Source organism: Acidovorax sp. 35-64-16, from assembly GCF_002281195.1.
In the GTDB taxonomy this organism is placed as follows: domain Bacteria; phylum Pseudomonadota; class Gammaproteobacteria; order Burkholderiales; family Burkholderiaceae_C; genus Acidovorax; species Acidovorax defluvii.
The window spans coordinates 1-44,540 of record NZ_NCFM01000031.1 but is presented as its reverse complement, the minus strand read 5'-3'; the positions used below and the strand labels follow the sequence as shown (position 1 = coordinate 44,540).

The window sequence follows — 44,540 nt, the reverse complement described above, 5'->3', positions numbered from 1 at the left end:
TGGCCGCGCCGCCCGACATCAAGCTGCTGCCCGACACGTCGAAGCTGCGCCCGTCGAAGCTGCCGGGCTACGCCATCGCGATGCAGAAATGCGCGATCTGCCATTCGGCGGACTACGTCAACTACCAGCCGCCCGGCATGACGCAGACGCAGTGGACCGCCGAGATGGCCAAGATGCAGCACACCTACGGTGCGCCGATCAGTGACGACGAAGTCAAGCAGGTGGGTGCCTACCTGTCGGCCGCCTACGGGTCCGCGAAGGCCACAGACGCCAGTGTGATCGCCGCCTCCACACCCGCGCCTGCGCCGCCCGCTCCGCCAACGTCACCGGGTGCTGCGGCCGCGCCACCAGCCGGTGGCGCGAGTGTCAACGTTCAAGCGCTTCTTGCGAGCAACGCGTGCCTGAGTTGCCATGGCCTGACCCAGAAGATCGTCGGTCCGGGCTATCACGACGTCGCCGAGAAGTACAAGGCCGATCCGCAGGCGCAGTCGAAGCTGGAGGCCAGCATCCGTGGCGGCAGCGTCGGCAAGTGGGGCAGCGTGCCGATGCCGCCTTTCGCAGCGCTGAAACCCGAAGAGGTGAAAGCGCTGGCTGCGTTCGTCTTAAAGCAATAAGCACGCCCCCGATCGCCGGAGCGAAGACTCCGGCAACGACCAAAACCCCCACGAGATTAAAAAAATGACTCCCACGAATCGCCGCTTTTTCATCTTGCAAGTTGCCGGCGCGGCAACTGCGTTGTCCGTCTCCGCCGCCCACGCACAGTCCGGCGGCCCGAAGCTGGCCGAGACCGATCCTCAGGCCGTGGCGCTTGGCTATAAGGAAGACACCACCAAGGTCGACGCCAAGAAATTCCCCAATCACGCGGCCAGCCAGAACTGCGCCAACTGTCAGCTGTTTCAAGGCAAGCCTAAGGAAGCGACGGGCGGCTGCCCGCTGTTCGCCGGCAAGCAGGTCGCTGCTGCGGGCTGGTGCAGCGCATGGAACAAGAAAGCGGCATGAGCAGCGGCTTCGTTCGTGCAGGCATCCTCGGGTTGCTGGTCGCAGGGAGCACGTTGACGCAGGCGGCCGATATGCACGCGCACGGTATGAAAGCCGAGGGCGTCGTGCCTCCCAGCTTCATGGCCAGCACGGCCAAGCCCTTCGATGCGCTGATGGGCGATGCCATGGCCGTAATGGACCACGACATGCACGCCGCACCCACGAATGGCCAGCCCGCGCACGACTTCATGACCATGATGATTCCCCATCACCAGGGCGCCATCGATATGGCCAAGTCGATCCTGCTCAACACGCAAGACCCGGAAGTGCGCAACCTCGCGCAGGGAATCATCACCGAGCAGGCCAACGAGATCCGGCTGATGCAGGGCTGGCTCGCACGCCACGCATCACCCACCAAGTAGTCGCTCCAGACACGTCGAAGAAGGACCTTTCATGAATTCACTCAACCCCCTTGTCCTTGCCATGGCGCTGGCCGTTGCATCTTTCGCTGCATCGGCAGCTTCCAATCCCGGCGACCGCGTCTACACCGCAGACCAGAACACCAACACGGTGTCGGTGATCGACCCCAACACCAACGCATTGCTCGGCCAGATCAAGCTGGGCAACCAGCGCCCCGACGTGCTGTCGCCGATCTACAAGGGCGAGATCAACATTCACGGCCTCGGTTTCTCGCCCGACCACCGCACGCTGGTCGTCATTGCCAACGGCTCGAACTCGGTGACCTTCATCGACACGGCGACCAACAAGGTCAGCTACTGGGCTGACCCGCGCTTTGTCGCCAAGCGACCTGGCGGCGACGGCCCCCCGGACAACTTCTATCGGGCGATGGCGAACGGCTCGATGAAGCAGGTGGTCAACACGTTGCACGACGACAGCGAGGCCGCGAGAGACATTGCGGGCCTCAACGCCCTGGTGTCGTGGCATTTCTGGTACTTCGGCGACCAGAGCCCACCGCTGCCGACCGATCTGGTGCACCTGACGCATTCGGGCCAGGGACACTCGCTGCACCGGCGGCGGCGGGCTGATGACGTCGCCGTGCTGCAGCACTGGCTGGACCACTGGCCAATGGGCCGCAACGGAGCGCCTGTCGATGCCTGGCGGCCCCGCGTGTTCGTCACGAGGCGGGCCTGAAGCCGCGGTGGCCGAGCGCTGCTCTTATTCAATTTTTCTGATGAGACTCTCAATGAATTTCCAGCCATTCGTTGCAGCGGCATTCGCCATCGCCATCGCAGCCGGTGCCCCGCCCGTTTTTGCACATGGCGACGACAGGCCGGCCGCAGTCGCCGGTGGTGCCGAACTGCTCATACAGGGTGGGCAACTCGGCAAGTCCGTGTTTCCTGACGGTAATACCGCCCGTGGCGGCCAAGGCCAGCCGGTAGATGGCATCGAAGGTTCAAGCCAGGAGATGCTCAAGACCCATTTCCATGCCCACCTGGCCATTTACTACAAGGGCGAACAGATCGCAGTGCCACGCGGCATCGGCATCATTGCGCCACTGCGCATCGATCGCGGTTTTGTCAGTGGTGGCAAGGGTTTCTACTGGCTGCACACGCATGATGCCAGCGGCATCCTGCATGTCGAATCGCCGAACGACCGGGTGTACACGCTGGGCAACTTCTTCGACGTGTGGGGACAGCCGTTGGCGGCCGACAACGTGGCAGGGCTCAGGGGCGCGCTGCGGGTGTATGTCAACGGCAAGGTGCAATTCACGCCGGTGCGCGACCTTCCGCTCAAGCCGCACGACCAGATCGCGCTGGTGATCGGGCAACCCTCGGCGTCTCCTGTGACGTACACGTTTCCCGATGGGCTGTGAAGTACTGGCCAAGCTTCAGTGCATCACGCAGTGGCAATAGACAAACTGCTGCTCCACGCCTGCGGGCGTCCGATGGGCTTCCGACGCATGTTCGACCAGTTCGAAGGTATCGCCGAACTGGGCGTGCAGCGCATCGGGCGCATACCGCATCACCGGGAGCCCGCTGCACTGCATCGGCCCGTCCGGCCCGAACACCGCGACAATGACGTGACCGCCGGGGCGCACAGCCTGGCGCACTTGTGCGATGTAGGCCTGGCGTTGCTCGGGTGTGCTCATGAAATGAAAGACGGCCCTGTTGTGCCAGATCTCGTAGGCTTGTGCGGGCAAGGCAAGCTGAGTGATGTCTCCCGCAAGCCATCGCACCCGCCGGGCGTCGAAAGCGAGCCGTTGACGGGCCACGTCGAGCGCACTCTCCGAAATGTCGAGCACAGTGACGTCGAAGCCATGCAGTCCGAGCAGATCGTCCACCAGTGTCGAAGTACCGCCTCCGACGTCGATGACCCGCGTCTGACCGCCAGCAGCAATTCGCTTGATGAGTCCGAGGGACCGGTCCGCATGCGGTTGAAACCAGCTCAGCGTACTGGACGACTTCGTGCTGTAGACACGCTCCCAATGCGACTTGTCCTGCATGGTTCCAATTCCTGAAAATTTGGGCATGGCAAAACATCTTGCCAGTCGAAGGACCAAATTATTTGCGTGCTTCAAGCTGGCTGTAAACCGCCTCGGCGACCCGCAGCATTTCCTGCTTGCTGTCGCCTGAAGAGATGGCGTAGCCAAAGTCCTTGTCGACCCAGTAGAAGACATTGACTGGGCCGTCCTGGCCGAACTTGAAGGCCGTCTCGCGTCCGGCGTCCTCGCGAGTGACGTACAGCGTCAGACGCTCGCCCTTCGCGCCTTCGAACATGAACTGCGCGACCGGTCCTTTGTCGCCCGGCAGTAGTCGCCCGCCGATGAGCCCGTAGCCCAGGGCGCGCAGATCGGGCGGCTTCACTTCGGTGCCCATGCGTTTGGTCAGCCAAGTGACCAGCGCCTGCTCCTGGTCAGCGCCGACCTCCACCGGACGACGCACGTCCGGGCTGTAGACCACGTGGGCCACGGCCGCGCGGTGGGCAAAACCATTGAGCGTGCCCGCCCGCGCCGCGGCCAGCGTGGCACTGCGCTGCAGTTGCCCGTCGTAGGCGCCACGGCCCCACCAGGCCGACCCGGTGCTGACGACCGCGATCGCCACGCCGGCTGCCAGGGAGCGCCACGGCCATTCCTGCCAGCCCGCCCCCGGCGCCGGCTTCAGCGGCAGGCGCAATGGCAAGGGCTCGGACAGGACCGGATCGAGCAACTGCCTGAGCGCCAGGTTCTGCGCGCGCCAATCGTCCACGCGCTCGCGTTCGGCCGGATGCGCATCCAGGAATGCATCAATTTCGACATGCCGGGTCGGGTCCAGAAGGTGGTCCGCGTAAGCATGCAGATCGGCTTCGGTCACCGGCTTACTGCCGTCGGTGGAAATGGGTTTGAGTGGGGGAGAGTCCATGTCACTTGATCCTGCGCAGGGGTGCGACCGCTTGGGCTGACGGCGCGCGGCCTTGCAGTTCCTGCCGCAGCTTGTCGCGGCCGCGCGCCAGCCGGGACATCACCGTGCCAATGGGCACGCCGAGCGCGGTGGCGGCTTCTGCGTAGCTCATTTCCTCGACCGCGATGAGCAGCAGCACCTCGCGTTGCTCCACGGGCAGCCGCTGCAGGACGCGGTCCAGGTCGCGGACCTCGATGCCGTCGGACTGGCTGGCGCGCTGCGGGATTTCGGGCAGGTCGTCGCCTGCGCTGTCCTCGGGTCGGCTGCCCCTGGCGCGTACGCCGTCGATGAAATGGTTGTGCATGATGCCGAACATCCAGGCCCGGACGTCTCCGCGTTTCTGCCAGAGCGAGAACCGGCTCCACGCCCGCTCCAACGTGTCCTGCACCAGGTCGTCGGCACGCGTGGCGTCCGACACCAGCCCGCGCGCGTAACGGCGCAGGCCGGGAATGCAGGCGACGATCGCGGCTTCGTCCTGTGCGCGCATGGGCTGGAAGTTCGTCCTCGTGCCGACCAGCCTGATCAGGGCTTGATGACGTGCCAGACGTTCTTGAAGTTGTCGCCGGTCATGTCGCCGGCCTTCATGTCGGACTTATAGAGGTAGACCGGCTTGCCCTTGTAGGCCCACTGCTTGGTGCCGTCGTCTCGCGTGACAAGGGTCATGTCGCCTTCGGGCTTCGCGTCCGCTTCCGCCATCACCGGCGGCCACAGTCCGGCGCACGGGCCGTTGCAGGCGCTCTTGCCGCTGCCGGCGGTGTCGTTGTCGAAGGTGTAGAGCGTCATGCCGCTGGTGTTGACCAGCATGCCGCCGGCCGTCTTCACTGGGGCGGCAGCCTGGGCGAAGCCAGCCGACGCGGCGGCGATGGCGAGAACGAGAGTCGAGACGAGGTGCTTGTTCATGGGAGTCCTTTGAAGGAAAAGTGGAAAAGACACTGCATAGACGCACGGCAGTGCCTGTCTATTCCAATGATTTCCAACAATTTGCGGCGCGGACCGGTTCGGTCTTTGCGTTGACGCCTTGGGCAACACTGTACCGATGGAGCAACTGCACGCGCCGGTCGACGATAGGGCGATGATCAAGGGGCCTTCAAGGGTGAGGGGCCACTGGTAGTGATGGATCCGAGCTTCTCAGCCAGCGTCGATGCCGAAAGCTCGCCCGTTCGCGTGTTGATCAACCGTCCCGTGGCGTCTAAAAACAGCGTGGTCGGGAGTCCTCGCTGTTCAAATGCCTTCAGCGCCTGACTCTCCCGGTCCAAAAGAACATTGCGCAGCGGCAGGTTGCGAGCAGCCAGCCAATGGCCCACCCGCTCTGCAGACTCACCCTAGGGCAAACGTTGCCTTTAGTGTATGCGCCCCAGGCTAGTGTCTTTCCGCCACGGTATGGGCCGGAGCGGCCATTGGCTCCAAGAAATCGAACGACCGTCGTCAGCCTGGAGATGTCTACCGGTGTATCGCATCGACGGACAGCTCCAGGTCGGGAGCGGATGGCAACAAACAGCTTGTCTCAGACTCTCTTGTCCGTGAAGAAGACGCCCCGCTCTCCCAAAGCTCGTTGGACTTGCCTGCCTATTTCGCGGGCGCGAAAATCAGTCATGTGCAACCGCTACACGCCCCCTGCCCTGCTGGACATAGAACGTGAGTGGGCGGTCGGCAGGCCCAATCCGATGCGCTGGTGGGATGAGGTTCTTTTCCCACGCGGAACAGGCCCGTTCATTCGCCGGGCGCGAGAGTCGGCGGACTACGAGCGCGAGCTGGTAGCCGGGCAATGGGGACTGATCCCCTGGTTCGCAAAGGAGCCCAAGCTCAAGTACCCGACGAACAATGCGCGCAGCGAAGAACTGGCAGACAAGGCCAGCTACAAGCACCCTTGGGCTCGGGGCCAGCGCTGCATCATCCCCGCCAGCGACTTCGATGAACCTAATTGGGAAACCGGGCGCAATGTCTGGTGGCGGTTCAAACGGGCTGATGGTGCGCCGTGGAGTCTTGCCGGGCTATGGAACGTCTGGACGGACAAGGCCACGGGCGAGACGCATGAGAGCTACACGATGATCTTAGGGGGGTCTCACGTTACTTAGCTGTCCCGCCTGCTAGATTCCCCGGTTTCCCCGAATTGCCTCTTTGAGGCGAGTAGCGGGAGGGGGTCCGGGGGAGGGACAATGCGTGTGGATAACAAGGTGCTCGACCGCTGGCAACAGCTGGATGCAAGCCAGGTACTTATTGCTGTCGCGGACTACGCAAAGGAGGACAGTTCGTTTGTGCCGGCGAAAAATGCGGCGACTACGCGGTGGCAGGCCCGAGTCGGACAGAGCGAGTTCGAGCTGCTGTTGACCGGGCCGAAATTCTGGGATGCCCGGGCCAACCGTGGTGGGGGCGGTGCCGTGGATCTGGTGATGCACCTCAATGGCTGCCACTTCAAGCCCGCCGCGGCGTTCCTGGTGGAACGCGGGCTGTGAGGTTGTTTCTCTCGGACGAAAGCCTAGTCGTGCAGGGTCGCGCCTTCGTGGGCTTCCCTCTGCTGGTCCATAGAGACGGCACGGCCGTGGAGCCCGCGCAAAGCTTCCTGTGGGACGTGCTCACAACCAATGGGAGGGCGCAGAGTCCACTGACCTGGGCCAAGTATGGCCGGGACATCTACGACTACTTCGCGTTTCTCGACGCCAACGAACTGGATTGGCAGACCGTCCCCTCGAGAGGCATGCCGAGCGTCGTGGACTGGTATCGCGACTGGTCCAAGGGGGAGATCGGTCTTGATTCGGTCACGATCAACGCCAGGCTGCGTCTGATTGCTCGGTTCTACCGATGGGCCCAGCAAATGGGTTTCATCAAGCAATTGCCCTTCCGCTATCAGGTCGTCCGCGTAGCGCGCACACCGGGGTTCCTGGCGCACGTGGACGCGTCAGCGAACCTGGTCGAGGTGCCCAGTGCGATGCTGTCTCAGAAGTCGGCGCCAATTAAATTCCTCACGATGGAACAGGTGCTGGTGTGCCTCGGTGTCCTGAGCAACATAACCCACCGCATGATGTTCGAGCTCATGGTCCGCTGCGGATTGCGCCAGATCGAATGCAGGACCTTCCCGGTCAAGTACCTGTTCGACCCGGCCAGACGGCGCGACTTGGTGCAGGGCCAAATGATCCGCTTACCTTTGAGCAACAAGGACATGAAGCTCAAGTATGACAAGCCGCGCGCTATCGACGTCCCTTATGACCTGATGGAAGACCTTTGGTGGTATGCCGCGCGACACCGCAAATCACGTCAGCGGGCGGCTGGTGCCGGCGCAACCAGCACGTCTTTGTTCCTCACTCAGAACGGGACCCCTTATGGAGACACAGCCCTCACCGACATCTTCGTGGCCCTGGAGAAGCGCGTGGGCTTCAGGGTGCGCCCCCATATGCTTCGGCACACCTATGGAACGTACACGCTGTGGAAGCTGCGGAAGGTCGGCTTCGACGGAGAGCCATTGCTCTACGTGCGGGATCGGATGGGTCACAGCAGCGTGAGCACCACTTCGATCTACCTGCATCTAATCAATCAATTGGGGGCGCAACTCGTTCTGCTGTGGGAAGACGAAATCGATGCGCTGTTCGGGATCGAGGGATAGCATGGGCCGACAAAGGAAAAACTTCAAGGCCGCAGATCCAGTAGCGATACCGGGGCGTCCAGAAGCGACGGAGCCAGCATCAGCGGAAGTCGCGCTCCCCAAAAACCCCACCAGTACTCACAAGATCGACCTGGGCGAGTGGCTGGGCAAGGGTATTGACGAATGGGTGGTCAGCTGCTCGCTGCAGCTGCGCGCCTTCATTCAAGCCAAAACCGTAGCGCCGTCCTCAGTCGTCTCCTACGGCAAGGCGCTGAGATACTTCTTCGACTATCTCGCGACCGAAGGCGCCTTGGCCGGTCCCGCTGGGTTGGACCGTAGGCAGCTGGACCAATACGTTGCCTGGCTGAAAGCTGGCAGAGGCCCCGGTAGCGAGGTCTCACAGAAGAATGCCTACAGCCACACTAAGTCAGTTCTACAAGGGTTGATCGACCGGCGCGTGATCGAACCGCAGGACGGCCTGTTCCCGGCCAACCCCTTCCCCTCGATCAACAGCAAGAAAAAGGGCCAGACTCCGCTGTCTCAGGCCGAACGAGTCAGGCTGGCAGATGCCTTGCGAGCTGACGTCATCGCGTTGCACAACGGGACGTTCAATGCCTCCAACGGACAAGCCCTGACGGTGTATGCCTTGGCGCTCGCGATGCGAACCGGCCTGAACACCACGCCACTGCTGGAACTCAAGCGGGACTGCCTGAAGCCGCATCCGTTCATGCCGCGCATGCGCCTGATCGAGGCGTTCAAAGGACGGGGGAATGCCACCCAGATCAAGGCCCTTCGATATACGCGCAGCGTCGAGGTGCCCACGTCGATCCCCATGGACGGCGTCGCGCTCTTCGAGCATCTGCTCAAACGCACCGAGCCACTGGTGGCCATCGCCCCAGCGGAGCTCAAGGACAGCGTTTGGCTTTACCAGGCGCAAGCCAAGGCCCACTGGGGTACGCTGACCAAACTGGATGGATCGGTACTCGGCTACAACGTCGCCGGCTTCGTGAGCCGGCACGGCCTTCTCGGTGACAACGGCCGGCGGCTCGCTCTGAATGCCTCCCGCCTGCGCAAGACGATGGAGAACAGGCTGTGGCGTTTGAGCAATGGCGACCTGTTCACGGTGGCGGCCATCATGGGCCACGACCCCAAGGTCGCTGACCAGAGCTACCTGTCGGTCACCGACGAGATGAGGTCGAACGCTGTCTTCGTGGGCGAGGCCTTGCCCGACACATACCGCACGGCAAAAGGGCCTACGCCACCGCCACTGGAGCGCACACCAACTGGGCGCTGCAAGGACAGCCTTCACGGCGACCGGGCACCCAAGGACGGCACGCACTGCATCGATTTCTTGAGCTGCTTCAGCTGTCGCAGCTACACCGTGGTCGGCACCAGTGAAGACCTGCACCGCCTCTTCAGCTTCTACTGGTTCCTGGAAGCCGAGAGCAGGAACACGAGGTCCCGCGAATGGGCTGAATACTTCACGCTCATACGCACTCAAATTGACCTGTTCACCATGGACAAATTCGATGAGGAACTGGTGACCCAGTCCAGAGAGGCCGCCCGCAGCAAGCCTCTGAAATTCTGGAGTCGGTACCGCATCTCGGGAGGCGCACTTGCCTAGCCACGCACAACCATCGATGGCCCCGGCAACCGCCCCTGACGGCGCGCCAGCTGACCTGGTCGTCAGCTCTGCGCCGGGCCCGGCCGGCGCCACCCAAGTCCTGAGCCGTTACCGCGACGACGTGTGGGAGCTGTGGCCCTACTTCGAGCAGTCGAACCTGACCCCCAGCAGCAAGCGCATCGACTGGGCAAACGTTCCTGAGCAATTCAGGGCCGAGTGCAAGGCGGTGGTCTACCGCTACTGGAAGGAAGGCTTGCCGGGAACGACTCCTCCGATTGCCCGTTCAATCGTGATGCTGACGTGGCATATGGTCGTGGTGTTCAAGTATCTCGCGCAACTCGGCGTGCGCGGCCTGGGCCAGGTGCATCCGATCCACATATCGGGGTTCATCCATCACCGGCGCACAGTGGACCGCGTCAAGTCAGGCACGCTCGTTCGCAACTTGCTTGGAATCGAACTGCTGTACCGATTCCGCTCAGAAGGTGTCGACTCCTTGGGCTTCCATCCTTGGCCGGGCTCATCGGCGGGTGACCAGGCGGGCCACACCGGCCCGGCCCGCTCCACTGGGGGTACGGCCTTGATCCCGCCGGCGGTGCTCCAGCAGCTCTACGTCACCGCCGAGGGCCTGCTGGCACGGGCGGACATCATGCTCAACGACCGGGACCTCGGCTTGCGCCTCACCGGATTCGATCCTGAGCTCAATTTACTCAGGGATGCGTGCTTCTTCCTGCTGGGCGTGCTCACTGGCATGCGATGCGAAGAGATCGCAGGCATTGAAGTTGGCGCAGGCCGCAAGGAGCGCAAGGAGGGCCTCGTCTACAACTGGGTCCAAAGCATCGAACACAAGACGAAAAAGGGGCGCGTTGAGTATCTGATGCCCGCCGTCGGCCACCGGGTGCTGAAGGTCATGGAGCGCTGGTCGGCGCCGCTGCGCCAGGAGCTCCAGAGTTGCGTGCTTCAACTGGAGGCCAACCACTCGCCCGTCGGCCTGCCAGAACGCATGCGTGTGCTTGCGGCCGCACGGGCGGACTGCAACCGCCTGTTCCTGGGCCGGGCAGGCCCGACACCGCAGATCCGGACCGTGTCCGGCCTGCATTGGGCCGGCCGGATGAAAGGCTTTGCCGCCTACGCCGGCGTTGATTGGCGCCTCTCGCCTCACCAACTGCGCCGGGCGTACGCCTGGACCTTCGTGCGGCATCGCCTGGGAAATGTCCTCTTCCTCAAGGAGCAGTTCAAACACTCGAGCATCGAGATGACGCAGCTGTATGCGGCGAACCCTATGCAAGATGACGCGCTGTTTGAAGACCTGTTCACGGAGATCAGTGCCCGAAAAGTCGAGCTGATCGAAGGCTGGCTCCACGCGGATACGCCCCTGGCGGGGCGCGCCGGCCAGCGAATCGTGAGCATGCGGGCCCACGACTTCCCTAGCCGCGAAACTCTCATCGAGGAGACGGCCGATTGGATCAATATCCGCAGCACCGGCCATTCGTACTGCTTGGCCCAGGATGATGGCTGTGGCGGGGCCGGTCTGTATGAGCCGTGGCGGTGCGGCGCCTGCAATGACTCTGTGATCGACAGTTCCCAGCGGATCGCGTGGCAGGCAATACACGCCCACCAACTGGAGCTCCAAGTGGAGGCCCGCGAGTTGGGACCGGCAGCGGTCCAGCGCGTGCAACGAGACCTCCACCGGGTCGAAGACGTCTTGAAGCAGCTGGGGCCGGGGATCGAACCGCTATGAAAGCCAGATGGGACCGACGCCAGGCGCCCGAAGAGGTTCGCGGGCGCAATCGAGACACAACGACCGCCGATCTGTGGGAGGCTCTGGCACGCCTGCAGCGTGCCGAGGCCGTTCCGACGATCACAGCCCTAGCGGTCGAGGTCGGCGTCACTCCAGCGTTGATTCACAACCGCTACCCGGATGTCGCGAAGGAGGTTCGCCGCCTGAGCGGCCGAGAGCCCGGCGCAAGCGAGGACAGCCTCAAGGCGGCGCTCAAACGCGAACAGGAGACTGCCCGTGATTTGCGCGCCGAGAACTTGGACCTGCGCAAGCAGCTTCAGGCCATGGCCTCGGTGAACGAAGCGCTGCGGCAGGAGGTCAGGATTCTGCATGCGACCGGCCACGCGAAGGTCGTGAGCTTCGTGCCCGGGGCACCGACACGCTAGTCGAATAGGGAAGCTGTTTGAGGAACGGCCTTAGCCGGCGCTCGCTCGACCGGCTCGCCGGTGGCTGCCAGGCGCTCAGGCGGACAAGCCTGCATGAAGTCCATCGAGCCTTCGGCGGGCGCGTCCAGCCAGGCGTCGTACTGGGATTCGTCCAGCAGGACGACCATACGCTTCTCTTCGCCTGGGCGGTGATAGTTGCACATGACGGGATGGGAGTCGGCGTTGACCGTCATGAGCGTGAAGGTATGAACGCGCTCTCCTGCAGGCGAATGCCAAGTGTTCCATAGCCCGGCGATCGCCAAGGGGCTGCCGTCGGCCGCGCTGATACGTGTGGGCACGTGCACGTTCGAGCGCCAGTCTGGCTCGTAGATGGCCTCAGCCGGGACAATGCAGTGCTGGGCCTTCTTCCAAGCGGCCTGGAACGGCCTCGCGGTGGCAACTGTTTCGGAGCGGGCGTTGTACGTCAGCTTCACCTTGCGCATATCGGTGGCCCAGAAAGGGATCAGGCCGAACCGCGCGACAACGGCCTCGCGCTCAGGAACCGCCTCGTCGCCCGATTCGAGCTCGGGCGGGCGCCTCACGATGGGCGCAAAGCGTCCTGGAAAGACATCTCGATCGAGAACATCCAAGCCGCTGTCGCGGATGGCTCGAAAGAATTCGCGCAGCCGCGCTGCGTCAAGAACCGAGTGGTAACGAGCGCACATTCTTTGAATTCTGCTTGGCCGCGCGCTCAAGTCCACCCAGGATGCCGCAGTTGACCGCGGCACGGCCAACCGAGCAGCTGCGGTGCAGTGAGCGCAATTCGGCTTCCAACGCCTTCAGCTCCCGGATGCGGACCACGACCTGCTCGATGTGACTTGCAATCAGCTCATCCACGACGCCGCAATTCTCGGAAGGAGCGTCTTTGAAGTGCAGCAGCGTGCGGATCTCAGCCAGCGTCATGTCCAGGCTGCGGCAGTGCCGAATGAAGGCGAGCCGCTGGGCGTGCTCAGCCGTGTAGCTGCGGTAGTTCCCCTCGGTCCGGGCGGGGGACGGCAGCAGTCCCTCGCGCTCGTAGAAGCGGACCGTTTCGGGAAGCGTATTGGTGGCCTTGGCCAGGTCGCCGATCTTCATGGATGAGCCGCCCTTGCAGCGGGCTTGACTTTGTAGTTGCTAGAGGGTTTCCAATTATGCAGTCCGAGGAATACCCATGAGCGCCACCACAAAATTCGAAAGTACCTTTGCCGTTCCGAAGATGGATTGCCCGTCCGAGGAGAACATGATCAAGATGGCCTTGCAAAGCGTCGAAGGCGTGCAGTCGCTCACCTTCGACCTGCCGGGCCGAAAGCTGGTGGCCGTGCATCGCGCGCCGGTCGCCGAGGTGTTGCAGCGTCTCGAACCGCTGGGCTTGGGCGCGAAGCTGGTGCATTCGGCCGCGGTAGACGATAGCGCCGCCGGCAGCTTCAAGAGCACCTTCCATGTCCCGAAGATGGATTGCCCATCGGAAGAGAACATGATCAAGTTGGCCCTGCAAGACGTTCCCGGGGTGAAATCCCTGTCCTTCGACTTGGCCAACCGCAAGCTGACCGCAGTGCATGGCGCTCCGGTGGCGCAGGTCCTGCAACGCCTGGAGCCGTTGGGTCTGGGCGCCAAGCTGCTGGAATCGGACGCGGTCATGGGTGACGACGATGAAATCGACCCGCCTGACAATGCGGCCGAGGCCAGGCTGCTATGGATACTGCTCTCGATCAATGCGGCCATGTTCGTGATCGAGATCGTGATGGGCTTCATCGCTCAATCGACCGGGCTCATCGCCGACTCGCTCGACATGTTCGCCGACGCTGCGGTGTATGGGCTGTCCCTGTTTGCCGTCGGCCGAGCAGCTGCCCTTAAGACGCGTGCGGCTCACACGGCGGGCTGGTTGCAACTGGCGCTTGCGCTCATGGCACTCAGCGAGGTCGTTCGACGCTTCATCGCCGGGAGCGAACCTGTCTCGGGCCTGATGATGGGGATGGGCCTGGTGGCCCTGATCGCCAACGTCATCTGCCTGGTCTTGATATCCAAGAAGCGGGATGCCGGTGCGCACATGAAGGCAAGCTACATCTTCTCGGCCAACGACGTGATCGCCAATGCGGGCGTGATCCTGGCTGGCTTCCTGGTGGCCATGACCGGATCCAACTACCCTGATCTGGTCATCGGCACCGTGGTGGGTCTGATCGTCTTGAACGGTGCCCGGCGCATCCTGAGTCTCAAATGACGAACCTGACAGCCATAGACGATCGGCAGCGCGGGGCAGCATTTGCTCACCTCGTGGAGCGGGCGAGATCCCGAGGACCTGACCGGTGGAAGGTCCTGGAGGCCGCGCACGTGCTTGGCCAAGAGCGCTTCTGGCTTCATCTGCGGAGTCATTGGTACATGCTGGCCCTGGCCGCGCGTGAGCGTGACGTGCGGGAAGCCGCGGGCCAGCTGTTTAGGATCCTGCTGGTGCCGCTTGGCCACCTCTCGGGCAGGCTGCCGCTTGGCAACCCTGGCCGGGCCACGGTCAGTGCCTTCGCGCCAATGCTGTGAGACCGGAACTCGCTGAAATTCTGTCCGCGTCAATAGCACTCACGGCCGAGCACGGTGCGGCAACGCGCTGAATCCAACCACGGCCCTGCGATCTGGTCTAACCAACAAGAACGATGAAGTATGTCAACCGACCAGCTCGCTGGTATTGCCTTGCGCTTGTAGTCTTTGCCGCAGACCAGACTGCCAAGACCTGGATTCATCTGACCACCCTGCTCGGCTGGTCGCGCGAGGTCGCACCGTTCTTCAGCCTGGTCCACGTACTGAACCCCGGCGCGGCCTTCAGCTTCCTGGCCGGCACCGGCGGATGGCAACGCTGGTTCTTCCTGGCCATCGCCCTGGGCGCGTCGGCCTGGCTCGCTTGGCTGCTCGCCAAGCCGGTGCGCAGCCTCGAGGGCTTGACTTATAGCCTCATCCTGGGCGGCGCCCTGGGCAATGCCTTCGACCGGGCTGTGCGCGGGTCCGTGATTGACTATCTGGACTTCCACCTGCACGGCTGGCACTGGCCGGCATTCAACATCGCCGACATGGCCATCGTTGGTGGCGCCGTTGGTCTCATTGCATCGTCAGTTCTGGGGCACCGCGAGGCAAACACATCCTCTCGAAGGCACACGTAACTGTTGCCGCTTAGCAGTCCCGACAACAAGGGAGCCCCCCAACCCGCGCGTGCAGGCGTGCTCTGCTGTGCGAAACTTCCTGATGACCAAAGGAATCATCGCGCTTGACGCTGACGGAGTCCTCCTGGACTACGGCTTGGCCTATGCCAGCGCTTGGCAGAAGGCGTTCGGCACGTACCCTGGCGAGCGCGATCCGCTCGCCTACTGGCCCATCGACAGATGGGAAGTGGAGCGAGTTGAAGGGGATAGGCTTGATCTGCTTCGGCGGGCCTTCGACAACGAGTTCTGGTCATCGATCCCGCCGGTTCCAGGAGCGATTGAGGCGTGCCACAAGCTCGCCGCGGCGGGCTACGAACTGGTATGCGTCACGGCCTTGCCTGCGGAATTCAGGGCAGCTCGCGAGCACAACCTGAGACTGCACGGATTCCCGATTCACCTGGTCCACGCCACCGACAACGTGGCAACGGCCGCGAGCCCTAAGGCCGACACGCTCAACTCCCTAAAGCCGATCGCCTTCGTCGACGACTACTTGCCGTACTTCGTGGGCGTCGATGCCGCGATCCATCGCGCATTGATTTTGCGTGGGATTACCGGGTCGCCCAACGCGGGCGACCTGTTGGTACACACGGATTCGCATCACGCCGACCTTCTTGCGTTTGCGAATTGGTGGTCGCAGCGCGCTGGTGATAAGTGCCGGTAACAGTTACTGCTGTTGAGAAACCATGCTGACCATCAACGCGGATATGCACCCGCTTATGAAGCGCATGCACAAGCCCGACCCGAAGGCGCCAGAAGACGCTCAGGACAAGCGCAGCGTGATTCCGATTGAAGCGGGGGATGTGGACACTTGGTTGGCGGGAACCGTGGAGGAAGCAAGTCGGTTGCTGCAGCTCGCCCCCGTCGAGTTGTTCGATGCCGGGCCAGCACAGCCCGGCTGAACTTGCCTCCGATTCGTTCATTGAGCCTGGTTTTTTGCAGCCAACGAACGCTCACGTTTGTCGCGTCGGTACTCCCATGGTGGCACAGGCTCAGGATCAACCCATAAGCCGCGCCTGCTGGCCTGGGCCTGCCTTTCCAATTCGTAGAGCCCACGGTCTTTCGCATACTGGCGATAGACCCAAGCCATGCCTTCGCGCACCATTTGAGCGTTCACGTCCACGTTCCCGAGATAGACAGTGCCGATGACTCGGCCATAACGATCACGCCCCGTCTCGGCCACACGGACCGACTGGCGAAACACCAGCTCGGCGAGCGCCTGCCTGGATCGCGTGCCGAAGGCTTGCCGCTTCTCGGGTGCATCACTTCGGAGAAATGGGTCATTTCGAAAGATCAGCTATTAGCGCCTTCATTTCTTTGATCTCTTCCTCTTGTGCTTTTATGATCCCGTCTGCCAATTTCCGCACTCGCTCGTCTTGAATATTTGCCCGAGTGCTGGTCAGGATGGCGATTGAGTGGTGCGGAATCATGGCGCGCATATATGCGACGTCGCCGATGGTGGCTTGGCTTCTCACCAATCCGAGCCCCGCAAGGAATAAGACCGCAGCAAGGAACAACACGCCCATGTTCGCACCCCGATTCGGATACATTTTCCACATGAACAGCATCATCACAGCCGTCATGATGCCCCCCATGATCATCGCCATGAAGAATCTCGTCCAACTAAAAAAGACGTGATCGATTTCGTAAGTGTTCAGGTACATAGCACCAAAACCGATAACGGTAGAGGCGGTGACCATGGCCCAGAAGCGCAAGTAGCTCGCTTTATGGCTTCCTTGATCATTCATGCTATCTCCAATTTTGATGCAGTGTTGCGCGCCAACCGACCGCTTTTGACGTTACTGCTACAAGCGTTGGGCGACTGTAGGACTTGGTCCAGTGTTGGCCGGCATGTTTCAGAGTGGAGGCCTATCTTCTACATTCGGTGTTCACGATACACAATTCCATTGGCGACCTGCAGCTCACGCACGTAGCGCACGATTTCGGCAATTTCACGGTCGCTAACTTGAGGTTGCGAGGGCATGTCGCCGAAGTTCCAATGGTGGCGGCGGACGCCTTGGCGAACCGCCGAAACAAAAGCTCCATCGGGGTGATGGCCAGGGTTGTAAATTTCGTGGAGCAGCGGTGGCCCTTTGTCCGTGCCAGTGCCGTTACTGCCGTGACAACGTGCGCAAGTCGCCTCAAACGCGACGAGCCCGGCCCGTCCCATCGTTGAATATTCAGGCACTTTAACGGCCTGGGTTGTGGTGGTTGACGCGGCTTGTGAATGCCGTTGGGTCTGCATCCAAAAAAGTGCTGCGCCGCCAGCGAGGGCGGCCACTAGAACGAAGAGCAGCCCCTTCCTGAATGACGAAGTGCTGAAGTTCATATCGTTCTTTCTTTTTAGATTATATTGGTCAGTCGAAATTTACTGCGCTTAAATCTAGATAGCTGAGGGGTTGAACCTTAACCAAATAAATACCTTCTTCCCCTCAAATCAGCTATCGCATTCAGTTCACGTAGGTTTTCGAGAAATACGCGTGTTCAGCAGCGGAGTGCTGATAATCCGGTTTCACCGTGTTGTGGGCAATTTTGTCGGTGTGACGTATTTTCCCACCGCCAACCGCGTAGGAATGTTGTGGCTCAACATAGCCACCGTCTCCGCCCAATTGCATTTCGCCAGAGCTATCAAATTTGCTCTGGCGAGACAACTGATAATCCTGCATGACTTGTTCACGCGTGACGGTGCTGGGCGTATTATGTTCAACAAAACCAATCTCTCCCCCTACCCAGTGGAGAGGTTGAGAGGCAAAGGCTGCAGTCACGGATGCACCTGCAAGTAGAGTAGCGATGGCAAGTTTACGAATAGTCATTTGAAATCCTTTATCGAGTTTTATTGACGCATACATTCAATTGAAAGTAGCGGGTGATGTCGAATCGAATCACTGAGACTAATGTAAATTCAAACCGCCAACATTCAGATGTCAAAAAAATTACACTTCAGTAATTTTGGCACTCCGAATTTATTGTTATTCAGGGAAGATCATTCCGGAAACATGAGATCCGGCATCGACGTGCAGCACTTCACCGGTGATGCCAGATGCGTAATCGCTCGCAAGGAGCAGCGCTGCACGACCTACTTCGCAGGCGTCAACTGTGCGTCGCAGCGGCGCCATCCGCATAGACTCGTTGAGCAAGTCGTCAAAGTGCTTGATTCCCGAGGCAGCTCGCGTCTGGACCGCACCTGCAGAAATGGCATTCACGCGGATATTGCTGCCTCCGAGCTCATGGGCCAGGTAGCGCACCGAGCTTTCCAGGGCGGCCTTGACCGGCCCCATCACGTTGTAGTGGTCGACGACCCTCTCAGCACCGAAGAAGCTCAGCGTAGTGAGGCTGCCGCCGCGGTCCATCAACGACTCGGCCAGCTTGGCCACGCGGATGAATGAGTGACATGACACAAGCATTGCCTCAGCAAAGCCCTCGGCAGAACAATCGGTCAGTCGCCCGTGTAGGTCCTCCTTGCGTGCCCAAGCGATGGCGTGAAAAACGAAGTCAAGACGGCCCCATTGGGTCCTAATGGACTCGAAAACAGCTTCGAGCTGTCCGGGAGACAAGACGTCACAGGGCAGGAATATCGGAGCAGCCAACTCATTGGCGAGCGGCTCGACAAAAGGTTTGGCTTTTTCGTTGAGGTAAGTAAGCGCGAGCTCGGCCCCTGCATTTCGGAAGTGTTGCGCGCTTGACCATGCCAAGCTGTGCTCGTTCGCAATGCCGACAACAAGGCCCTTGCGACCTCTCAGGTCGAGCGTCTCGGCGGAAGCTGGCGCAGATGTGGAAGTCACCATGTGGAGGCATCAATCTTCATTTGCCTACAGAGGGACGCGTTCCGCTTGCGGCGGCTCGCATCCTAAGCAAGAGTTCTGCGAGCATTTCGGGTTGTTCAAACATCAGCTTGAACGCGTGCTCAGAGGTGGCATCTCGGGTTTCGCGAGCCCTTTCCAGTGCCTGCGTGATTTTCCCGATGGCTTCACGCTCACGTTCGATGAGCGGGTTGTCATGCGCAAGCGGGTGCCGATTCGCTGCCAACGGCTCAGCGAGCGCCGCAACACCGCGCATCCATGGATTGAACGCTTCTGAGAGAAGGTACCGGCTGCTGCGCATTGGGTGCAGCCATTTCAGTATCTCTGCCGACCATGGTGTCGCCACAGCCTTCACCCAGGGACTCAAGAACGTCCGGTACATCGTCTCGTTTAACCGCGATACCTTTTCTACCCGGTCAAAGGCAGCACTGGGCATTTCATGCACGAGGTCTTCCACGCGGCGTGGTTCGAATCGAACGCCGAACGCGGGTTTATGGCAGTCAGGGTCGCCAGACGGGTTCTCGATCTTCATCTCGTAGAGACCTGGCGCAAGCGCCTCGATGTCCGCCAGGCTCTCCAGGATGGCCCGATGTTCAAGGCGTGCCACACTGGCAGAGACAAAAATTCCCAGATGGCCGACATGCGGGTTGGTCAGATAGACGATGCGCTGCCCTGCTCTCTTCAGGTCTGCAGTGTTGGCGTAGACCGCCGGGATCCAGCCAAGTGCTTGCTGCGGCGGCGTGATGTTGTCGCCATAGGAGGCGAAGATGACGAGGGGGCTGCTGATACGCCGCAAGTCTGCTGTGCATCCCTGACAGATCTGGAACAGGCCTTGCTCAATTTGGTTACCGATGAACAAATTCTCAACAATGGCGAGGATCTCCTCGCGGCTAAGAAAGTAGAAGCCCCCCCACCAACGCTCGAACTCCAGGAAGCGGTCTTGCTCGCTATCGACATTGGTGAAGAGGGAGGCGTATTTCTCCCAGATCGCTTTTTCGGGCTTGAGGTTTTCGAAATTCTGCGCGAGCCAGGCGCCGTCGAAGCGTCCGTTGCCAAGGTCAGCTGTCAAGTGCGCCAACCAAGCGCCGCCTAGCAGGCCTCCGGACAATCGCATGGGGTTGACGCCAGATTCACCAGCCCAGTACGACAAGGGCGAGCCGTTCAGCACCACCGGTCCGGTCAACCCCTCGCAGTCTGCAGCCAGCAGTGTCACTGCCCAGCCGGCCTGGCAGTTGCCATAGAGCACAGGGGGCTTTCCCGGGTGGCGCTGCGCCACGTCTTCGACGAAACGTCGCAGCGCATGCAGCACATCCGCCAGCGTCTGACCCGGTGCCGGTTCGGGAAAGAAAATAACGAAGTAGACCGGATGGCCTTCGTGCATAGCCATGCCGACTTCGGAGTCGTGTTTGAAGCCGCCGATGCCGGGGCCGTGGCCGGCGCGCGGATCGACCACGATCACGGGCGGCTTGTCGAGGTCGACGCAGTCGTCCCAGCAGTCTTCACCGACCTGCGTGATGCGCAGCAGTGCATAGTTGGCCGGGCGTTCAAATTCGCGTGCGTCGAGCAGCGTTTCATATTTGAAGTCGAGCAGCGGCGGCATGCCCGCGCGCTCGTGTTCGAGCATGTTGTTGGCGCGCTTGCGCAACGTGTCCCAGAACAGGATTGAGCGCTCGAAGAAGTCACGCTGGTACTCCATGAGTTCTTGTGCCGAGGGTGCATTCGCGTTATCCGATGCATTGACCTTCGGCTTATCGGGCGAAGCTATCGATTTCGCGTGTTTCACCGCGGCCCTCCCCTTGACCACGACATTTAGGCCTTGGGCAGGCTGGACATCCGCTTTGGGAACTCGCGTTTTCGCGTCAAGCGCGCGGGCGCTCGTTTGTTGTGCAGCATGCTTCATGATGTTCTCCGTTTCAATTTGGGAGGCAGACAAGGTGAGTGCAGATTCCGACCATCACGGCGATTTCCGACTTGATCGAACGGTCGAAGCACATGAACTGCTTTGGGTTGGGTATTTATGAAATGAGCTCCGCAGTTGCTTCTCAAAACTTATCCACCTTCGTGCTGCGCAAGCGCAGTGCGTTCGTGATGACCGAAAACGAGCTCAGGCTCATGGCCAGCGCGGCAATCAGCGGCGACAACAACCAGCCCGTCAATGGGAACAAAACGCCGGCCGCCAGCGGCACACCAAGCGCGTTGTAGACGAACGCAAAGCCCAGGTTTTGCTTCATATTCGCCACCGTGGCGACCGACAACGCTCGCGCTGCAGCGATGCCACGCAGATCACCCTTGACCAGCGTCAGTTGTGCGCTGTTCATTGCCACATCGGTTCCTGTGCCCATCGCGATGCCAACGTCGGCACGTGCCAGCGCCGGTGCGTCGTTGATACCGTCGCCAGCCATCGCGACGACACGACCTTCCTTCTGCAGGTTTTCGACGAGCGCCAATTTGTCTGCTGGTTTGACCTCGCCATGCACTTCGTCGATGCCCAAGCGCTTGCCCACGGCGAGCGCCGTCGTCAAACCATCGCCGGTGGCCATCACGATGCGCAGCCCCGATTTGCGCAGCGCGTCCAGGGCGTCGAGTGTCGTCGCCTTGATCGGGTCTGACACCGCCAACAGTCCGGCAAGTGCACCGTCCACCGCGAGATGCATCACGCTCGCACCCTGACTGCGCAACTCTTCGGCTTGCGCCGTGAGTGCATCCACCTTCACGCCGAGTTGATCCATCAGTGCGGTGTTGCCCAATGCCAGCGCCTTGCCTTCAACCGTGCCGCGCACACCGATACCAGATTCGGAATCAAACTGATCGGGCTTGGCCAGCGTCAAGCCTTGGTCTCGCGCCGCGGCGACGATGGCTGCAGCCAGCGGATGTTCGCTGCCTTGATCAAGGCTGGCCGCCAGGCGCAGGACCTCGTTCTCCTCGTACCCCTGCGCGGCCACGGCGCGCTCATAGGTCGGACGCCCTTCGGTCAGCGTACCGGTCTTGTCCACAATAAGCGTATCGATTTTTCGCAAATTCTCGATCGCCGCGGCGTCGCGGAACAGCACCCCACTCGTCGCACCCTTGCCGGTGGCAACCATGATGGACATGGGCGTGGCAAGACCGAGCGCGCAGGGGCAGGCGATGATCAGCACCGCCACTGCATTGATCAAACCGTAGACCCAGCCCTGCTCAGGCCCGAAGAGACCCCAAGCAAAGAAAGTCAACACAGCGATGGCGACGACAACCATAACGAAGTAGCCAGCGACCACGTCGGCCATGCGCTGCATCGGCGCGCGCGACCGCTGCGCCTGCGCCACCATCTGGACGATTTGCGACAGCACGGTCGCCGAGCCGACGTGTTCGGAGCGCATCACCAGTGCGCCGCTGGTGTTCATCGTTGCCCCGATTAGCTTGTCGCCCGCCCGTTTAGTTACCGGCATGGGCTCACCGGTCAGCATCGATTCGTCAAGGGCACTGCTACCTTCGACCACGATGCCGTCCACCGGCACCTTCTCGCCAGGTCGCACACGCAGCAGATCACCGACATGAACGTTGGCGAGCGGAATGTCTTCCTCGGTACCGTCAGCAGCGATGCGTCGTGCAGTCTTGGGTGCCAGGCCCAACAGCGACTTGATAGCGGCTGAAGTTTGTGAGCGAGCTTTGAGCTCCAGGATCTGGCCAAACAAGGTCAGTGAAATGATGACGGCAGCAGCCTCGAAATACACCGCCACACTGCCATCGGTGACGAAGGTCGCCGGAAAGATGTGCGGTGCGATGGTCGCCACCACGCTGTAGACGAAGGCAACGCTGGTGCCAAGCCCGATCAGGGTCCACATGTTGGGACTGCGGTTGATCACCGACTGCACGCCTCGCACGTAGAACGGCCAGCCTGCCCACAATGCCACCGGCAACGTCAGCACCAGTTCAATCCAGGGCTGTGTGCCTGAGGGGAACAAACCGAGCCGGTGCCCGCCCATGGCCAGAAAAGTCACCACCACCGTAAACGGCAGCGTCCACCAGAAGCGCCGCGTGAAGTCTGCCAGTTCCGGGTTTTCGTCATCGTCCAGAGTGGGCATCAGCGGCTCCAGCGTCATGCCGCATATAGGGCAATTGCCGGGATGGTCCTGCCGAATCTCCGGGTGCATCGGGCAGGTGTAGATCGTCCCAGCGACCGCTGGGGCGGTGTCCACCGGCGCAGCCGTGGCGAGGTACTGCGGCGGGTTCGCCGAGAATTTGCCTTGGCATTTGGCGCTGCAGAAGTAAAAGGGCCGCCCTTCGTACTCGATGTGATGCTCCGACTGTTCGGTCACGGTCATGCCGCACACTGGGTCTTTCAGGCCTGCTGGAGTCGATGCCGATAGCGGGCTATGGTGCGTGTGCCCCTCGTGGGCGTGGCTTGTGAGCGTGTTCATGGCGCTATTCCTTCTTATTCGTGAGATCGCTGGGCGGCGAGGCGCGGCCACCGTGCCCGCCGTGACCGTGGAACAAATGCATCAGCGGACACGCCAGCAGCAGCAGGTAAATCCAGTTGCCGGCGACATGGCTCCAGTGCTCGCGTAGGAGGTAGAAACCGCCAACCAAGGCGACCATGACCAGTGCAAGCTTGAAGGGCCGGCCGAGTGCAATGCCTTTGTTCCGCACACTCCGGTGCGTGCCCCGCAAGCGGTCTTCCGAATTCCTGTCGGACAAACCTTGCGTGTTGCCAAGGTGCTCGTGGTGGGTGCTGTGCATATAGTTAGTTCCTTCCTCGACAGCCGAAACGATTGGCGTCGGTCTATGGCTTTTAAGATAGGCCTTGACATCATGTAAATGTCAAGGCCTATGTGGCGCCGTACTCAGGCCTTTGAATCGGCATCGCGATCGAGCAGCAGCTTGCGTTGCTCGTACCCTTCAGCCGAGATATCGCCGTTGGCCAGGCGCCGCTTCAGCACCTCGTGCGGCGACTCGGGCCGGCTACGGCGCCGGTCGTCTTGCCGCCCCCACCCGGAGAACACGATGACCCCGATCAGCGCGATCCAGAAGAGCCACCAAAGCCAATGCATGCCTCCCATGTGGGTGCCGTCGTAAAACATGTGCACCTCCTTGGGCCTCAGTTGGCGGTCGTCACAGGCGCGGTCAACAGGGCTTTGACGCGCTGCAGTCGCTCGTGCACCTCATGGGCGACTTTGGCGACTTCGGGATTGCTGGTCATCTGCAGCACGGCCACCGGGTCCATAAAGCCGACGACCAGGCTGTCGTCGGCCATTTCACGAACGACGACGTTGCACGGCAGCAGCAGGCCAATATCAGGTTCGGCTTCCAGCGCGCGGTGCGCCAGTGGTGGGTTGCAAGCGCCGAGGATGCGGTACGGCCGCCCCTCGATGCCAAGCTTGGCCTTCATCGTGGCTTGCACATCAATCTCGGTCAGGATGCCAAAACCTTCGGTCTTCAGCGCTTCGGTGACGCGTACAACGGCTGCCGCAAAATCCTTGTCGTTGATTGCGCAATGAAAGCCGTAGGCGACTGCCGACGACTGTGACTCGGTGTTGAGTGAGGCTTGCATGGTCAGCCCTTTACTTCGCTGCCGGGGTCGACGGCATGCGGTCCATCATCATCTGCATCATGGACTGCATCATGTCCATGCGCTGCTCAAGCATGCCCTGGCGCGCAGCCATGTCGGCCGGCTTGCCGTTCGCGGCACCTGCACCCATGCCGCCCATGCCGCCCATGCCGCCCATCATGTTCATGCCGCTCTGCATGAGCTTCATGTGTTCGGCCATCAAGGCATTGCGCTCTTCTGGCGTTTTGGCGGCCATCATCTGGTCGTGCATCTGCTGCATGGCTTTCATCTGATCGGCACCGCCCTGCATTGGTGCCATCCCCCCCATTCCTTTGCCAATGCCCGGCGTACTGGGACTGGCCTGCGTGATTTGCTCACTCGCTGCCGATGTGGGGTGGTGGCTGTCGTGCTGCTCGTCGTTGGCAGCCCACGCGGGCGTGGTCATCGTGATGGCGGCAACAGCGGAGAAAATTGAGATTGTGCGAACGAAGTTCATTTGAAGCTCCTGGTGATGGGGATCGACGGTAGGAAATGCATCGGTTGGGACACGGTAGGAGTTGTCCAGACTCCGGCTAAATGCGCGGACTTTTGCTCCGTACTTAGGTACAGAGTCGATTCAATGAATGGGTTGATTTGCTTCGGATCGAAACTGGAGGGGGGGGTCAATGGACCTCCACCGTTCCGACCATGCCGGCCTCCTTGTGGCCCGGCACCAGGCAGGCATAGGTCACCGTTCCGGCCTTTCCAAATTGCCAGACAATGCCGCCGCGTTGTCCCGGAGCCAGAGTGATCTGGTTCGCCTCTTTGTGCGCCATGCCCGGCATTTTTTTCATCATTTCGGCGTGCTCGGCAATCTCTTCGGGCGTGCCAATCACCATCTCATGCGGCACCTTGCCCTTGTTGACAATGAAGAAGCGCACGGTCTCACCGGCTTTGACACTCACGTCGCCTGGCGTGAAACGCATCGTGTCGTCCATCTCAACTGCAATCGTCCGACTAACCTTGGCAGCATCCCCCGCCATGCCTGCCAGTGATGCATGCGTGTCGTTGTGCATCTCCTGCATACCAGCCATGGCATGGCCAGCCGATGGCGCAGTGCCAGCCTTCGCATCGGTATGCGAGCCGTGGTCGCCAGTGGCGAATGCGAAAGCCGGTAGCGCTGCGAGGGCCAAGGTACAGGCAAATTTATTCATTTAGAAATTCCAAGTTAAAGATTTAAAGGTCTGCCAAGCAGGTGTTGGCGGTTGTATGGCTTGTCGGACCTAAAACCAGAACCGCACGCCAGCGACGTAACGAGTGTTTCGTGTTTGTTCGCCTGCAGCGCGGGCAAGATCGGCGGTTTGACCAAACCGATTGGCCCATTCCACGCCGACATACGGGGCGAACTGGCGCGTGAACTCATAACGGACGCGGATGCCGGTGGTGACGTTCGACAAACCTTTGCCGATATCTCGGGCCACATCGCTCTTGCCGTAAAAGTTGGCTTCGATGCGTGGTTGCACGATCAGACGCTGGGTCAGCAATAACTCGTAGTCCGCACTAAGGCGCAAGGCGGTGCGGCCGCCGGATCCAACATACGCTGCAGCGTCTACTTCAAACCAGTAAGGGGCAAGCCCTTGTATGCCCATGGCCAGCCAAGAACGATTGGGGCCGATGCCACTGTCATGACGCAAACCAAGCTGGGCATCCCAGAACGTAGCGACGCCATGGCTCCACAGTGCCTCGGTGCGGGCTTCTTGCAGTTTCCCGTTAGCAACTTCGCCTTCGGCTTTAAGAACAAACTTGTTGTAGTCACGGCCGAAGCGACCCAGGATGTCGTACGAGCCTGAAGTTTTTCCATCGCTTCGTACGGCTTCCAAACTATCGAACAACACCGATCCAAAGGACGTTTCGTCAGCCAGGCGCAGTCTCTGATCTCCATTCACCGCATAGGGCCCAGTCTGCAGGGTGAAGCCTCCAGAGTACGCATGGGGGTCGCGCGCATCGGACGGTGCTGAACCTCCTTGCATCTGCATATCCATTGAGCCGTGATCCATCTCTGGGCTTTTTGCCTCTTTGGCACCGGATGTGCTCATGGAATGAGCCATCTGTTTCGGGGATTGGGGCATTTCGGACGCCGCCATGGCTGAGGCGCCGGTAAATAGAAATGCCGTTGCCACAAGTGCGTGGTTTCGCAGTTTTTTCATTGTTGTTTGCCCTGATATGTCTAGGTGTTTCACGAAATCACCACCTCGCGGAACATGCCTGCGTCCATATGGAAAGCTAGATGGCAGTGCCATGCCCACCGGCCCAGTGCGTCGGCGGTAACTAGGAAGCTGATGCGCTGCGCTGGCTGCACAGGGATGGTGTGGCGGCGCGCCTGGAAACTGCCGTCTGGAGTCTCTAGCTCACTCCAAACGCCGTGCAGGTGCATGGGGTGGGTCATCATCGTGTCGTTGTGCAGGATGACCCGCACGCGCTCGCCGTAGCTCATATGGACGGGCGTTGACTGGCCAAATTCCAGCCCGTCTAGCGACCAGGTGTAGCGCTCCATGTTGCCGGTCAAGTGCAGCTCGATCTCGCGCTCGGCACCACGGGGGTCAAGCGGTCCCCCTACGGTGTGCAGATCTGCCAGCGTGAGCACGCGGCGACCGTTGTTGCGCAACCCGACTCCTGGATCGTCGAGGTTGGTACGCGGCATATCCACGCGCATATCGGTGCTGGCACCATATTCAGTGCGGGCGTGCCGAACCGTTTGACTGGGCGGCACAGACCCTTTGCTCATGCCCATGCCCGACATAGCGCTGTGGTCCATGCCTTTCATGCTGCCGTGATCCATGCCTTTCATGGCGCTGTGGTCCATGGCCTTCATACCAGCCATCGCACCATGGCCCATGCCCGCCATCCCGCTGGTCGCGCCGTGGTCCATTCCGGGCATTCCACCCATGGAGCCCATGGAGCCCATCATGTCGGCCATTGAGAGCGCGACCACTGGATCTACGCGCGGCACGGGGGCCTCTAGCCCGGTTCGCACCGACAGCGTGCCACGTGCATAGCCTGTGCGTTCCATGGATTGCGCAAACACGGTGTATGCATCGTCCTTAGGTTGCACGATGACGTCGTACGTTTCGCCGGGGCCAAAGCGAAACTCGTCGACCGTCACGGGCTCCACATTCACCCCGTCTGACTGCACAACTGTCAACTTCAAGCCCGGAATGCGGACGTCGTAAAACGTATTGGCCGCACCGTTAATGAAACGCAGCCTGACCCTTTCACCCGGACGGTACGCGCCATTCCAGTTCCCGGCGGGGGTTGTGCCATTCATGAGATAGGTGAGCGTGTCCGACGACAAGTCCGACAGGTCGGTCGGGCTCATGCGCATCTCGTTCCACATCTTGCGCTTGGCCAATGCAGCCTTGGCTCCATCACGCGACACATCGCGGAAGAAGTCAGGCGCAGTTGGCTGGTTGAAGTTGTAGTAGTCGCTCTGCGTTTTGAGCTTGGCGAAAACGCGCATCGGGTCCTCGTCTGTCCAATCCGACAGTTGCACCACGTGATCGCGATCCGCACGAATGGTCTCGCCATCTCTCGGCTCGATGACGATGGCGCCGTACATGCCAGTTTGCTCTTGCATGCCGGAGTGGGAGTGGTACCAAAAGGTCCCGCTTTGTTCGACCTTGAAGCGGTAGGTGAAGGTCTCCCCGGGCGGGATCCCGGCAAAACTGATGCCAGGGACGCCGTCCATTTGGAATGGCAAGATCATGCCGTGCCAGTGGATGGAGGTGGCTTCTCGCAAACGATTGGTGACGCGTATCGTGACTGTGTCGCCTTCACGCCAGCGCAACGTGGGTGCTGGAATGGAGCCATTGATTGCGGTTGCCACTCTCGCCTTGCCCGTGAAATTTACCGGTAGTTCAGCGACCTCCAAAGTAAATTCCGTGCCCCTCAACTCGGGGGTTCCGGGCGCGGCACGCCTTTGACCGAGCAATTGGGCCGCTTGCAACCATGGGGAAGCACTGGCGAGAACGCCGCCTGCGGCGAGCCCCTGCACGAAGCGGCGACGAGAAGAAAAAGCCGACTTTGAAGGGGGAAAAGGAGGAAAAAGCATAAAAGATCAGGTCTCCGTCTGAAGTAGCAGAACAAGCGACCATGATATTCTTGCCGCCCCTATGCGGGCATGACCAAAACATTACATTTCTGTAATCTGGATCCGCGACTTCGTTGCGACATGCGGCGGTAGAAGCCGCGCTGGATAGAACGGCGCACTGCAGGCGCTTTCCCGCTTTGTGCTAACCCACCGCAGTTCACTTGGCGCCGCCGCTTTGCGCCTCGCCAGCCCCGCTCAGGGGCGTAAAGCGAGCCTGTGCCGCCGCTTGACCAGCCGGCGTGATAGACACGATGGCTTTGAGGTCGGGCGTGGACGCGTATTTGCCCACGCCTTTGAGGAGGTTGTCACCATCGGGCGTGAGCGTGACGACGGTGCGCGTTTTTCCAGACAGCAAGGTTGCGCTGCCCGTGGCACCGATTGCGGGAATCTTCTGTCCAGCGTGGTCTGTCAAGTACACGGCGACGGGTTTCTCCTTGGCGTCTGGACTCGTGCGGTCCACCACCAGCTCAAAGTGGTACACGCCTGCCATGCGCAGCTGGCCCCCATGCGGGGCCTTTTGCGTATCGAGGTAGGCATCGTCGTGCGCCAGCGCACTGCCGGCTGCCAACAAGCCACCAAGCACCAAGGCCGTGATGGAAAAGACTTTTTTCATGATGTCGCTCTTTCAGTCAGGATGCCCGGCGCACGTTGACACCGGGCGGTGGGTTAATCAGAAGGCTTCGGGCTGCTCTTCACCAACCTTGGCGGCCAGCAGGCGCGCCAAGGGCTTTTCGCCCCAGCGCCAGAACATCAGCGGGGTCAGGAATGTGTCGAGCAAGGTCGAGCTGACCAGTCCGCCAAAAATGACCACGGCGACGGGATGCAAAATTTCTTTGCCAGGCGCATCAGCCGACACCAGCAAAGGCACCAACGCAAAAGCGGCGACCAAGGCGGTCATCAACACCGGCGTAAGCCGCTCCAGCGAACCGCGCACGATGAGCGCGCGACCAAACCGCTCGCCCTCAAATGCGCACAAATTGATGTAGTGGCTGATTTTCAGAATACCGTTGCGGGTGGCGATGCCGGTGAGGGTGATGAAGCCCACCAGAGCCGCGACCGATAGCGGCTGCCCCGATATCCACAGCGCGATGACACTTCCCACCAGCGCAAGGGGAATGTTCCCCATGATGATGAGGGTCAGCGCGGTCGAGCGGTAGCGGCTGTAGAGCACCAGGAAAATCATCGTGAGCGACAGCATCGCCAGCATTGCGATGAGGCGGGAGGCTTGTTCTTGCGCCTGGAACTGCCCTTCCAGCGAGACCGAATAGCCTTCGGGAAGCGCTTTGGCGGCAAGCTCCGCGCGAATATCCGCCACCACCTTTGCCATGTCGCTGCCATCGGTGTTGGCCGATAGCACGATGCGCCGGCGAGAGTTCTCGCGGCTCACCTGGTTAGGTCCGTCGCCGTCCTCGATCGTCGCCATGTTGGAAAGCGGCACGGCACCGGTAGGCGTCTCAATCATCAGGCTCTGCAGCGCATGCAGACCACGGTCTTTCTCGGGCAAGCGCACGACCAGATCAAAGCGTCGGTTCCCTTCCACAATCTGCGTGACGCGCTCGCCCTCGACCATTTGCTCCAGCGAACGAAGCAAGGTGCCGGGGGCGACCCCATAGCGGCCCAGCTTGTCGTAGTCCACATGAATCTTGATCTGTGGAATCAGCACCTGCTTTTCGATTTGAAGGTCGGTCAAGCCGTGGACCTGCGCCAAGCGGGTGCGAAGGTCGGCGGCCAACGCACGCAAGGTGTCCAGGTCGTCGCCATAGACCTTGAGCGCAATCTGCGCCCGCACGCCTGAGAGCAGGTGGTCAAGCCGGTGCGAAATGGGTTGGCCGACGTTGCTGGCGGCGGGCAACACGCCCAGGCGCGTGCGGATGTCCTGGATGATGGCCGTGCGGCTGCGCTCTGAGGCCTTCAGGTCCACGTCCATTTCGGTGTAGTGCACCCCCTCGGCGTGCTCGTCGAGCTCGGCGCGACCGGTGCGCCGCCCAACTTGGGTCACCTCCGGAACGCTGGCGACGATCTGCTCGGCAAGTACACCAATGCGATTGGATTCGGCCAGCGATGTGCCGGGGTTGAGCACGACGTTCACCGTCAGCGTGCCCTCGTTGAAATCGGGCAAAAAGGAACGTGGGAAAAACGGGATGGTCGCCGCGGCCATTCCCACCGCCAGGACGGCCGCCAGCAGCAGGCCACCGACGTGGCCAAACGACCAGTGCAACAGTTTGGCGTCCCAGCGTTTGAGATGCGAAACCAGCCAGCTGTCGCCATGGCCCATCTGCTTCATGCGCGGCAGCAGGTAGTACGCCATCACCGGAGTCAGCGTGACGGAAACAATCATGCTAGCCAAAATGGACACGATGTACGCCACGCCCAGTGGCGAAAAAAGCCGCCCCTCAATGCCGGGCAATACGAACAGCGGCACAAACACCAGCACGATGATGATGGTGGCGTACACGATGGCGGAACGCACTTCGAGCGTTGCGCTGGCGATGACTTCGGCCACCGGACGCGGGACTGCCAAGGCACTGTTGAGCTTAAGCCGCCGCAGGACGTTTTCCACCCCCACCACAGCGTCGTCCACCAGCTCGCCAATCGCAATCGCCAGGCCCCCCAGTGTCATGGTGTTGATGGACAGGCCGAAGTAGTGAAACACCAGGGCCGTTGCCAGCAGCGAGACCGGGATGGCGGTGAGCGAAATCAGCGTGGTGCGCACATTCAGCAAGAACAGGAACAGCACCACCGCCACCAGAATGGCGCCGTCGCGCAAGGCCTCTTGCACGTTACGCACCGAGTGCTCAATGAAGTCGGCCTGTGTTGGCGCCGACCGAAAACTGAGCCACTTTTGAGGGTAGTGCCGACCCAAAACTGAGCCAGGTGAACAACCTACTCTGCTGTTTTTTTGTGCAGCAGAGGACAAGGAGTGATCACCATGGACATGATTGGCAGGATCCGGCATTTGCATGCCCGGAAGAACAAATCGGAGCGCGAGATATCGCGCATGACAGGGCTCTCGCGCAACACGGTTGCGAAGTGGCTGCACGGGGAAGTGGACGGTCCACCGAAGTACCGGCGCGGCGAGCAGCCCAACAAACTCACGGCGTTCCATGACGTGCTCAGGCAGGCCTTGAAGGCTGATGCACGTCGGCCCAAACACGAGCGGCGCACAGCCAAGGCGCTGTACGCCGAGATCAGGCGTGCGGGCTATGAGGGTGGTTACACGCGGGTGACCGACTTCATCCGGGCATGGCGCCAGGGCGAAGGCCAGGGGTCTGCGGGCAACGCCTTCGTGCCGTTGGCCTTCGAGCTGGGCGAGGCTTTCCAGTTCGACTGGAGCGAGGAAGGCATGGTGATCGGCGGCATCTACTACCGGGTGCAGGTCTCACACATGAAGCTGTGCGCCAGTCGGGCTTTCTGGCTGGTGGCCTACCCCAGCCAGGGCCACGAGATGCTGTTCGATGCCCACACCCGCAGCTTCGCCGCGCTGGGTGGCGTGGCGCGCCGGGGCATCTATGACAACATGAAGACTGCGGTAGACAAGGTCAAGAAGGGCAAGGGGCGCATCGTCAACGAGCGCTTTGCCACCATGTGCGCGCATTACCTGTACGACCCGGACTTCTGCAACGTGGCCAGCGGCTGGGAGAAAGGGGTGGTGGAGAAGAACGTGCAAGACAGCCGCCGGCGCATCTGGATCGACGCGGCCAAGATCAAGTTCGGCAGCTTTACCGAACTCAACGCCTGGCTGGCCCAGCGCTGCCGCGCGTTGTGGGACGAGGTGAGCCACCCCGAGCACACCCAGTTCAGCGTGGCCGAGATGCTCGAACACGAGCGCGCGCACCTCATGCCCATGCCCGTGCCGTTCGATGGCTACGTCGAGAAACCCGCTCGGGTCACCAGCACCTGTCTGGTGTCGGTGGCGCGCAACCGCTATTCGGTGCCGTGCGAACGGGTGGGCCAGATGGTCAGTACGCGGTTGTATCCGGGCAGCGTCGCCATCGTGGCCGACGACACCATCGTGGCCCGCCACGACCGGCTGAGCAACGCGGGCGAGACCCGGTACGACTGGCAGCACTACATCCCGCTGCTGCAGAGAAAGCCCGGTGCCCTGAGGAACGGCGCGCCCTTTGCCGACATGCCCGAGCCGCTGCAGCGGCTGCGCCGTGGGCTGCTGCGCAACCCGGGCGGCGACCGGGTGATGGCGCAGGTGTTGGCCATTGTGCTCAGCGCCGGTCTGGACGCGGTGCTGGTGGCCATCGAGCTGGCGCTGGAGAGTGGGCCGCCTGGCAAGGTCAGTGTGGAGCACGTGGTCAACGTGCTGAACCGGCTCAACGCGCAGCCGGTGCCGCCCACGGCGGCCACGCTGCTGAGAGCGACCACGCCGCCGCTGGCGAACACGGCGCGCTACGACAGCCTGCGCTCGGACACCGTGGGTGCCATCACCGAAGGAGCCGACCATGAAGACTGATGTGCTGGTCGAACTCAAGGCACTGCGCCTGCACGGCATGGCCGGCGCGTGGGCCGATCTGGTCGAGCAAGGGGGTGGCGAGGCAGGCGGTGTGGGCATCGAGTCCTCGCGCTGGCTGATCGAGCACCTGTTGCAGGCCGAGGGTACGGACCGCGCGATGCGCTCGGTCAGCCACCAGATGCACGCGGCGAAGTTCCCGGTGCACCGCGACATGGCGGGCTTTGACTTCGAGGTCTCGCCGGTGGACCGCAACCTGGTGGAGACTCTGGCCACCACGGCCTTCACCGACGAGGCGCACAACGTGGTGCTGGTGGGCGGACCGGGCACAGGCAAGACCCATCTGGCCACAGCAATCGGCGTCTCTGGCATCACCCGGCACGGCAAGCGGGTGCGCTTCTATTCCACCGTCGATCTGGTCAACGCACTGGAGCAGGAGAAGGCCCAAGGCAAGGCCGGTCGCATCGCTACCAGCCTGCTGCGCATGGATCTGGTGATCCTCGATGAACTGGGCTACCTGCCGTTCAGCCAGGCCGGTGGGGCGCTGCTGTTCCACCTGCTGAGCAAGCTGTACGAGCACACCAGCGTGATGATCACGAGCAACCTGGACTTCGCAGAATGGTCCAGCGTGTTCGGCGACGCGAAGATGACCACCGCGTTGCTGGACCGACTCACGCACCACTGCCACATCATGGAGACCGGCAACGAATCGATCCGATTCAGTCGCAGCACGGCCGCAGCCAAGAAGCGCATCAAGGCCCGAGAGCAGGCGCGCAAGGGAGCCAAAACCGAACCTCTACACTTATCCACAGCCGACCCTCTCAAAGTCGGCTTCCACCCCTGGCTCAATATTCAGTCGGCACGGTGGCTCAAATTTGGATCGGCGCGGACACACGTCCAGGAACTGCGGCGCATAGCGGCGCAGCGTGGCGTAACTCTCGCCGATATGGTGCAGGAAATCAAAATCGGCAGGCCGCGCCAGCGTTTGCGCCTCGGTGACGCTGGCGGCGAAGGTGTCCCACGGCATGACCGCTTCGATGGCGGCGAACGGATCGCCGCCGCTTTGTTTGGCTTCAATCAGCGCCTGACCGATGCGCCCATACATCCGCACCTTGTCGTTGATCGCCTTGCCGGAAGCCTGGAACTGCTGTTGATGCTTGTTCTTGGCCGCATTGAACAGCTTGCCGATGATGCGGTCGTGAAGGTCGATGATTTCATCAGTGACGGTGGCCATGCCCTCGATGGCCAGTGCTACCAAGGTGGCGTAACGCCGCTGCGACTCGAACTTGGCCAGGTCGGCGGGCGTCATCTGGCCGCCCTCGCGGGCGATCTTGAGCAAGCGGTTTTGGTGTACCTGCCGTTCGATGCCAGCAGGTAGGTCAAGCGCCTGCCAGGCTTTGAGGCGTTCGATGTGTTCAAGCATGTGGCGCGAGTTCGGCTTGGCGGGCGATTGGCGCAGCCACGCTAGCCACGTCATTTTGCTACCATCCTTGCGCTTGAGCAGTTCGTCCAGGCGCTGGCGATGGACAGGTATCAAGGAATCGGCCAATGCCGCATGGATGCTCCGGTTGGCACGGGTAATGGCCTCGGCGCTTGCGCGCTCGATGGCATTCATGGCGGGTAGGATGATGCTCTGCCGCCGCAGGTTTTCAACAAGGGTGCTGGCCAGCACAATGCCTTTGTCTGTTTGCAAGCCGAAGAATCGGTACTGCACCGAGGCACTCCGGGCTTGGATCAAGCCCCCCGAGGCAGGTTTTCATAGGGGCATCTTGTCTTGATGATACCCGGGTGCTTGATGCAAATCGACCCGGTTCCCTTTCGCTTGGCTCCTGCCTGGCTCCTGGAAATCGGGCAATTCCAAGGAGCAATCATGGCGAAGATCAAACTGACGAAAACGACGGTCGATACGGCGCAGCCTCAATCCACTGACGTGGAACTGCGCGACACGCTGGTTCCGGGCTTCCTGTGCAAGGTGACCCCCACAGGCCGGAAGGTGTTCATGGTGCAGTATCGCACCAACGCTGGCGAGCGCCGCAAGCCGTCGCTTGGGCTGTTCGGTGAACTGACCGTCGAGCAAGCCCGCACGCTCGCGCAAAACTGGCTGGCCGAAGTTCGCCGTGGCGGCGACCCCGGCGGCCAGAAGGCGGAGGCGCGCAAGGCGCCGACCGTTGCCGAACTGTGTACCCGGTTCATGGAGGACTACTCCAAGACCCGCAACAAGCCGAGCACCCAACGTTCGTACCAGCATCAGATCGACCGCTCGATCATTCCGGCCTTCGGCAACATGAAAGTGGCGGACGTCACCCGCCTGGATGTAACCGCGCTGATGAAGCGCAAGGAGAAGTCGCCCATCCAGGCCAATCGGGTGCTCGGCTGCATTCGCAAGATGTTCAACCTCGCCGAACTGTGGGGCTACCGGCCCGATGGCTCCAATCCCTGCCGGCACGTTCCGAAGTACCCCGAGAAAGGTAAGACGCGCCTGATCACTGACGCGCAGATGGCGCTGTTGTTCGCCTATCTCGAAAAGGCCGACGCCGAAGGACTGGAGCACCCGACGCTGACACTGGCGATCCGGCTGCAGTTCGAGTTCGCTGCCCGCATGTCGGAGATCCTGTTGCTGGAGTGGGACTGGATCGACCTGCCCAACAAGCGCGTGGTCTGGCCGGACAGCAAGACTGGGGACATGTCCAAGCCCATGAGCGAGGAAGCGCACCGGCTCTTGTCAACCGCGGCGCGCTACGAGAATTCTCCCTATGTCTGCCCGTCGATCTTCAATCACAAGAAATCGCTGACCGCGAATTCCTACTATCAGGCATGGCGGCGCGTCCTCAATCGCGCCGGCGTTCCCCATGTCGGAACGCACGGCATCCGCCATCGCGCGGCGACGGACATCGCCAACTCAGGCGTCCCCGTGAAAGTCGGCATGGCACTGACCGCGCACAAGACGGTCACGATGTTCATGCGGTACGTGCACACCGAGGATGATCCCGTTCGCGCAGCTGCCGAGCTGGTGGCGAGCCGGCGCAAAGTCGTGATCGAAACCCGGCCGTCGCCAGCCATCGACGTTCCGCCTCCAGCTCCGATCGCACAGGAGCCCAAGAGCCCGGTCGCGGTCTACAAGCCATTTCGGCATCGCAAGGACGGCACGCGCGCAGTCCCGCCCGGCAGCAAGCGCGCGACCGATGCGTCGGCCGAGCTTGCATCATGAAGGTGGCCACCTTGATGTTTGTGATTTATAAGTTACAATGGAGGCCGCGCCATGATTAAAGTCCGGCGATACCAACGTGTAGATGGTGCGGTGCCGCTGACCGATTGGTTGGCCGATCTGCGGGACGCACGGGCTCGGGCCAAGCTGGAAATCCGTTTCCGGCGGGTGTCCCTGGGCATCTTTGGCGACATCAAGCCGGTCGGCGAAGGTGTCCTGGAACTGCGCGAGGACATCGGCCCCGGCTACCGCGTGTACATCGGCCGGCACGGTGCGGCGCTGGTCATCCTGCTGTGTGGCGGCGACAAGCGCTCGCAGGATGCGGACATTCAACGGGCCAAGGAATACTGGCTGGACTGGAAACGGAGAAATACATGAGCAATCGCAAACATGCCGCCTCGGTCTCCCATAGCGAGGCCACCATTGCCGAGCTGCGTGCCGATCGAGGTTTTGCGGTCGAATACCTGAAATCTGCACTGGAAGAGCTGGACAACCCGGAGCATCGTGCGGTCGGCCTGCTCGCGCTGCGCGACGTGGCCGAGGCCTACGGCGGACTGGCGACGGTTGCTCAGGAAGCAGGCATCACCCGTGAAGCGCTCTACCGGGCGCTGTCGCCGACAGGCAACCCGACGCTCAAGACCTTGCTGGCCGTGCTGCATGCGGTCGGTATGCGCTTGTCCGTTGCACCGGCCGAGCCCATCGTGTCGCACGCCTGAACCACCGGCCTGCCGGCTCATTAGAAATAATGGCCGCAGGTCGTTCAAACGCGCCGCATCGTGCCAAGCCAGCGCTCCATTACGAAAATCACAATGGTGTGCGATGCATGAACCGCCAAGCGCGCTTCTGACACCACGATTTTAGGCGGCTCAATGCCGCGCCCATGTGCCGACCCAATGTGGGTCCGGTAAGCGCCAATGCCATCGACGATGGACGCAAGGCCTTGCAAGATTCTTTTTTGATCATCTTGCAGGGTGCGATCAATGTTCAGGCCAAGGTGCTGCTGCACCACTTTCCAAAGCAGCCCGATGGTCTGAACGGTTGGCATGTCCAACTGACGCGTCTCGATGTAGGTCTTGCACAGCGCCTCAATGATGGCACTGGATGCCGTGATCGCTGCGTGCGGATCGCGATCAACTTGCGAGATGGCGCGTTCGAACTCTGCTTCGATAGACGAAAAGTCGCCAGCCTTGAAAAAATCTGCGAGTGACTTTGCAGCCGGGCTCGCCCCTGCCAGAGTGATGAGCCCGTTCATCTGATAGTTCAACTGGTTCTTGGCCAAGCTGGTTCGGATGCGCTCTTGTCCGGGGCCAATCTTCTGATTCCAGTCGTCGGGCTCCAGGTCCATGAACTTTTGGATGATCTGGCCGAGCACTAGCATGGGATCGACGGTGGAATCATCGTTGCAGCGTCGAAGCCAAATGCCGCACTTCGTTTCGCAATTTCCTTCGGGCACGCCTCCCGGAGCACCGCTCTCCATAAACAGGGAGTTCAGTGTCGAATGGCTGTAGTAGTATCCGGCCTGGCTTCCCGGCCACGATGCCGTGGTGCAGCTTTACCCGGATGCCGACCCGCCGCCCGACGCCGTGGCCTTCGCGTTCTGGCACATCCCCGGCCACAAGCAACTGATTCATGACGGCAAGGGGCTGGTGCTGATCGCAGGCAGCCCTGGCCATTGCCTGCGATTCGCGCTGGCCCCTGGCCTGGAAGACGGCATGGCCGTGGCCTATGCCCATCGCGGCGGCACCATTGCGCCTACGCGCAGCCATGCGCTGGGCGCGGCACTGGTCGATGCCCGGTCCAGGCCAACACCTGCCGCGCTGATGGAACTGCACACCCTGCAGGCGCTCGACGCGGCCCTGGCGGGCGCGTCCTTGCGCGTGATCGCCGAAGGACTGTTCGGCGAGGACGCGGCGGCCGATTGGTACAGCGACGGCGGCCTGCGCTCCAAGGTGCGCCGCCTGGCGCGGCGTGGCGATGCGTTGATGCGCGGCGGCTATCGCCAATTAGCACAACTTCCACCGCTTGAGAAGGGTCGTTCTGAAGGGGACGCAAAACGACCCTGAGCAAGAGAGCTTCGTTTTCTGAGACTGCCTCCATCCGGTTGCGCTGTGCGGCCGGAGCTTTGCAACCGATGGAGGTTCACACCATGCGTCCTGCTCCCTTGCGGCCCGCCGCCGCTCCCGCGACTACTCCCGCGCAGCCCCAGCGCTATCTGACCAACGACGAGGCCGCCGACTACTTGCGCCTGTCGCCGCGCACGCTGGAAAAGCAGCGCGTGATCGGTGGTGGGCCGAAGTTCCGCAAGTTCGGCCGGCGCGTCATGTACGCCGTGGCCGACCTCGATGTCTGGGCTGCGGAGCGCAGCTTCGAGAGCACGTCCGATCCCGAGTACGCCGAGCAGCATGCGGCGGACAGCCGTGCGCGCTGATTCCTGGCGCGCGGGTGACCTTCGCCGTGTCCAAGCCCTCGCAAGAACGCGAACAGCTAGACCTGTTCCGCGCCTTGCCGGGCGACATGGCGCCGCGCGACAGCCAGGACTTGATGGCCTTTCCGTTCTTCTCGCTGGCGAAGTCGCGGCGCACGGCGCCGATCGACTTCCGCACCAGCGGCGTGACGATCCGCGTGGAAGGCACGGCCGAGCACGGCATCGCCACGATCTGGGATGCGGACGTGCTGATCTGGGCCGCCAGCCAGATCGTGGAGGCGCGCGATGCGGGCTTGCGCCTGTCGCGGTTGATGCAGGCCACGCCCTACGAAATTCTGCGCTTCATCGGGCGTGGTACGTCGCTGCGCGACTACCAGCGCCTCAAAGCGGCCCTGGATCGCTTGCAGTCCACCACGGTGGCCACCTCCATCCGAGAGACGACCGGGCGGCGATTGCACCGCTTCTCGTGGATCAACGAATGGAAGGAACTGGCCGATGCCCGCGGCACGCCGCTGGGCATCGAACTGATCCTGCCGGACTGGTTCTATGCGGGTGTGATGGATGCGGCACTGGTGCTGACCATCGACCCGGCGTATTTCCGGCTGACGGGTGGAATCGAGCGATGGCTGTACCGGCTGGTGAGGAAGCACGGCGGGCGCCAGCCCGGTGGCTGGCAGTTCGACTTCCGGCACCTACACCGCAAATCGGGCAGCACGGCCAAACCCTACGACTTCGCCTGCGACTTGCGCGCCTTGGTGGCGCGGCAGTCGCTGCCCGGTTATGTCCTGGGCATCGAGCGGTTGGATGGCATCGAACTGCTGACCTTCCGGCCCGTGCCATACACGGCACGGGGATAACCGGTGCGCGGCCTGTGGACGGGCTCGTGCTATCAGGCGTGCCAGGTATCGTGCTATCAGGCGTGGGACTATCGTGCTATCAGGCGTGTCAATCGCCCGCAAAGCCAATGCTGGAGCGGGTTTCGGCCTCCCTTAACTTACCTAACTTAAATTCTCTAACTTGTAGTAGCAGCGCGCCGTTTCGGTGGACAACCGCCAAAAGGCAAAAAGCGCAGCAAGCCAGAAGTCCAAACCAACCCCGTTCTGCAAGGCAAATGCAGGCCAGCTTTCCAGCTTGGAGGGCCGCGCCATGATCGTCGCTTTGCTCAATCAGAAAGGCGGCGTCGGCAAGACCACGCTCGCCACGCACATCGCCGGCGAGCTGGCCATGCGCGGGCAATCGGTCATCCTGCTGGATGCCGATCCGCAAGGCTCTGCGCTGGACTGGGCGCAGCGCCGCAGCCAGCAAGGCTTGCCAAGGCTGTTCAGCGTCATGGGCCTGGCACGCGAAAACCTGCATCAGGTAGCGCCAGAACTCGCCAGACGGGCCGATCACGTCGTCATCGACGGGCCGCCCAGGATCGCCGCCCTGGCGCGCTCCGCGCTGCTGGCGGCTGAGCGGGTGCTGATCCCGGTGCAGCCCAGCCCTTACGACCTGTGGGCATCAGCGGAAATGGTGGCGCTGATCCGTGAGGCGCAGGTGTTCCGGCCTGCGCTGCGCGCGGCCTTCGTCATCAACCGGCGCGTCAGCACCACGGTGATTGGGCGCGAAGCACGCGGCGCGCTGGCCGAGCAGCCACTTCCTGCGCTGCGCTCGGAAGTGCACCAGCGCATCGTCTTCGCAGACAGCGTGGCCGCCGGCCGGGTCGCACGCGAGACGGCGCCCGACAGCGCCGCCGCACGCGAAATCACTGCACTGGTCGATGAGCTGTTGCGGTGGCCGACATGACGGCGAAGCCGCCACCCAACAGCAAACGCACGGCCAAGCGCGTCGGCATCGGCGCGCGCCCGCCTGCAAATCCGCACGCCGAGGCGTGGATTCGCCAGGGCGACGCCGATGCGCTCAACAAGGGCGATCTCTACACCGCCCGCCTGACCCTGGACATCACGCCCGCCATGCGCTCGCGCATCAAGGTATCGGCTTTCACGCAGGGCGTGACGGTGGCCGACCTGTTGCGCGCACTGCTGGAGCGGGAATTCCCGGAGAACATGCCATGAACGCATCTGCTTTGCCTTTTGCTACCGCAGCCACGGCAGCACCGTCGCCGTCACTCATTGCGCTCACGGGCCGGCCTGCCTCAACGCCGCTGACGCGCGTTTCGCTGGCCTTCCTTGAGCACCGCTTCAAGCTCTATCTGCGCTTTGGCGAGCCGGCGCGCACTCTGCGGTACGACCGCTGGCGGAGCGTCGCCGTATTCGTGCCCGACGCCATGTTCTGCCGCATCCGCTGGCAGGCCAACGACTACGGCACGATTCGCTGGCAGCTCATGGTGATGCAGGCTTGCACGCCCTTGGATGCGGCGCAGCGCATTCCCGGTGTGCAGCCCGGCGCACGCCTGTTGCTGCACGCCGAGGGCGACAGCGCGGTGCGCGCCGTGCTGGAGCGCATCGACGCCATCGAGGCGCTGGGCATCGCGCCTGCTGCCGCATCACCCGCGTACTGGCGCACGCTGGGCAACCGGCTCGCGGCACGCTTGCCGCTGCCCGATTACAGCGCCGAGCGGCACGCTGCCTGGCTGGCCGGGAGGGCGCTGCCATGACGGCTCATTCCACCGGCGTACATTCCGCAGAAGCCGCGCCGCATCCTCGCTCGCGCCTGCGCGTTCGCATCGTGCTGGCTGCGCTGTCCGCCTGTGGCCTCGCCGCGCTGGCCTGGGCGTCCTTCGTGTCGCCGCTGCCGCGCCTGATCTACAACCCGTCCGACAGCGTGGCGGTCGGCTGGTATCGCGTCGATCCGCTCGACCATCACGCCGCCTCGCTGCCACGTCCGTTGTCCGTGGGCAGCATCGTCTTGGCCCGGCTGCCGCCCGATGCCGCCGCGCTTGCTGCACAGCGCGGCTACCTGCCGACGCGCGTTCCGCTGCTCAAGCGCGTGGGCGCGGTCGCGCCGCAACACGTTTGCATCGTCGATGCGCTAATCTGGATCGACGGCGTGCCGGTGGCCGCCGTTCTGGCTGCCGACCGGCTGGGCCGCACGCTGCCATCCTGGCCGCAGTGCCTGCGGCTTCGGCCTGGCGAGTTGTTCCTGCTCAGCGCGACCAACCCGGCGTCGTTCGACAGCCGGTATTTCGGGCCGGTCAGCGCATCCGCCGTGATCGGCATTGCACGTCCGGTCTGGCTGGAGTCCCGCCCATGATGGCTGCCGATTCGCTGCACGCAGGCGTGCATTGCATCGTGCCATCGGGCATGTCATTTCAGTGGCTTCTGCCGTGTCGCCGCGCGTGCAGTGCAAATGCGTTCGCATTGCACTTCGCGCTGCATCCGGCGCAGCCGTCCACCGTGCAGGCGTCTTGCCTTGAACGCGCCGGGCTGCGGCCCTGGCCGCGTTCACCGGCGGGCTGGCTGCAAGCAGCGCAGCGCCACCGGGCCGCCGCTGCCGGGAGCGAAAGCGGGAGGCAAAGGCGGAAGGCAAGACAAAAGGGGGCGGCACTTCGTCGCCCGCAAAGCCAGCCTGCACGTGGGGGTTGGACGGCACGGCGCGGCTTCGCCGCCGTGCCGCCTGGGGCGCGAGGCCCGCGCCGATACGGGCATGTCCGCGTGCTTTGCACTACCGGACACGCCCCAGCTATCCAAGGAACAGCCATGAGCAACCGCCGCGATGACGATTTCCGCATCCGCCCCAGTGCTCCGAAGAACCGGGGCCAGGGCTTTGTTTCCAAGGTGCTCAAGCAGGTCGGCAAGACCAGTGGCGGCAAGTCCTCAATGCGTCGCCCGGCATCGACCGGCGGCACTGGAAAGCACGTCGGCCAGCGTCCCGGCTCGCGCCTGGGGCGCGGCCATACTGCGGCGCGCTTCGCCGGGGCGAAGCTGACGCCAATGTCGCGGCGCGTGAACATCAAAACCTTGCTGGTCAACCAGCGTCAGGCCAGTCCCCGATCACTCACCAAGCACCTGCGCTACATCGAGCGCGATGGCGCGGGCCGCGATGGCGAGCGAGGCCAAGCCTACGGGCCGCAGGTCGATGAAGCTGATCTGGAGGCATTCAAGGAACGCTGCGCCGATGACCGGCACCATTTCCGGTTCATCGTGTCGCCCGAGGATGGCGCCGAACTGGATGATCTTCGGACGTACACGCGCCACCTGATGAACCGCATGGAAGCCGACCTGGGCACGCGGCTGGATTGGGTGGCTGTCGATCACTGGAACACCGACAACCCGCACACCCACCTGATCGTGCGCGGGCGCGACGACACTGGCAAAGACCTCATCATCGCGGGCGACTACATCGCTGATGGCTTCCGCCATCGAGCCTCCGAACTGGCGACCGAATGGCTGGGGCCGCGCACCGAACTGGAGATCCAGCAGACCTTGCAGCGCGAAGTGGAGCAGGAGCGATGGACGAGCCTGGATCGAACGCTGAAGCGCGAGGCCGGCGACGATGGCCGGGTGCTGATCGAACGCTTCAACGAACCGAAGCTGCAACGTCAGCGCGTGCTGCTGATTGGCCGCCTGCAACGCTTGCAGCGCCTGGGCCTGGCCGACGAAGTGCAGCCCGGCACCTGGGCCGTGCATGCCGATGCCGAGAAGACCTTGCGCGCCCTGGGCGAGCGCGGCGATATCATTCGTACCATGCAACGGGCCATGCGCGGGCAGCCGCGTGAGTTGGCGGTGTTCGAACCGGGTGACGATGGGCGAACCGTCATCGGCCGCGTGGCCGCCAAAGGGCTGGCCGACGAGCTGCGCGATCGGGCCTATCTGGTCATCGACGGCGTGGACGGCAAGGCGCACTACGTCGCGCTCAATGCCCGCGACGAACCCGGCAACTACCCGACCGGCGCGGTGGTGGAACTACGCGGTTCCGCCAAGGTGCGGACGGCGGATCACAACATCGCTGCGCTGGCAAGCGATGGCCTGTACCGCACCGACCATCATCTGGCGATTGCACAGGGCCAGACCCAAGCTGGGCGCGACCCGCAGGAGGTAGTCGCGGCCCATGTCCGAAGGCTGGAAGCCCTGCGCCGCGCCGGCATCGTGGAGCGCGTGGCCGAGGGGCTATGGAAGGTGCCCGACGATCTGCCCGAGCGTGGACGGCAGTACGACGCACAGCGCCTGGGCGGCGTGGCGGTGGAACTGAAGTCGCACCTGCCCATCGAGCGGCAGGCCTGCGTGATCGGCGCCACCTGGCTGGACCAGCAGTTGATCGGTGGGGGCAAGGGATTGGGCGATTTGGGATTTGGCAGCGAGGTCAAGGAGGCGCTACAGAAACGTGCCGACTTCCTGGCCGAACAAGGACTGGCCGAGAAGCGCGGCCAGCGTGTGATTCTGGTGCGCAATCTGCTGACGACGCTGCGTAATCGGGAAGTGGTGCAGGCCGCGCAGGACATAGCGGCTGATACCGGCCTGGAGCATCGCCCCGTGGCCGATGGCCACCGAGTGGCCGGCATCTATCGGCGCAACGTCATGCTCGCCAGTGGGCGCTACGCCATGCTCGATGACGGCATGGGATTCAGCCTGGTGCCGTGGAAGCCAGTGATCGAGCAGCGGCTGGGACAGCAGCTCGCCGCGACGGTGCGCGGCGGCGGGGTGTCATGGGAAATTGGACGGCGGCCTGGGCTGTCCCGAGGTTAGTCAGGCCGACGTCAACAATCCCACAGAATGGATTCCAAGCAATTTTCCGCACCCCAAACGTGGGCAATCAACCCCGGTAGTAGAGACGCAGACGCGCGTCGCGTTCTTCAGGGGACTCGTTCCGCAACTCGTTGACTACTTGCTCACGCGTCTTGCCTGGACCTGCCGCATCAGGTGTGCGGATAGGGTAGTTGCTTTCGCCGTAAGAAAGGAGGCCTTGCCGCATGGCAGCCTCGGCTTCTGTTTTGACTTGAGCACGGGTTTTATCGCTCTTGAAGTGTTCCGGGTGAACGATGAAGCCCTTTTCGTTGTTGGCGGGATGCTCGTACGCTGCCGAAGCCATCCCTGGAAGGCCCAAGGTAACCACTGCGGCCGCGGCGGCAATCATGGAAGAAAGGGAAAGACGTTGTTTGATCATGGTTGAAGCTCCTAGCGATGGT

Annotated in this window: 50 protein-coding genes and 5 pseudogenes; 29 read left to right on the top strand and 26 right to left on the bottom strand. The window is 62.2% G+C overall.

Features of this window, described 5'->3' with window-relative positions; translation table 11 throughout:
• The 5 genes from B7Y64_RS15215 to B7Y64_RS15195 form a co-directional block, all read left to right on the top strand.
• On the top strand, positions 1–614 hold a 614-nt coding region (locus tag B7Y64_RS15215), incomplete at its 5' end, for a c-type cytochrome (RefSeq protein WP_291329322.1).
• 64 nt (positions 615–678) lie between these two features.
• On the top strand, positions 679–999 hold the full coding sequence (locus B7Y64_RS15210) for a high-potential iron-sulfur protein (RefSeq protein ID WP_055839826.1): 321 nt from the start codon (positions 679–681) through the stop codon (positions 997–999).
• Between the two features lie 71 nt (positions 1,000–1,070).
• Positions 1,071–1,400 carry a DUF305 domain-containing protein gene (locus tag B7Y64_RS15205; protein WP_236748896.1) on the top strand — a complete coding sequence of 110 codons (330 nt, stop codon included), beginning with the start codon at positions 1,071–1,073 and terminating at the stop codon, positions 1,398–1,400.
• A 31-nt stretch (positions 1,401–1,431) separates the two neighbouring features.
• On the top strand, positions 1,432–2,130 hold the full coding sequence (locus tag B7Y64_RS15200; RefSeq protein ID WP_291329316.1) for a hypothetical protein: 699 nt from the start codon (positions 1,432–1,434) through the stop codon (positions 2,128–2,130).
• Between the two features lie 52 nt (positions 2,131–2,182).
• A complete protein-coding gene (locus tag B7Y64_RS15195) occupies positions 2,183–2,812 on the top strand; it encodes a hypothetical protein (protein WP_086929099.1) in 630 nt (209 codons plus the stop codon).
• A gap of 15 nt (positions 2,813–2,827) precedes the next feature.
• Here the strand turns inward: B7Y64_RS15195 and B7Y64_RS15190 are convergent, their stop codons facing one another.
• Genes B7Y64_RS15190 through B7Y64_RS15175 form a run of 4 tightly spaced genes read right to left on the bottom strand, consistent with a single transcriptional unit; the run spans position 2,828 to position 5,276 of the window.
• A complete protein-coding gene (locus tag B7Y64_RS15190) occupies positions 2,828–3,442 on the bottom strand; it encodes a class I SAM-dependent methyltransferase (RefSeq protein WP_086929098.1) in 615 nt (204 codons plus the stop codon).
• A gap of 58 nt (positions 3,443–3,500) precedes the next feature.
• On the bottom strand, positions 3,501–4,337 hold the full coding sequence (locus B7Y64_RS15185; protein WP_086929097.1) for an anti-sigma factor: 837 nt from the start codon (positions 4,335–4,337) through the stop codon (positions 3,501–3,503).
• A 1-nt stretch (position 4,338) separates the two neighbouring features.
• Positions 4,339–4,863, bottom strand: a complete 525-nt coding sequence (locus B7Y64_RS15180; RefSeq protein ID WP_086929096.1) for a sigma-70 family RNA polymerase sigma factor — start codon at positions 4,861–4,863, stop codon at positions 4,339–4,341.
• A gap of 35 nt (positions 4,864–4,898) precedes the next feature.
• A complete protein-coding gene (locus B7Y64_RS15175; RefSeq protein WP_086929095.1) occupies positions 4,899–5,276 on the bottom strand; it encodes a hypothetical protein in 378 nt (125 codons plus the stop codon).
• A 692-nt stretch (positions 5,277–5,968) separates the two neighbouring features.
• Between B7Y64_RS15175 and B7Y64_RS15170 the strand changes: the two genes are divergently transcribed.
• The 6 genes from B7Y64_RS15170 (at position 5,969) to B7Y64_RS15145 (ending at position 11,740) form a co-directional block, all read left to right on the top strand.
• Positions 5,969–6,451: an SOS response-associated peptidase family protein gene (locus B7Y64_RS15170; RefSeq protein ID WP_324529744.1), complete on the top strand. Its 483-nt coding sequence runs from the start codon at positions 5,969–5,971 to the stop codon at positions 6,449–6,451.
• Between the two features lie 81 nt (positions 6,452–6,532).
• Positions 6,533–6,829: a hypothetical protein gene (locus B7Y64_RS15165; protein WP_291329309.1), complete on the top strand. Its 297-nt coding sequence runs from the start codon at positions 6,533–6,535 to the stop codon at positions 6,827–6,829.
• Positions 6,826–7,974 carry a site-specific integrase gene (locus tag B7Y64_RS15160; protein ID WP_069106183.1) on the top strand — a complete coding sequence of 383 codons (1,149 nt, stop codon included), beginning with the start codon at positions 6,826–6,828 and terminating at the stop codon, positions 7,972–7,974. The genes B7Y64_RS15165 and B7Y64_RS15160 overlap by 4 nt, the downstream gene beginning before the upstream one ends.
• 1 nt (position 7,975) lies before the next feature.
• Positions 7,976–9,577 (top strand): hypothetical protein, encoded by a 1,602-nt coding sequence (locus tag B7Y64_RS15155; protein ID WP_291329306.1) that lies wholly within the window; start codon positions 7,976–7,978, stop codon positions 9,575–9,577.
• A gap of 16 nt (positions 9,578–9,593) precedes the next feature.
• Positions 9,594–11,315, top strand: coding sequence for a tyrosine-type recombinase/integrase (locus B7Y64_RS15150; RefSeq protein WP_083235514.1), 1,722 nt, complete (start codon positions 9,594–9,596; stop codon positions 11,313–11,315).
• On the top strand, positions 11,312–11,740 hold the full coding sequence (locus B7Y64_RS15145) for a hypothetical protein (protein WP_020228498.1): 429 nt from the start codon (positions 11,312–11,314) through the stop codon (positions 11,738–11,740). Before B7Y64_RS15150 ends, B7Y64_RS15145 begins: the two co-directional genes overlap by 4 nt.
• On the opposite strand, the gene B7Y64_RS15140 is transcribed toward B7Y64_RS15145, so the two are convergent.
• Positions 11,737–12,444 (bottom strand): SOS response-associated peptidase family protein, encoded by a 708-nt coding sequence (locus tag B7Y64_RS15140; protein ID WP_082564899.1) that lies wholly within the window; start codon positions 12,442–12,444, stop codon positions 11,737–11,739. The two genes, B7Y64_RS15145 and B7Y64_RS15140, sit on opposite strands and share 4 nt — an antisense overlap.
• Complete coding sequence (gene cadR, locus B7Y64_RS15135) at positions 12,416–12,853, bottom strand: Cd(II)/Pb(II)-responsive transcriptional regulator (protein WP_020228496.1); 438 nt, start codon at positions 12,851–12,853, stop codon at positions 12,416–12,418. The genes B7Y64_RS15140 and cadR overlap by 29 nt, the downstream gene beginning before the upstream one ends.
• Positions 12,854–12,929: 76 nt before the next feature.
• On the opposite strand from cadR, the gene B7Y64_RS15130 reads away from it, so the two are divergent.
• From B7Y64_RS15130 to B7Y64_RS15110, 5 genes and pseudogenes are all read left to right on the top strand, one after another.
• The gene (locus B7Y64_RS15130; protein WP_056642836.1) at positions 12,930–13,976 is read left to right on the top strand and encodes a cation transporter; all 1,047 of its coding nucleotides are present in this window, start codon (positions 12,930–12,932) and stop codon (positions 13,974–13,976) included.
• Complete coding sequence (locus B7Y64_RS15125; protein ID WP_020228494.1) at positions 13,973–14,287, top strand: DUF3703 domain-containing protein; 315 nt, start codon at positions 13,973–13,975, stop codon at positions 14,285–14,287. The genes B7Y64_RS15130 and B7Y64_RS15125 overlap by 4 nt, the downstream gene beginning before the upstream one ends.
• A 113-nt stretch (positions 14,288–14,400) precedes the next feature.
• Entirely contained in the window at positions 14,401–14,901 is a 501-nt protein-coding gene (gene lspA, locus B7Y64_RS15120; RefSeq protein ID WP_291329294.1) for a signal peptidase II, read from the top strand.
• 82 nt (positions 14,902–14,983) lie between these two features.
• Positions 14,984–15,601 (top strand): hypothetical protein, encoded by a 618-nt coding sequence (locus tag B7Y64_RS15115; RefSeq protein ID WP_020228492.1) that lies wholly within the window; start codon positions 14,984–14,986, stop codon positions 15,599–15,601.
• Between the two features lie 19 nt (positions 15,602–15,620).
• Positions 15,621–15,839, top strand: a pseudogene (locus B7Y64_RS15110) (DUF159 family protein); the annotation flags it as partial.
• A 17-nt stretch (positions 15,840–15,856) separates the two neighbouring features.
• Here B7Y64_RS15110 and B7Y64_RS19010 read toward each other — a convergent pair.
• From B7Y64_RS19010 to B7Y64_RS15035, 16 genes and pseudogenes are all read right to left on the bottom strand, one after another.
• The gene (locus B7Y64_RS19010; protein WP_291345554.1) at positions 15,857–16,231 is read right to left on the bottom strand and encodes a thermonuclease family protein; all 375 of its coding nucleotides are present in this window, start codon (positions 16,229–16,231) and stop codon (positions 15,857–15,859) included.
• Complete coding sequence (locus B7Y64_RS15105; protein ID WP_291329288.1) at positions 16,218–16,685, bottom strand: DUF305 domain-containing protein; 468 nt, start codon at positions 16,683–16,685, stop codon at positions 16,218–16,220. Before B7Y64_RS15105 ends, B7Y64_RS19010 begins: the two co-directional genes overlap by 14 nt.
• Before the next feature lie 128 nt (positions 16,686–16,813).
• Entirely contained in the window at positions 16,814–17,266 is a 453-nt protein-coding gene (locus B7Y64_RS15100) for a cytochrome c (RefSeq protein WP_291329286.1), read from the bottom strand.
• Between the two features lie 121 nt (positions 17,267–17,387).
• On the bottom strand, positions 17,388–17,750 hold the full coding sequence (locus tag B7Y64_RS15095; protein ID WP_291329284.1) for a hypothetical protein: 363 nt from the start codon (positions 17,748–17,750) through the stop codon (positions 17,388–17,390).
• Between the two features lie 156 nt (positions 17,751–17,906).
• Positions 17,907–18,722, bottom strand: coding sequence for an enoyl-ACP reductase FabI (gene fabI / locus B7Y64_RS15090; RefSeq protein WP_291329282.1), 816 nt, complete (start codon positions 18,720–18,722; stop codon positions 17,907–17,909).
• Positions 18,723–18,738: 16 nt separating this feature from the next.
• A complete protein-coding gene (locus B7Y64_RS15085) occupies positions 18,739–20,433 on the bottom strand; it encodes a DUF3141 domain-containing protein (RefSeq protein ID WP_291329327.1) in 1,695 nt (564 codons plus the stop codon).
• Between the two features lie 346 nt (positions 20,434–20,779).
• The gene (locus tag B7Y64_RS15080) at positions 20,780–23,134 is read right to left on the bottom strand and encodes a heavy metal translocating P-type ATPase (RefSeq protein ID WP_291329280.1); all 2,355 of its coding nucleotides are present in this window, start codon (positions 23,132–23,134) and stop codon (positions 20,780–20,782) included.
• Between the two features lie 4 nt (positions 23,135–23,138).
• On the bottom strand, positions 23,139–23,312 hold the full coding sequence (locus tag B7Y64_RS19005) for a DUF2933 domain-containing protein (RefSeq protein WP_349770406.1): 174 nt from the start codon (positions 23,310–23,312) through the stop codon (positions 23,139–23,141).
• A gap of 245 nt (positions 23,313–23,557) precedes the next feature.
• Entirely contained in the window at positions 23,558–23,794 is a 237-nt protein-coding gene (locus B7Y64_RS15070) for an SHOCT domain-containing protein (RefSeq protein ID WP_291329276.1), read from the bottom strand.
• Positions 23,795–23,811: 17 nt separating this feature from the next.
• Positions 23,812–24,264, bottom strand: coding sequence for a DUF302 domain-containing protein (locus B7Y64_RS15065; RefSeq protein ID WP_291329275.1), 453 nt, complete (start codon positions 24,262–24,264; stop codon positions 23,812–23,814).
• A gap of 10 nt (positions 24,265–24,274) precedes the next feature.
• Positions 24,275–24,757 (bottom strand): hypothetical protein, encoded by a 483-nt coding sequence (locus B7Y64_RS15060; protein WP_291329273.1) that lies wholly within the window; start codon positions 24,755–24,757, stop codon positions 24,275–24,277.
• A 166-nt stretch (positions 24,758–24,923) separates the two neighbouring features.
• Complete coding sequence (locus tag B7Y64_RS15055) at positions 24,924–25,454, bottom strand: cupredoxin family protein (RefSeq protein WP_291329271.1); 531 nt, start codon at positions 25,452–25,454, stop codon at positions 24,924–24,926.
• Between the two features lie 69 nt (positions 25,455–25,523).
• Positions 25,524–26,348 carry a copper resistance protein B gene (locus B7Y64_RS15050; protein ID WP_291329325.1) on the bottom strand — a complete coding sequence of 275 codons (825 nt, stop codon included), beginning with the start codon at positions 26,346–26,348 and terminating at the stop codon, positions 25,524–25,526.
• A 128-nt stretch (positions 26,349–26,476) separates the two neighbouring features.
• Complete coding sequence (locus tag B7Y64_RS15045; protein WP_291329269.1) at positions 26,477–28,348, bottom strand: copper resistance system multicopper oxidase; 1,872 nt, start codon at positions 28,346–28,348, stop codon at positions 26,477–26,479.
• Positions 28,349–28,544: 196 nt separating this feature from the next.
• On the bottom strand, positions 28,545–29,000 hold the full coding sequence (locus B7Y64_RS15040; RefSeq protein WP_291329267.1) for a hypothetical protein: 456 nt from the start codon (positions 28,998–29,000) through the stop codon (positions 28,545–28,547).
• A 57-nt stretch (positions 29,001–29,057) separates the two neighbouring features.
• A pseudogene (locus tag B7Y64_RS15035) lies at positions 29,058–31,199 on the bottom strand (efflux RND transporter permease subunit); the annotation flags it as partial.
• Between the two features lie 117 nt (positions 31,200–31,316).
• Between B7Y64_RS15035 and istA the strand changes: the two are divergent.
• Positions 31,317–32,849, top strand: a complete 1,533-nt coding sequence (gene istA / locus B7Y64_RS15030; RefSeq protein WP_008903249.1) for an IS21-like element ISAisp6 family transposase — start codon at positions 31,317–31,319, stop codon at positions 32,847–32,849.
• Positions 32,839–33,624: pseudogene (gene istB, locus B7Y64_RS15025) on the top strand (IS21-like element ISThsp19 family helper ATPase IstB); the annotation flags it as partial. The gene istA and the pseudogene istB, both read left to right, overlap by 11 nt.
• A gap of 114 nt (positions 33,625–33,738) precedes the next feature.
• Here the strand turns inward: istB and B7Y64_RS15020 are convergent.
• Positions 33,739–34,539: pseudogene (locus B7Y64_RS15020) on the bottom strand (Tn3 family transposase); the annotation flags it as partial.
• A 177-nt stretch (positions 34,540–34,716) separates the two neighbouring features.
• On the opposite strand from B7Y64_RS15020, the gene B7Y64_RS15015 reads away from it, so the two are divergent.
• Genes B7Y64_RS15015 through B7Y64_RS15005 form a run of 3 tightly spaced genes read left to right on the top strand, consistent with a single transcriptional unit; the run spans position 34,717 to position 36,767 of the window.
• Positions 34,717–36,054, top strand: a complete 1,338-nt coding sequence (locus B7Y64_RS15015; RefSeq protein WP_024815466.1) for a site-specific integrase — start codon at positions 34,717–34,719, stop codon at positions 36,052–36,054.
• A gap of 51 nt (positions 36,055–36,105) precedes the next feature.
• On the top strand, positions 36,106–36,429 hold the full coding sequence (locus B7Y64_RS15010; RefSeq protein WP_024815467.1) for a type II toxin-antitoxin system RelE/ParE family toxin: 324 nt from the start codon (positions 36,106–36,108) through the stop codon (positions 36,427–36,429).
• Complete coding sequence (locus B7Y64_RS15005; RefSeq protein ID WP_024815468.1) at positions 36,426–36,767, top strand: addiction module antidote protein; 342 nt, start codon at positions 36,426–36,428, stop codon at positions 36,765–36,767. The genes B7Y64_RS15010 and B7Y64_RS15005 overlap by 4 nt, the downstream gene beginning before the upstream one ends.
• 44 nt (positions 36,768–36,811) lie before the next feature.
• On the opposite strand, the gene B7Y64_RS15000 is transcribed toward B7Y64_RS15005, so the two are convergent.
• The gene (locus B7Y64_RS15000; RefSeq protein ID WP_291329261.1) at positions 36,812–37,528 is read right to left on the bottom strand and encodes an abortive infection family protein; all 717 of its coding nucleotides are present in this window, start codon (positions 37,526–37,528) and stop codon (positions 36,812–36,814) included.
• A gap of 34 nt (positions 37,529–37,562) precedes the next feature.
• On the opposite strand from B7Y64_RS15000, the pseudogene B7Y64_RS14995 reads away from it, so the two are divergent.
• The 3 genes and pseudogenes from B7Y64_RS14995 to B7Y64_RS14985 all read left to right on the top strand — a co-directional run.
• Positions 37,563–38,114, top strand: a pseudogene (locus B7Y64_RS14995) (DUF2285 domain-containing protein); the annotation flags it as partial.
• Positions 38,115–38,197: 83 nt separating this feature from the next.
• Complete coding sequence (locus B7Y64_RS14990; protein ID WP_291329259.1) at positions 38,198–38,479, top strand: helix-turn-helix domain-containing protein; 282 nt, start codon at positions 38,198–38,200, stop codon at positions 38,477–38,479.
• Between the two features lie 86 nt (positions 38,480–38,565).
• Positions 38,566–39,333: a replication initiator protein A gene (locus B7Y64_RS14985; protein ID WP_236637113.1), complete on the top strand. Its 768-nt coding sequence runs from the start codon at positions 38,566–38,568 to the stop codon at positions 39,331–39,333.
• Between the two features lie 141 nt (positions 39,334–39,474).
• Here the strand turns inward: B7Y64_RS14985 and B7Y64_RS14980 are convergent, their stop codons facing one another.
• Complete coding sequence (locus B7Y64_RS14980; protein WP_157667152.1) at positions 39,475–39,624, bottom strand: hypothetical protein; 150 nt, start codon at positions 39,622–39,624, stop codon at positions 39,475–39,477.
• Here B7Y64_RS14980 and parA point away from each other — a divergent pair.
• The 5 genes from parA to B7Y64_RS14955 all read left to right on the top strand — a co-directional run bounded on the left by parA (position 39,623) and on the right by B7Y64_RS14955 (position 44,100).
• Entirely contained in the window at positions 39,623–40,261 is a 639-nt protein-coding gene (parA, locus tag B7Y64_RS14975; RefSeq protein ID WP_291329256.1) for a ParA family partition ATPase, read from the top strand. The two genes, B7Y64_RS14980 and parA, sit on opposite strands and share 2 nt — an antisense overlap.
• The gene (locus B7Y64_RS14970; RefSeq protein ID WP_087748533.1) at positions 40,258–40,530 is read left to right on the top strand and encodes a chromosome partitioning protein ParB; all 273 of its coding nucleotides are present in this window, start codon (positions 40,258–40,260) and stop codon (positions 40,528–40,530) included. Before parA ends, B7Y64_RS14970 begins: the two co-directional genes overlap by 4 nt.
• Positions 40,527–41,072, top strand: coding sequence for a DUF2840 domain-containing protein (locus tag B7Y64_RS14965; protein ID WP_024815506.1), 546 nt, complete (start codon positions 40,527–40,529; stop codon positions 41,070–41,072). Before B7Y64_RS14970 ends, B7Y64_RS14965 begins: the two co-directional genes overlap by 4 nt.
• A complete protein-coding gene (locus B7Y64_RS14960; protein ID WP_087748532.1) occupies positions 41,069–41,668 on the top strand; it encodes a S26 family signal peptidase in 600 nt (199 codons plus the stop codon). Before B7Y64_RS14965 ends, B7Y64_RS14960 begins: the two co-directional genes overlap by 4 nt.
• 446 nt (positions 41,669–42,114) lie before the next feature.
• Entirely contained in the window at positions 42,115–44,100 is a 1,986-nt protein-coding gene (locus tag B7Y64_RS14955) for a relaxase/mobilization nuclease and DUF3363 domain-containing protein (protein ID WP_087748531.1), read from the top strand.
• Between the two features lie 67 nt (positions 44,101–44,167).
• Here the strand turns inward: B7Y64_RS14955 and B7Y64_RS14950 are convergent, their stop codons facing one another.
• A complete protein-coding gene (locus B7Y64_RS14950) occupies positions 44,168–44,518 on the bottom strand; it encodes a DUF4148 domain-containing protein (protein ID WP_291329250.1) in 351 nt (116 codons plus the stop codon).
• Between the last annotated feature and the right edge of the window lie 22 nt (positions 44,519–44,540).

Coding starts and splice junctions, on each gene's coding strand:
- istA (WP_008903249.1), top strand. CDS start 31,317: ATGGACATGATTGGCAGGATCCGGCATTTGCATGCCCGGAAGAACAAA.
- B7Y64_RS15145 (WP_020228498.1), top strand. CDS start 11,312: ATGAAAGCCAGATGGGACCGACGCCAGGCGCCCGAAGAGGTTCGCGGG.
- B7Y64_RS19005 (WP_349770406.1), bottom strand. CDS start 23,312: ATGGTCGCCTTGGTTGGCGGTTTCTACCTCCTACGCGAGCACTGGAGC.
- B7Y64_RS15015 (WP_024815466.1), top strand. CDS start 34,717: ATGGCGAAGATCAAACTGACGAAAACGACGGTCGATACGGCGCAGCCT.
- B7Y64_RS15050 (WP_291329325.1), bottom strand. CDS start 26,348: ATGGCTCATTCCATGAGCACATCCGGTGCCAAAGAGGCAAAAAGCCCA.
- B7Y64_RS15185 (WP_086929097.1), bottom strand. CDS start 4,337: ATGGACTCTCCCCCACTCAAACCCATTTCCACCGACGGCAGTAAGCCG.
- B7Y64_RS15080 (WP_291329280.1), bottom strand. CDS start 23,134: ATGAACACGCTCACAAGCCACGCCCACGAGGGGCACACGCACCATAGC.
- B7Y64_RS15125 (WP_020228494.1), top strand. CDS start 13,973: ATGACGAACCTGACAGCCATAGACGATCGGCAGCGCGGGGCAGCATTT.
- B7Y64_RS15060 (WP_291329273.1), bottom strand. CDS start 24,757: ATGAACTTCGTTCGCACAATCTCAATTTTCTCCGCTGTTGCCGCCATC.
- B7Y64_RS15100 (WP_291329286.1), bottom strand. CDS start 17,266: ATGAACTTCAGCACTTCGTCATTCAGGAAGGGGCTGCTCTTCGTTCTA.
- B7Y64_RS15210 (WP_055839826.1), top strand. CDS start 679: ATGACTCCCACGAATCGCCGCTTTTTCATCTTGCAAGTTGCCGGCGCG.
- B7Y64_RS14980 (WP_157667152.1), bottom strand. CDS start 39,624: ATGGCGCGGCCCTCCAAGCTGGAAAGCTGGCCTGCATTTGCCTTGCAG.
- B7Y64_RS15180 (WP_086929096.1), bottom strand. CDS start 4,863: ATGCGCGCACAGGACGAAGCCGCGATCGTCGCCTGCATTCCCGGCCTG.
- B7Y64_RS14950 (WP_291329250.1), bottom strand. CDS start 44,518: ATGATCAAACAACGTCTTTCCCTTTCTTCCATGATTGCCGCCGCGGCC.
- B7Y64_RS15200 (WP_291329316.1), top strand. CDS start 1,432: ATGAATTCACTCAACCCCCTTGTCCTTGCCATGGCGCTGGCCGTTGCA.
- B7Y64_RS15165 (WP_291329309.1), top strand. CDS start 6,533: ATGCGTGTGGATAACAAGGTGCTCGACCGCTGGCAACAGCTGGATGCA.
- parA (WP_291329256.1), top strand. CDS start 39,623: ATGATCGTCGCTTTGCTCAATCAGAAAGGCGGCGTCGGCAAGACCACG.
- B7Y64_RS15175 (WP_086929095.1), bottom strand. CDS start 5,276: ATGAACAAGCACCTCGTCTCGACTCTCGTTCTCGCCATCGCCGCCGCG.
- B7Y64_RS15170 (WP_324529744.1), top strand. CDS start 5,969: ATGTGCAACCGCTACACGCCCCCTGCCCTGCTGGACATAGAACGTGAG.
- B7Y64_RS14965 (WP_024815506.1), top strand. CDS start 40,527: ATGAACGCATCTGCTTTGCCTTTTGCTACCGCAGCCACGGCAGCACCG.
- B7Y64_RS14970 (WP_087748533.1), top strand. CDS start 40,258: ATGACGGCGAAGCCGCCACCCAACAGCAAACGCACGGCCAAGCGCGTC.
- B7Y64_RS15140 (WP_082564899.1), bottom strand. CDS start 12,444: ATGTGCGCTCGTTACCACTCGGTTCTTGACGCAGCGCGGCTGCGCGAA.
- B7Y64_RS15005 (WP_024815468.1), top strand. CDS start 36,426: ATGAGCAATCGCAAACATGCCGCCTCGGTCTCCCATAGCGAGGCCACC.
- B7Y64_RS15105 (WP_291329288.1), bottom strand. CDS start 16,685: ATGAATGATCAAGGAAGCCATAAAGCGAGCTACTTGCGCTTCTGGGCC.
- lspA (WP_291329294.1), top strand. CDS start 14,401: ATGAAGTATGTCAACCGACCAGCTCGCTGGTATTGCCTTGCGCTTGTA.
- B7Y64_RS15190 (WP_086929098.1), bottom strand. CDS start 3,442: ATGCAGGACAAGTCGCATTGGGAGCGTGTCTACAGCACGAAGTCGTCC.
- B7Y64_RS15150 (WP_083235514.1), top strand. CDS start 9,594: ATGGCCCCGGCAACCGCCCCTGACGGCGCGCCAGCTGACCTGGTCGTC.
- B7Y64_RS15115 (WP_020228492.1), top strand. CDS start 14,984: ATGACCAAAGGAATCATCGCGCTTGACGCTGACGGAGTCCTCCTGGAC.
- B7Y64_RS15055 (WP_291329271.1), bottom strand. CDS start 25,454: ATGAATAAATTTGCCTGTACCTTGGCCCTCGCAGCGCTACCGGCTTTC.
- B7Y64_RS15045 (WP_291329269.1), bottom strand. CDS start 28,348: ATGCTTTTTCCTCCTTTTCCCCCTTCAAAGTCGGCTTTTTCTTCTCGT.
- B7Y64_RS14990 (WP_291329259.1), top strand. CDS start 38,198: ATGCGTCCTGCTCCCTTGCGGCCCGCCGCCGCTCCCGCGACTACTCCC.
- B7Y64_RS15155 (WP_291329306.1), top strand. CDS start 7,976: ATGGGCCGACAAAGGAAAAACTTCAAGGCCGCAGATCCAGTAGCGATA.
- B7Y64_RS15095 (WP_291329284.1), bottom strand. CDS start 17,750: ATGACTATTCGTAAACTTGCCATCGCTACTCTACTTGCAGGTGCATCC.
- B7Y64_RS14955 (WP_087748531.1), top strand. CDS start 42,115: ATGAGCAACCGCCGCGATGACGATTTCCGCATCCGCCCCAGTGCTCCG.
- B7Y64_RS15010 (WP_024815467.1), top strand. CDS start 36,106: ATGATTAAAGTCCGGCGATACCAACGTGTAGATGGTGCGGTGCCGCTG.
- fabI (WP_291329282.1), bottom strand. CDS start 18,722: ATGGTGACTTCCACATCTGCGCCAGCTTCCGCCGAGACGCTCGACCTG.
- B7Y64_RS15065 (WP_291329275.1), bottom strand. CDS start 24,264: ATGCAAGCCTCACTCAACACCGAGTCACAGTCGTCGGCAGTCGCCTAC.
- B7Y64_RS15040 (WP_291329267.1), bottom strand. CDS start 29,000: ATGAAAAAAGTCTTTTCCATCACGGCCTTGGTGCTTGGTGGCTTGTTG.
- B7Y64_RS15000 (WP_291329261.1), bottom strand. CDS start 37,528: ATGGAGAGCGGTGCTCCGGGAGGCGTGCCCGAAGGAAATTGCGAAACG.
- B7Y64_RS15130 (WP_056642836.1), top strand. CDS start 12,930: ATGAGCGCCACCACAAAATTCGAAAGTACCTTTGCCGTTCCGAAGATG.
- B7Y64_RS15195 (WP_086929099.1), top strand. CDS start 2,183: ATGAATTTCCAGCCATTCGTTGCAGCGGCATTCGCCATCGCCATCGCA.
- B7Y64_RS15205 (WP_236748896.1), top strand. CDS start 1,071: ATGCACGCGCACGGTATGAAAGCCGAGGGCGTCGTGCCTCCCAGCTTC.
- B7Y64_RS14960 (WP_087748532.1), top strand. CDS start 41,069: ATGACGGCTCATTCCACCGGCGTACATTCCGCAGAAGCCGCGCCGCAT.
- B7Y64_RS14985 (WP_236637113.1), top strand. CDS start 38,566: ATGGCGCCGCGCGACAGCCAGGACTTGATGGCCTTTCCGTTCTTCTCG.
- B7Y64_RS15070 (WP_291329276.1), bottom strand. CDS start 23,794: ATGTTTTACGACGGCACCCACATGGGAGGCATGCATTGGCTTTGGTGG.
- cadR (WP_020228496.1), bottom strand. CDS start 12,853: ATGAAGATCGGCGACCTGGCCAAGGCCACCAATACGCTTCCCGAAACG.
- B7Y64_RS15085 (WP_291329327.1), bottom strand. CDS start 20,433: ATGGAGTACCAGCGTGACTTCTTCGAGCGCTCAATCCTGTTCTGGGAC.